Genomic DNA, 57671 nt, shown 5'->3' with positions numbered 1-57671 from the left:
GCTGGTTCCGAACAGGTCGGCCAGAGGTGCTTCGAGCAGGACGAGCCCTTGAGCCACCTCCCCATCAACGATGGCGTCACGCAGGACCTGGCGGATCATGGCGTAGCGGGATGCAGTGCGGTAATCCTCGGCGGTCATCGATCTCATACGCTTCTCGAAAGGCGGGGGGAAGATTCTCGCACAAGTCTGTTGTCACCGTGGACCACGTCATTTGTGCGCGTTCGTAGGGCCGTTGTTACTGTTCTGCACCAAAACGGATATTTGTTAATTAATACATTATTGGTGTTGCTGCCTGGCCCTGCCTGGAAGGCTCCGCAAAATAGGAACATCAACCCGCTCGGAAAGGTGTCTAGTCCGAGTGATAGACGCAGGCCGCTTGCTCAGGTTTGCCGCTCTGGCATGCCTTCAGTATTCAGTTTGGCACGCTATCTGCTCTGTAAAACGTACATTTTAATAATGAATACGTTTATTGGTGAATCAGATGTCCTACTCCAGTCCTCGATTAGCCCTTGAAGCCGATGCTTTGGCGATGGCGGATGCATTCGCCTCGGGCAGCAGCGACCCGGTCAAGGCGTTGGAAGAAATGCTGGCCAGGGTGGCGGAAGTCGATGACGTGTTCATCTCTCTTTGTTCGGCGCGTGCCTTCCGCGAAGCCCACTCGTCAGCCGCACGCTGGAAGGCCGGACAGCCGGCAAGCGCACTGGACGGCGTTCCCATAGCTTGGAAAGACATGTTCGACGTCGCCGGCAGCCCAACTACCGCAGGCGCATCCGTACGCCGCGACATTTCGCCAGCGCTGCTCGACGCCAATGTCGTAGGTCTACTGGCGCGAGCCGGGATGGTCAGTGTCGGGAAAACAAATCTTAGCGAATTTGCTTACTCAGGCCTCGGACTCAATCCCCATTTTGGCACGCCGCATAATCCCGTAGGCCTCGACCAGCCACGCATTCCGGGCGGCTCGTCCTCAGGCTCAGCGGTCGCCGTCGCGGCGGGAATCGTGCCGATCGCCATGGGCACGGACACCGCTGGCTCCATCCGAATTCCAGCGGCCTTCAACGGCTTGGTGGGATTTCGAAGCAGTTGCAGACGCTACAGCCGTGAAGGCGTCTTCCCGCTCGCGCATACCCTCGACAGCGTGGGGCCTCTGACGCGCAGTGTGCGCGACGCCTTATCCATCGACGACATTCTGCTTGGGCGCGCCAAACCGACATCGCTTGTCCCCCGAGATTTGGCTGGGCAGCGATTCTGGGTCGATCAGGCAGTCATTGATGATGAGCGCATAGAGCCTGCGGTACGCGACAACCTGCTGCAATGCTTGATCGTGTTGAAAAATCACGGTGCGCTGATTGACCTGCGACCTTCGCCAGCCTTTCAGGCGGCACTTCAGCTCATTGAGCAACAAGGTTGGCTCGGTGCTTCTGAGGCTTTTGCCCTGCATCAGTCTCTGCTGGACAGCGATGCCGCCGCACGACTCGACCCCCGTGTGCGGCGCCGTCTGGAAGCGGCACGTGCATTCCCCGCCAGCCAGTTGGTCAACCTCTACGGGGCACGTAAACGCCTGCAGCAACAAATCACCGATGAACTTGATGGCGCGTTTTTGATTACCCCAAGCGTGGCCCATGTGGCGCCGCCGTTGGCGGCACTGGAAGCCGATGACGAGCTGTTCGCGCAGACCAACCTCGCTACGTTGCGCCTGACGATGCCCGGCAGTTTGCTGGATCTGCCGGGTGTGTCATTGCCCAGCGGTTGCGATGCGCTCGGTTTGCCCACCGGCATGCTGATAAGCGCGCCGCCGGGCGAAGACTCTCGATTGTTGCGAGCTGCGCTGGCAGTGGAAGCCGCGTTGCGCCACCACCAAAACACCCACGATTGATCTGATAAATCCGCAGGAGAACAATGATGGCTAAAGAAATTCTGTGCGCCTTCGGCGTCGACGTAGACGCCGTGGCAGGCTGGCTGGGCTCTTATGGTGGTGAGGACTCACCCGACGATATTTCCCGTGGTCTGTTCGCTGGCGAAATTGGTGCTCCGCGTTTGCTCAAATTGTTCGAGCGTTACGGCTTGCGTACCACTTGGTTTATCCCCGGCCACTCGATGGAAACCTTTCCCGAGCAGATGAAGGCGGTGGCCGACGCCGGCCATGAAATCGGCGTGCATGGCTACAGCCACGAAAACCCGATTGCGATGACCGCCGAGCAGGAAGAAATCGTGCTGGATAAGTCCATCGAGTTGATCACCCAGGTCACCGGCAAACGACCCACCGGCTACGTCGCGCCGTGGTGGGAATTCAGTAAGGTCACCAACGAGCTGCTGCTGAAAAAAGGCATCAAGTATGACCACAGCCTGATGCACAACGACTTCCACCCCTACTACGTGCGCAAGGGCGACAGCTGGACCAAGATCGACTACAGCCAGCACCCCGACACCTGGATGAAACCCCTGGTGCGCGGCGAAGAAACCGATCTGGTGGAGATTCCGGCCAACTGGTACCTCGACGATTTGCCGCCGATGATGTTCATCAAAAAGGCACCCAACAGTCACGGTTTCGTCAACCCGCGCCACCTCGAGGAAATGTGGCGCGACCAATTCGACTGGGTCTACCGCGAACACGAACACGCGGTGTTCACCATGACCATCCACCCCGACGTGTCCGGCCGCCCACAAGTGCTGCTGATGCTTGAGCGTCTGATCGAACACATCCAGAGCCATGCCGGCGTGCGCTTCGTCACTTTCGACGAAATCGCCGACGACTTTATCCGCCGCCAACCGCGTACCTGACACCCACCCATCCTTCGAGGCGCGATTCATGTCTATCTACAACAAGCTTGACCTGACTGGCTGGAAACCCCGGCAATTGACGTCCCAGGAAGTACGCTTCGCCACCTGGATCGCCTTCTTCGCCTGGGTGTTTGCGGTGTATGACTTCATCCTGTTCGGCACCTTGCTGCCCGAGATCGGCCGGCACTTTGGTTGGGGTGAAGTGGAGCAAGCTGAGATCGCGACCTGGGTGGCGGTGGGTACCGCCGTCGTCGCCCTGGCCATCGGCCCGATTGTCGACAGGCTGGGGCGGCGCAAAGGGATTATCCTCACTGTGGCCGGTTCCGCGCTGTGCTCGGCGCTCACCGCGATTGGCGGGGCGTGGGGCAAGTCGCCGCTGATTCTGATCCGTTCGTTGGGTGGCCTGGGCTATGCCGAAGAAACCGTCAATGCCACTTATTTGACCGAGTTGTATGGCGCCTCTGAAGACCCACGGCTGACCAAACGTCGCGGCTTTATCTACAGCCTGGTGCAGGGCGGCTGGCCGGTCGGTGCGTTGATCGCCGCCGGCTTGACCGCGCTGTTGCTGCCGATCATCGGCTGGCAGGGTTGCTTCATCTTCGCCGCAATCCCGGCCATCGTGATTGCGATCATGGCGCGCAAGCTCAAGGAGAGCCCGCAGTTCCAGATCCACGAACGCATCAGTCAGTTGCGTAAAAGCGGCGCCGTGACCGAAGCGCAAAACGTCGCCGTGACCTACGGCGTGGACTATGACGAACACAGCAAGGCTGGCCTCAAAGCCGCGTTCCGTGGCCCGGCCCGTCGCGCCACATTGGTGATTGGCGCCGCCCTGCTGCTCAACTGGGCGGCCATCCAAGTGTTCAGCGTGCTCGGCACTTCAGTGATCGTCAGCGTGCACCACATCTCGTTCGAGAACTCGCTGATCATCCTCGTGTTGTCGAACCTGGTGGGTTACTGCGGCTACCTCAGCCACGGTTGGATGGGCGACAAGATCGGCCGTCGCAACGTGATTGGCTTGGGTTGGATGCTCGGCGGCCTGTCGTTTGCCGGGATGCTGTTCGGCCCGAGCAATATGCCGATGGTGGTCGGGCTGTACAGCCTGGGCTTGTTCTTTCTGATTGGGCCGTACTCGGCGGCGCTGTTCTTTATCAGTGAAAGTTTCCCTACCAGCATCCGCGCCACCGGTGGCGCGATCATCCATGCCATGGGCCCGATTGGCGCGGTGGTCGCAGGTTTTGGCGCCACCCAGGTGTTGTCCGCCGGCAGTGACTGGCAGACCGCCGCACTGTGGTTCGGTGCGCTGCCGTGTTTCCTGTCCGGTGCCCTGATGTTTGCCGCACGCCATGTGCGCCCGGAAACCGTCCAGTAAGGAGTTATCGATGAGCCGTAAAGTCGCCTTGATTACCGGTGCTGCCAGCGGCATCGGCCAAGCCCTCGCCGTGGCCTATGCGGGCAGCGGTGTGGCAGTCGTCGGCGGGTATTACCCGGCCGACCCCCATGACCCGCAAACAACAGTGGCCCTGGTGGAAGAAGCCGGTGGCGAGTGCCTGATGCTGGCACTGGACGTGGGCGATACCGCCTCGGTGGATGCGCTGGCCGAGCAAGCGGTGCAGCATTTCGGCCGCCTGGATTACGCCGTGGCGAACGCAGGTTTGCTGCGCCGTGCGCCGTTGCTGGAAATGACCGATGCGCTGTGGGACGAGATGCTCAACGTCGACCTGACGGGGGTGATGCGCACCTTTCGCGCGGCGACTCGGCATATGGGCGAGGGCGGTGCGTTGGTGGCGATTTCGTCGATTGCCGGCGGCGTATATGGCTGGCAAGAGCACAGCCACTACGCAGCGGCCAAGGCCGGCGTGCCGGGGTTGTGCCGTTCGCTGGCGGTGGAGTTGGCAGCAAAGGGCATTCGTTGCAATGCGGTGATCCCAGGGTTGATCGAGACGCCGCAGTCGCTGGATGCGAAGAACTCCCTGGGGCCGGAAGGCCTGGCGAAAGCTGCGAGGGCGATTCCGCTGGGGCGGGTAGGGCGGGCGGATGAGGTGGCGTCGTTGGTGCAGTTCTTGACCAGTGATGCATCGAGCTACCTGACCGGGCAGAGCATCATCATCGACGGTGGGCTGACCGTGCGTTGGCCCGACTGACTGTACTCAATCCAAACGTGGGAGCGGGCTTGCTCGCGAATGCGGTGTTTCAGATAAATCAGTTTCGACTGACAGACCGCATTCGCGAGCAAGCCCGCTCCCACAGGGAACCTGTGTTTGCTTCAGGAGATTCTACATGCCTCAACTTACCCACCGCCGTGCCGTCATCACCGGCGCTGGCAGCGGTATCGGTGCCGCCATCGCCCGTGCCTATGCGGCTGAAGGCGCGCGTCTGGTGCTGGCCGACCGCAATGCTGTCAGTCTTGCCGAAACCGCGATCATCTGCCGCAACTTCGGCGCCGAAGTGGTGGAGTGCCTCGCCGATGTAGGCACCGTCGAAGGCGCCCAGGCCAGTGTCGACCGTTGCGTCGAGCACTTCGGCGGCATCGACATTTTGGTCAATAACGCTGGCATGCTCACCCAGGCGCGCTGTGTCGACCTCACTCTCGAGATGTGGAACGACATGCTGCGCGTTGACCTCACCAGCGTATTCGTGGCCAGCCAGCGCGCCTTGCCGCATATGCTCGCCCAGCGTTGGGGGCGGATCATCAACGTGGCCTCGCAACTGGGCATCAAGGGCGGCGCCGAACTCACCCATTACGCTGCGGCCAAGGCCGGGGTCATCGGCTTCACCAAGTCCTTGGCGCTGGAAGTCGCCAAGGACAACGTACTGGTCAATGCCATCGCTCCGGGGCCGATTGAAACGCCATTGGTCGCTGGGATCAGCGATGACTGGAAACGCGCCAAGGCCGCCGAGTTGCCCCTTGGCCGGTTCGGCCTGGCGGACGAGGTGGCGCCCACCGCTGTGCTGCTGGCCAGCGAGCCGGGCGGCAACCTGTTCGTTGGCCAGACCCTCGGCCCGAATTCTGGCGATGTCATGCCATGAGTGAGGTGTAGCCATGTGTGGACTCTGCGGTTTGCTTGGCGAAGACCTGCACTGGAGCGATCCCCTGGGCGATGAGCTGCCCAGGCGCCGCGAACGCCTGCGCCGCATCGCCGCGATCAATCAGGTATTGGCGGTGTTCCGGCTCAAGGTCGAAGATTTTCAGGGCGCCTCTTATCTGCTGCTCGGCGCGACCGGCAAGCAAGAGCTGGCGAGTGGCCTGGATCAGCTCTGGCGAGCGGCTGAAACCATGCTCGGTCGCCCGTTGGATCCCCTGGACCCGCATCTGTTGGATCACTTGGAGTCAGCCGTATGAGCATCGCTCTCAACGTCATCACCGGTTTCCTCGGCAGCGGCAAAACCACTTTGCTCAAGCGCCTGCTGCAAGGCGAAAGCCTCGGCGATACGGCTTTGCTGATCAACGAATTCGGTGACGTCGGCATCGACCATCTGCTGGTGGAAGAAGTCGCCCCGGATACCGTGCTGTTGCCCAGTGGCTGCGTCTGTTGCTCGATTCGTGGCGAACTCAAAGACGCGTTGCTCGCCCTGTTGCGACGCCGTGAGCGCGGCGAAATCCCGGCGTTCAAACGGGTCATCCTGGAGACCACCGGCCTGGCCGACCCGGCGCCGATCCTCGCCACATTGAACAATGATGTGCAATTGCGCGGGCGCTTGCATATCGGCCTGGTGGTCACCTTGGTCGATGCCAGCCACGCCGCGCTGCAAGAGCACCTGCATCCGGAATGGCTTGCCCAGGTCGCCGCCGCGGACCGCTTGCTGTTGAGCAAGACCGACCTGATGGAGGACTGCGCCCCACTGCGCACGCACCTGCAAGCGCTCAATGCCGGTACGCCGATCCTCGATACATGCGACGTCCACAGCGGCGATCAGCTGTTGCTGGGTGAAGGTTTGCGCAGCGCCGAACCGACAGAGGAAGTCCGTCGCTGGCAACTGCATCGCAGTACCAGCGCCACCCACGGCGCAGCGCAAGTGTGCAGCCTGACCTTCGACCAGCCGTTGGATTGGGTCGGCTTCGGGGTTTGGTTGTCGATGCTGTTAAGATGCCACGGCGAACGAATTCTACGTGTCAAAGGACTGCTTAACGTGAACACCAGTAACGCCCCCATCGTCATCCATGGTGTGCAGCATTGCCTGCATGCCCCGGTGCACTTGCCTGCCTGGCCGGGCACTGATCGGCAGTCGCGCCTGGTGTTTATCCTGCGTGGTCTCGACCCCGCGCTGCTGCGGCGCTCCTTTGACGTGTTCTCTCAGCGGTTCGCCGCATGATCACACTCCGCGTCCTCGGCACCTCAGTGACCTTGCTCGAATGCCTGCGTGTACGTGCTGAACAGGAATTGGGCATTCATCTGGTGTACCAGGTGCACGATGTCGAGCAGGCCCAGCGCATCGCGGTGATGCAGCCGGACAGCTATGACCTGTACGACCAATGGTTCCACAACGTCGACTTCGTGTGGCCGGCCCGGGCGATCCAACCCATCGACACACGGCGCATTGCGTTGTGGCATGAGATCAACGACCTTCCCAAACGCGGCCGCCTCTCCGCCAACGATCGGTTGGGCAGTGGCAGCGTGCCGAGTGAGCGCTTATTCGTGCAGCACGATGGCAGCCTCGGCAGCACCGTCACCGAGCGCATCAGCATGCTGCCCTTGACCCATAACGCCGACAGTTTCGCCTACCGCCCCGAGCGCCTGCCTGAGGGTTTTCGCCACGACAATGAAAGTTGGGGTTGGTTGCTCGACCCTGCGTGGCGCGCGCGCACCGCACTGCAGAGCGATGCCGCGATCGGTGCCCTGGATGCCGCGCTGGCGGTGCAGGGCGCGGGACTGGCGCGCTTTAAGGACATCGGCAATATGAGCATCGAAGAGATCGATGTGCTGGCCGATATTCTGGTGCGCAAACAGAAGGAAGGTCACTTTGCGGCGTTCTGGTCCGATGACGAGGAGGCCGCGCAGTTGATGCTCAGCCCGAGCATCGATATCCAGAGCCTTTGGTCGCCGACCTTGATGCGCCTGCATCGCGCCGGGGTGAAATACCGTCTGGCGGTGCCTCGCGAGGGCTATCGCGCCTGGTTCGGCGGTTTGTCATTGTCGCGCCACGCCCAGGGCCCGGTGCTGGACGCGGCCTACGCCTACCTCAATTGGTGGTTGTCCGGCTGGCCCGGCGCGGTGATGGCGCGCCAGGGTTACTACATCGGCAACCCGGCGCGCAGTCGCGACCATCTGAGCAGTGCCGAGTGGGACTACTGGTACGCCGGTCAACCTGCGCGGGAGGAGTTGCTGGGCAGTGATGGTTTGCCGCTGATTGACATCGGTGATGTGCGCGATGGTGGTTCCTATGAGCAGCGCATGGGGCATATCGCTGTGTGGAACTCGGTGATGGATGAACACAATTATCTGGTGCGTCGCTGGGGCGATATTTTACGGGCGGGGGCGAAAAGCTCTCGCAGGCCATGAGTTTCTGAAATAGGCTCTGCGTTCGTCAGGGATATTCCACTATCCGGTATCCCATAGCGCTAATGCCTTCACTCATGGCCACAGGCTGCTTTCGGCTAGAAGCAGGCACGCGCTCCAGTCTGTGAAACCGCTGGCAATCCGAACCCCGAAATTATTCTAACCTTTCGTATTGACATATCGGTAAATCTCGATATCCTGAGCGCATGGAACTGATCGAAATATTCAAAGCCCTCTCGAACCCTACGCGTCTTCAAATCCTGAAAGGTTTGAAGGATCCCGTAAAGAACTTCCCTCCGCAGGATGAGGGTGACGTTCTCACGGTCGGCGTCTGCGTCAGTAGTATTCAAGAGGGTATCGGACTGTCGCAGTCAACGGTGTCTGGCTATCTTGCCACGTTGCAACGAGTGGGCCTGGTCGAAGTCAGGCGTATCGGTCAGTGGACCTACTACAAGCGCAATGAAGCAACTATCAGCGCGCTTGCCGAGGTCATAGGGAAAGATTTGTAATTTTTTTACCGCAATATATCGAGATATCTCGATATGCCATTTTATAGATATGAGGATTTACCATGAAAGCGATGATACTGAAGTCATTTGGCGGTCCTGAGTCGTTCGAACTCCGCGACGTGCCCAAGCCCGTGCCGGGCGCGGGACAGGTCCTGGTCCGGGTACACGCAACCTCGATCAACCCGTTGGATTATCAGGTTCGACGTGGCGACTATGCCGACCTGGTGCCACTGCCGGCCATTACCGGACACGACGTATCGGGCGTTGTCGAAGAAGTCGGGCCGGGTGTAACGAGCTTCGCTCCGGGAGACGAAGTCTGGTACACCCCGCAAATTTTCGACGGCCCAGGCAGTTATGCCGAGTACCACGTTGCGGCCGAAGGCATCATCGGGCGTAAGCCGCAATCACTGAGCCACCTTGAGGCAGCAAGTCTGACCCTGGTTGGCGGGACGGTGTGGGAAGCACTGACCGTGCGAGCGGCGCTCAGAGTGGGGGAGAGCATTCTGATACACGGCGGCGCGGGAGGCGTAGGGCATGTCGCGATCCAGGTGGCAAAAGCCATTGGAGCGCGGGTCTTCACGACCGTGCGCGAAGCAAACTTTGAGTTCGCACGCAGCCTGGGTGCCGATGTGCTCATCGATTACGAAAAGGAGGATTACGTCGACGCGATCATGCGCGAAACCGGTGGTCACGGCGTGGATGTGGTGTTCGACACCATCGGCGGCAACACACTGACGCGTAGCCCCGACGTGCTCGCCCAACTCGGCCGCCTAGTCTCGATTGTGGACATTGCCCAGCCGCAAAACCTTGTTCAGGCGTGGGGCAAGAACGCGAGTTATCACTTCGTTTTTACCCGACAAAACCGCGGCAAACTTGATGAACTGAGCGCATTGGTAGAGCGCGGTCAACTGCGCCCGCACGTTGGCGCGGTCTATTCGCTGGCCGACATTGGGCTTGCCCACGCTCGACTGGAGAGCCCCAACAACGGCCTTCAGGGAAAAATCGCGATTGCAGTCGAGCCATCGCTCATCTCGTGAGTGCGTACTTTTAATCAACTGAGCTTGTTGGAGGAATGCCATGATTTATGAAATCGCTCTGCTCCCCGTTCACAAAGAACGCATTGAAGCGTTCAGACACGCATTTGCCGAGGTCGCCCCTTTGCTCACCCGCGCAAAGGGTTACGGCGGCCACTTGCTAGCGCAAGGGATTGAAACCCCCCAGCAATTCAACCTGATCGTGCGCTGGGCCTCACTTGAGGATCACACGCCGGGCTTCGAAGCGAGTGAAGACCATCGGCTGTTCATGATGGGCTTGGAGGAATATTTTTCGGAAGAGCCGACGGTCTACCATATTGAAGGGGGGAGCTTTTAGGACTGACGAACATGATGCTTCCAACAATACCGTCGGCATGGATGCTGCCGGCACCTTGAGAGTCTTGAACCGGGACTAGGTGCCGGGTTTGAAGTCTTCTATGAAAGGCCCTAGATGTTTAGATTTAGACGTTTGAGCTGACCATCGTCCGCTTCTAGCCGAAAGCCGGCTCTCACCAATCGCACCGGCCAATCTCGGCTATAGCTCCCGATTGTTCCAGTCAGGCAAAACTCCCACAGCATTACGAGCATCCGGAAGGGGCAGGTGACGTTACCCGTTTACATCCGGTGATGTTCCAGCAAGAAGTCCACGAATAACCGCACCCGCGCCGGCATTGCCGAACCACCTACGAACACCGCATGAATCGGCTCCCGGTCTCCGGGGTTCCAGGCTTCCAGCAGCGGTACCAGATCCCCGCGCCGCAGGTCCTCGGCTACGGTGAAATCGCCGATACGCGCGATGCCAGCGCCTACCCGTGCGAGTTGTGCCAGCGCTTCACCACTGCTGCATTCGATGTTGCCGCTGACCTTCAGGGAAAACTCATTTCCCTCGCGGATGAACGGCCAGTTGGGTTCGGCACGCCGGAAGTTGAAGCGCAGGCAGTTGTGCCGTAGCAGGTCTTCCGGTTCCCGGGGGATGCCGTGGCGCTGCAGATACTCGGGCGATGCCACCACGACCTGGCCGGTGTCGCCGATCCTTCGTGCGGTCAGGGGGCTGTCGGGCAGATGGCCAAAGCGTACCGCCACGTCGGCCTGGCCGCCGAGAATGTCGACCACTTCGTCGCCGAGGGTGAGGTCGACGACGATGTTCGGGTAGCGGGCGCTGAATGCTGCCACCAAGGGAACGATGGTCTGGCGCCCATGGCCGAGGGCGGCACTGACCCGTAAACGGCCCCGGGGCACGCCCTGGTCGGCGATGGCTTCTTCGACCTCGGCCATGTCGGCCAGGATACGGCGGGCGCCGCGCAGGTAAGCCTCGCCCTCGGCGGTGAAGGTGATCGCTCGGGTGGTGCGCAACAACAGGCGAGTGCCAAGACGTTGTTCAGTACGCGCGATGATCCGACTGACCGCCGAGGGGGTCAGCCCCAATGCACGCGCGGCGGCTGACAGGCTGCCTTCCTGCGCCACGGTGGCGAACACGCTCATTTCACCTGATCTGCCGTTGAAGTCCATTTGTGCTCCGTACGCAAAGGTGATTGCCAGAAATGCTATCTACCGCCTGAAAAAGTTGGATCGTAGCATTGGCGGCATAGATAAGGAGCCTTCCATGCATATCAATCCACCGCTTGTCGCACTCGCCATTGGTGCCTTTGGCATCGGCGTTACCGAGTTCGCCCCCATGGGCATGTTGCCGGGCATCGCTGCGGATCTCGGCGTATCCATTCCCGCCGCAGGTTTGTTGGTCAGTGCCTACGCCTTGGGCGTATTGCTCGGCGCGCCGCTGATGACCCTGACCACCGGCAGGATTCCCCGGCGCTATCTGCTGATCGGACTCATGGCGATTTTTACCCTGGGTAATCTGATGTCAGCCCTGGCTACCGATTACTACAGCCTCATGGTCGCCAGAGTGGTGACCTCACTGAACCACGGTGCGTTCTTTGGCGTCGGCTCCATCGTCGCCGCTAGCGTGGTCGCCCCAGAGAAACGCGCCGGGGCGGTTGCGGCCATGTTCTTGGGCCTGACCCTGGCCACCATCGGCGGTGTGCCGCTGGCCGCCTGGTTTGGCGGACTGTTCGGCTGGCGCACCGCATTCTGGGGTATTACCGGACTCGGCGTGGTAACCATGGCCGCGTTGTGGTTCGCGCTACCAAATCTGCAAGCGCCACAAAGCGTCGGTGTACTGGCCGAAATTCGGGTGCTGGGCCGTGGACCGGTGCTGGGGGCGTTGGCCCTGACCGTAGTCGGCTCGGGTGCAATGTTTACCGTCTTCACCTACATTGCGCCGATTCTCAGCAGCGAGACCCATGCATCCACCGGCTACATCACCGCCATGCTGGTGCTGTTCGGTGTGGGGTTGACGCTGGGCAACATGTGGGGCGGCAAGGCCGCCGACCGTTCGATAGATCGCACCCTGATCGTTTCGCTGAGCGTGCTGATTCTGGTCTTGTTGGCATTCACCGTATTGATGCGTTGGCCGCTGCCGGCCGCCGTTGCCATCCTGATATGGGGGATCGCCAGCTTCGCCCTGGTGCCGCCGCTACAGATGCGCGTCATGGAAGCCGCCAAGGACGCACCCAATCTGGCCTCGGCGGTGAACATCGGCGCCTTCAACTTGGGTAACGCGATGGGTGCGGCGCTGGGCGGAGCGGTGATCAATACCGGGCTGGGTTATCCGGCGATTTCCCTGGCTGGAGCGGCAATGGCGGGTCTGGGGCTGCTGATGGTGTTGGCTTTTGCCTGGCGTTCCAGAACGATTGCAACTGCGGTGGTGTGACGATGATGTGAGGGGGGCTCCCTTTAGCTGCGGGCCCTTTTAGCTGAAAGCAACTGGCGCTTGACTTAGAGCGCACTCTAACCAATAGCCTCCTTGTTGCACCGCCAATACGGCCAGGTCCGTTGCGCGGCTTAAACAAGGAGACAGGTCATGACATTTAAAAAACTGAGCGCTGTAACCGGGCTCGTGCTTTCAGCAATCGCAATTCCGGCGTCGGCAACTGAACCGGATAGTCGACGAGTGAAAGGGGTCGAGACCCTGGAAAGAATCACCGGGACCACCGGCAACAACGTGGTCAAGTCGCTTAGCGATATCTCGCCCGAGCTGGGTGAATGGATAGTCGATTTCGCCTATGGTGATGTGTTTTCCAGGCCTGGTGTCGCTCTGTGCACACGCGAGTTGGCAACCATCTCGGCCCTCACCGCATTGGGGAACGCGCAACCTCAACTCAAGGTGCATATAGAGGGGGCGCTGAATGTGGGTTGCAAACCTGAGGAGATCGTTGAAATCATCATCCAGATGGCGGTGTATGCTGGTTTTCCCAGCGCGTTGAATGGCATCAGCGCAGCGCGGGAAGTGTTTGCCAAACGAGGCATCAAAGTTGTTGCCGCACCTCCCGAGTGAGCGGGACGGGTGCATTACCGAACACCGATGGCCAAGGATTGTGCTTATGAACGCCTACCAGACGATTGACCAGGTCGCCAAGCGCACCGGCCTTACGGCCTATACCCTGCGCTACTACGAACGCACCGGCCTTACGGCCTATACCCTGCGCTACTACGAACGCATCGGCCTGTTGGCACCGGTCGCCCGTGCGGCCGGCGGGCAACGGCTTTATGCGCCGACTGATATGGCGTGGCTGGAGTTTTTGCTGCGTTTACGCACCACTCACATGACCATCGGCAAAATGCAAACATTCGCCAAGCTGCGCAGCGCTGGGGACTCAACGATTGCCGAACGCCGCCAGATGCTGGAGAGCCATTTACAGGATGTACAGGCCGAAGTTGCTGCCATGCAAAAGGCCGTTGCTGCACTGCAAGTCAAGATTGACCACTACCGTGCGCTTGAGGCCAAGGAGGAAGGTTAGGATCTGCTCTGTTGGTCGACTCCCGCCCATCACGACAAGCAGAGTCTCGCTGAAATCCTTCATGGCCGCGAGCGAAGTGGGCACCTTGAGACTATGCTCAGTGTCACTGCAGGCAATGTACTGATTTCGGTTTTCAGCCGCCAAGGAAAGGAGTCTGTATGTCTCTGGTTCTTCGTGCCCGGTTCTATGATTGGAATGACCGAATGAGCAATCCGGTAACCGGTGCCCAGGGGCGCAGCTTGCTCAATGGGCAATATCTCCTCAGTTCGTGAGCGTTTGGGCGCTTCATTCACAGGGTCGACGATCTCCAATCTGAAGGCCGACTTCTCCAACCAGGTCGAGCAGTCGATCCAGACTGTCGGCAAATGCAGGTGGATTACTTTTGGTAAATCCCAAGGAAATGGAGAGCCGCATGAACACTAAACCACTCCACACAATCTTATGGCGCCTCGCCGGCTGCGTGACCGGGCTGGCGATGGTTGTCGCCAATCCAGCCCAAGCTGCCGATGGCGGCATCGCCGGCGGCCCTACCTCAAGCTATAGCATTGCCTTCAGCAACTCCTACGCGGGCAGTGATTTCCGCAAAGTGATGGTGCGCAACTGGCAGGAGGTGGCGGCCCAAGCACAAAAGGATGGCTTGGTCCGCGAGGCTCCGGTGGTCAGCGCCAATAACTCCGCAGCGGAACAGGCGGCCCATATCCAGGACATGATCGTCAAAGGCGTGAACGCCATCGTCATCCTGGCCGCGTCCGACACGGCCCTCAACGGGGTGATTCGCGATGCATGCAACGCTGGCATCGTGGTGGTCGTCATGGCCAGTCTGGTCACCGAAAGCTGCGTCTATACCGTGGACTACAACTGGTCCGCCATGGGCCGCGTGGAAATGGATTATATCGCCGAGCGTCTCAAGGGGAACGGAACACTGCTGGAGATCCGCGGCATTGCCGGCGATGCCACCGATAAAAACATCAGTGACGGCATTCGCAAAGCCGCCAGCGACTACCCGGGCCTGAAGTTCGCCAAGACCGTGTACGGGAACTGGACGGCGTCCGTCGCACGCAAGGAGGTGGCGCTGGCACTGCCGTCGCTTCCCAGCATTGATGCCGTCGCGACTCAGGGGGGCGACGGCTACGGCGCGGCCATGGCGTTCAAGGCGGCGGGGCGCCCTTTGCCGATTATTGTGATGGGGAACCGTCAGGACGAACTTGCCCTGTGGAAGCAGGAGCGCGATGCCAATGGCTACGAGACCGTCTCGGTCTCCGCCTCCCCAAGCGTCTCCCAGGTGGGGTTCTGGGTGGCCCAGCAGATTCTGGCGGGCAAGCAAGTGCCGAAGTTCGTCGAGGTGCCGCTGGTACGCATCGATGCGAAGGACCTGGACGCCTGGCTCGCCACTATGCCGGTGGGCGGCGCCGCCAATCCTTTCTACAGCCAGGCTTCCGTTGCGGCGATGATCGACGCGGCCGTCAACCATACGGCGCCGCCGACGCCTTTGCCGGAGGTGACGAAGCAGTAGTGGTGGGCGGGGAGCGAGGAGGCGAGGCGCGGTGCTGACATTCAGGCCCACCACAGACAGGCCCATTGCCGTCAGGATCGGGCTGGCAGTCGCCGCACTGGTGTTTCTGATGCTGGCGGTGTCGCTAGTCAACCTCTATGGCCTGCGAGGCATGGTTCGTTCGGTGGATTCGGCCAGCCATTCCGCAGAAATTCTGGCCTCGGTCAACGGGGCCACCGAGCGGGTGGAAAACTTCATCGCCACCCGCGACCAGGAAAGCCTCTCCCAAGCCGAAGGCATGGTGGCGACCGCTATTGCCGGCCTTACCGCCATTGCGGTGGCAGAGGCGCAATCGCTCAAGGGCGGTCTGGACAGGCTCGCCGCGGCGATCGCCGCTTTGCGGGCGGCGACCCTGACCATGGATGGCGAAACGGAGAACATGACAGCCCACTACGGCCGGATGCGAGAGGCGACGATCCTGGTCGAACAGGGCATCGCCGATGGGCTGAAGGGGCTTGACGCCCGCACCGCTGAGCACCAGGCGCAGGTGAGCAACATTGAAAGCGCCCATCGCATCCTGGATATCCTGCGCAACGGCGAACGGATCATCATCGCCAATGTGGCCAAGATGCTGGTGACCGGTGATGGGGCGGCCGCGGCGCACAGCGCTTGCGCGGCACTCCCGCCGGTGGTCGAGCAATTGCGCGAGGTGATGGGGGAGCCGCAGGAGAGAGAGCCCCTGGACCAGTTGGCAACAGCGGTCGTTGCTACCTGCGTGACGGTAGAGCACCTTGGCGAGGCGCCCAAGTTGCGGGGAGGCGAGGCGTTGCGGCAGCTCGCCGTCGTCGGGAATGTGGTCGAGCACCTCGAGGCAATGTTGAGTGAGGTGGATGGGCGCGTTGCTCATGATGCAAGCGACATTCAGGCAGCCACCGGCTTGCTGCACAATGCCGCCGCGTTGTCCAAGCGTTTCGCCGAGCGTGTTGCCACCCTGGAGGCGCAGACCCTGTCGTTTCGCCTGTCACCGTCAGCCGAGGTCGCCAGCTCTGTCGGCCACATCCTTGATGAACTTTCCCGTCTCGCGCGCGTTCTGCCTTCGTCCGTGGGGCCGCAAGCCAAGGCTACGCCTCTGACGGTCAGCGATCAGATTGCCGGCTACCGGGCGGCATTCGCCAGGTTCCATCAGGCAAGCAACGCTTTGAGCGATGCACGCGATCAGGTTCGCGACGAGGCTCGCAGCGCCGGCCAGTTGGTTGCGCGCTTCGCTGGAGAGGCGCGCTCCGACGCCTTGGTCCACAATGATCGCGGCATGCTTGCGACGATAATTGCAGGTACCGTCGCCATCCTGCTAGCCGGCGCCATCGCCTGGAGCACGTCGCGATTTATCGCACAGCCCATCGTGGCCCTGGCCTCGGTCATGCGCAGGCTTGCGGCCGGCGACCTGAACGCCGAGATCGCCAGTGCCGGACGCGGTGACGAGATTGGAATCATGACCCGCGCCGTACGGGTGTTCCAGGAGAATGCCCTGCGCATCCGGGTGCTGGAGGCTGAGGCTGAAGCCGAACGACAGCAAGTGCAGGCCTCCTTGGAGAGAATGGTCGCCGAACGGACCGACACGCTGCATCAACAGACCGAGGTGCTGGAGGCGCAGGCCGTCGAGCTCATTCAGGCGCGCAACCAGGCCGAGACGGCCAACCAGGCAAAGAGCGATTTCGTCGCCACGGTCAGCCACGAACTGCGCACCCCCCTGACCCTCATTCTCGCCCCCCTGGAGCAGCTCTCGGCGGCGACCATCCCGCCGGCGGACTGGCATGTGCAAATCGACCGCGCCCAACGCAACGCACTGCGCTTGATGAACCGGGTGAATGACATTCTCGATTTCTCCAAAGCCGAAGCGGGCAAGTTTGAGGTGTGTCCGGCGCCAATTGACTTGAACAAGATGGTGGGTGTGCTGGCCGAGGATGCCGCCATGGTGGCCGAGGGCAAAGGCTGCACCCTGACCTGCAGCATCGATCCTGCGCTCGGCACGGTGTTCCTGGACCCCCGACACTTCGAGAAGATTCTTCTCAACCTGGTGAGCAATGCCATCAAGTTCACGTCCGCTGGCGGCACCGTGCACCTGGCAGTGACGCTGATTGATGGCGAGCGTTTTGAACTCGCGGTGCAAGACTCGGGGATCGGCATTGCGCCTGACAAACTGCCGTTGCTGTTCCAGCGTTTTTCCCAGATCGACAATTCCGCCACGCGCCACTACAGCGGCACAGGCATCGGTCTGGCCCTGGTCAAGGATCTGGCCGAACTGATGGGGGGCGAAGTGGGCGTGAACAGCGAGCCTGGACGGGGTTCGTGCTTCTTTGTTCGACTTCCGCTGGGGGCCGAGCAAAACACCGTGCCGAGCGAAGCCAGCAATATGCAGGAGCGATCGTCATCGAGCACAACAAGCACTATTGAGCAGCGCCACTTGCGTTTCGACGACGGCCACCAAGGCAGTCGCAACGACCAAGTCGTGACGCAAGGCGCAGGCGACGAGCAGCACCCGGAACACGCCTTGCGATCCAGAGTGCTGGTGGTCGACGACAGCCCGGAAATGCTCAGCTATCTCAGAGAACTTTTGCAAAACGATTACATCGTCGCCACCGCAGTTGATGGCGAGCAGGCCTGGGCACTCCTGCAGCGTCGACCCATCGATGTGGTCGTTTCGGATGTGATGATGCCGAAACTCGATGGCTTTGGCCTGACAGCCAGAATCAAAGCCAGCGCCGGTTTTGCCCATTTACCGGTGATCCTGGTGACCGCCCGTGGCGGTAGCGAGGCCTGCGTCTCCGGGCTGGAGAGTGGCGCCGATGACTATATCGCCAAACCCTTCTCGCCGCTGGAGCTCATGGCTCGCGTGCGCGCGGCGCTCCGCATGAGTCACGTGCAAACCGAACTGCATGCAAAATCCCGTCAGGCGGGCATGGCCGAAATCGCTACGACTGTGCTGCACAACGTCGGCAACGTCCTCAACAGCGTGAACGTATCGGCAGAACTGGTCAGCAGCCTGATGCGCACCTCCAAAGCCCAGGGGCTGGGCAAGGTGGCTCAGATGATGAACGAACACGTCCATGACTTGAGCGATTTTCTCACCACAGACCACAAAGGAAAGATGTTGCCCGGCTACCTGCTCAAGCTGGCGGAGGTGGTGGCGATAGAGCAACAGGGCATCATCGAAGAGCTCGGACAACTCACCAAGGGCATTGACCACATCAAAACCATTGTCGCTGCCCAGCAGTCCTATGCCGTTGCCGTCAGTATCGTCGAGACAGTACCGGTCCCGGAGTTGATCGATGATGCCTTGCGCATGAGTGCTGGATCACTGGCGCGCCAGGAGGTGACGGTGGTCAAGGACATTGCCGACTTGCCCTTGCTGCCGCTGGACCGGCACCGGATGCTGCTGATTCTGGTGAACCTGATCCGCAATGCCAAACAAGCAATGAACGGCGTGATCGATCGCAGCCCGTGCATCACGTTCAGCGCCTTGCTGGCTGACGGGCCAGCATTGCGTATCACCGTGACCGACAACGGCAATGGGATTGCACCAGAGCATCTGGCGCGGCTCTTTTCCCATGGCTTCACTACTCGCAAAGACGGTCACGGTTTCGGCCTGCACAGCTGCGCGCTGGCCGCGCAGGAAATGGGGGGCAGCTTGACCGTGCACAGCGACGGGGCTGGACAGGGCGCAACCTTCATCCTTGATGTTCCGCTCGATGGTCCGCAGACGCAGTGATGAGCACCAGATGTCAGGAAATCATTTGGAAGCGAGTCCCAGATAGACCCAGTACAGCAGGGCAGTTGCGCCGATGGCAGCTCCTGACATGCAAACGGCTATCCAGCTAAATCGCCAGATATGTGACTTAATTACAATGTGGTCACAAGTTGTCAACCGCCTTTGAGGTGAGTAAGCTGACCGCATGAACCAGCCAATATCCCCCAGCGTCCGTGGCCCAGTCGACCATGACATCCGAGACCAGATTGTCGCGGCGGCCAATGAGCATTTCAGTCAATACGGTTACGGCAAGACCACGGTGTCCGACCTGGCCAAGGCCATCGGGTTTTCCAAGGCTTACATCTACAAGTTCTTTGATTCCAAGCAGGCAATCGGCGAAGCCATTTGCAAAAATTGTCTGGCGCAAATCGTTGCCGCCGTGGAGCAGGCCATCAACGTGGAAGGCCTCTCACCTACGGAGCGCTTTAGACGCATGGTCAAAACACTGATGGTCACGGGCGCGGACCTGTTCTTCAACGACCGCAAGCTTTACGACATCGCCGCGTTCTCGGCCTCGGAGCGTTGGCCAAGCTCGCAGGTTTATAATGCCCGGATCAAAGACTTTGTTCTGCAGATCGTACGAGAGGGGCGAGAGCTCGGTGAGTTCGAGCGCAGGACGCCACTGGACGAGACGGTAGACGCGATACATCTGGCGCTCCAGCCTTTCGTCAATCCTTTGCTATTGCAGTACAACCTCGATCGCATCGAGGATGCCCCGACGCTCACCTCCAATCTCATCCTGCGTAGCCTCATGCCCTGAGCTTCGGCTGAGGGTTGCATTGCCGTTGCAACCTATTCCCGCGTGGTCCCTGCGATTTTACCTTCTGAGTGAAGGTATCTATTTGTCTGAATTGTGACTGTTGACACAAATGGTCACATGAATAAGTATGGCGCATCTGTTCTCAAGAGATCGCCATGATCCAGCGCCGCCTTCAGCTTAGGTCTTCACCGATTCCATCCACCCGTTTCGATTGGGTGGGGGCGACGCCTGCGTGCTGCTTGGTGGGGATCACGACCGGTCAGTTCAGGGGAGCGTTGATATGACCAGCTTTGCCCAGATGCTGCAGCAATTCGATCCGGATTCGCCTTTTATTGCACCACCCAACTGGTTGCAGGGGCGCACGGTCTTTGGCGGTCTGTCTGCGGCGCTGTCGCTGCAAGCGGTTTTGCGTGAGTGTCCGACAGATTTTCCGCCGTTCAGGTCAGCCCAGGTGTCGTTCATTGGCCCTGTCACACAGGCCCAGACATTCGAAACCAGCGTGTTGCGTCAAGGGCGGTCAGTCACCTCGGTAGCGGTCGACTGTATGTCGGGCGATGACCTGGCACTGCGCACCACGCTGTTATTCGCTCAGCCGCGCGCGAGCAAAATCACCCACAACTCCTGGGGAAGACCGCTTGTAGAGGGGCCATCCAAATACCCCACGCTGGTTCTGGATAGCAACGTCGCACCGGCTTGCGCCCATAACTTCGAGATGCGCGTGGCGGGCGGTTCATTGCCAGTATCTGGCGCAGAAAATCCCGAACTGTTGATGTGGGTGCGCCACCTGGATGCACAGGGCGTGGACCCCGCCGTCGCCTTGGTTGCGCTCGCTGACAGTTTGCCGCCGGCCGCCATGACCTGCTTCACCGAGCCCGCCGCCATCAGCTCTGCGTCCTGGATGATTGATCTACCGCAGCCGGCCGGTGCTGGTGAATGGTTTCTCATCAGTTCTTTCAGCCAGCAGGCTCTGGAAGGTTACTCATTGCAAGATATGGAAATCTGGGACGAAAGCGGTCGACGAGTGCTTTGGGCGCGTCAGACCGTGGCAATTTTCACATAACACAACCACCCGCTTCATTCACCTCAGCTACTGCTGTAAGAGTTCTAATAATGAAAAAAATATGGCTCAAGACCCCGCTAGGTCTCGCTGTTGCGCTCGCCACTTCTCATGTGCTGGCGAGCGGTTTCGCGCTCAATGAGCAAAGCATCAGTGGGATGGGATCCGGGTTTGCCGGTCGCTCGTCTTCTGCTGAAGATGCGAGCACCGTTTTTGGCAATCCGGCGGGCATGTCTCGCTTGAAGAGGGAGCAGGTCAGTCTGGGGGCGGCGACGCTTTTCGCCAAGTCCGACATCAGCCAGACTCGCAGCACCTTCGGTGGCCAGCAGGACGGCGATATGGTGCCAGCGACCACGGTGCCGATGGGTTACTACGTCAAACCCATTGATGAGCACTGGGCGTTCGGTATTGGTTTTTATGTTCCTTTCGGCCTGATTACCGACTATGGCAGCGGTTTCGCCGGGCGTTATTACGCCAACAAAAGCGAGGTCACGACCCTCACGTTCCAGCCCACTATCAGCTATGCCTTTAACGACAAAGTGTCGATCGGGTTCGGTCCTACCATCAACCGTATCAGCGGTGAGTTGTCCGGGATGGTGCCCAATCCACTCAGCCCTGGGCGCAATGATGGAAAACTCAAAAGCACCGGCGACGACACGGCCCTGGGTTTCAACGCGGGGATCCTGGTGCAAGCTACTGACCGAACCCGCTTAGGTCTGACGTACCACTCCAAAGTCAGTTACCACTTGGACGCCAAGACTAAGGTTACTGGTGGAGTCTTCAGCTTGCTGGGCGTCAGCGGCCAGAGCTATGACGCTTCGCTGGATGTGGATACACCGGAGTCGGTGGACTTCTCGGTGACTCATCAGCTCAACGATGACTGGACGCTTTATGCAGGGACCACCTGGACACGCTGGAGTCGCTTCAAGGAACTGGTCATCCAGAACTCGGGTTTGCCTCCTTTGCTCAGTGGCTCGCTGGGCACCGTTGCCGAAGAGCAGAACTGGCATGACACGTGGGCCCACGCCATCGGTACGGCGTACCGGTTGAACAACCAGTGGGTGCTTCGCGCAGGCTTGTCGGTCGACCAGTCGCCCGCCAACAACACCGACCGCGGGCCACGTATTCCTACGGGCGACCGGACGGTGATCAGCTTCGGTGCAGGCTGGACGCCGGTGGACGATGTCACGATCGACGTTGCCTATTCTTATCTGTGGGAAGAGAGCGTGCAGGTCAATCACACCTCAGCGACCCGGGGCGCCTACAGCTCCACGTATAAGAACAGTGCCAGCGGCCTCGGTGCCTCTGTCAGCTATCGCTTCTGATTGATTGCCGCTTTACGATAACGAAAAGGCCGGGAGCACAGGTTGCTTCCGGCCTTTTTGTAGGCATTCCTTTCCCTTCGGGAAGGCCTTCACATCGCCCACTCAGACGCCCATGACGTGCGCCATGATGCCTTGGTGAAACCGGCGAGGCGTGGCCCAGGTCAAGACCGTAATCGCTTTGTTGCCAAAGCCTGGCACGACACTCATGCGTCCGGCTTGCAGCGCACGGATTCCCGCAGCGACAACGGGCTGGGGCTGCATCATCACCATTTTCAGGGCCGGTGTGAGCTTTTGCCTGGCGCTTTGTGCAAATCCGGTGTCCGACATCCCGGGGCAAAGTGCGGTCACGACGACGCCGTCGGTTTTGAGTTCACGATGAAGCGCGTCAGAGAAACGAAGCACATAGGCCTTTGCGGCAGAGTAAACGGCGAAATTCTTCACGCCCTGGAAGGCCAGCAGGCTGGCAACCATCAGGATATGTCCGCGTTTTCGGGCCCGCATGTCAGTCGCGAAGAGGCGCGTCAGGGCTGTCAGGCTGGCGATGTCCAAATCGATCATGGCCAGGGATTGTTCTACGGATTGATCCAGAAAGGGCCCTTGCAAGCCATGACCGGCATTGTTGATGAGCACATCGATCACGACACCGCGCTCGCTCAGTCGCTGATACAGTTCGATGATCGCCGGAATCGAGGACAGGTCGACTTGCTCGACGAGCACCTCAACGCCGAAGCGTTCGCGCAACTGCGCCGACAGCGCCTGAAGTTTATCCAAGCGGCGTGCTACCAGGACCAGCGATTTCCCTTGTGCTGCGTACTGCCGGGCAAACTCCTCGCCAAATCCGCTCGACGCGCCCGTGATGAGCACCCAAGAGTTATCGTTCGTTTTCATATTGCTGTTCTCTGCTGGTTTTAGCTGAAGGAGGAGGGCGCGCAGGTGGTGCCACTTCACCTGGTTACGTCATCGACTTGCCACAGGCTCGGCGTGAGAAGGCTGCCAGCCACCACCCAGTGCCCTGAACGCGGCGACCGCCGCTCGTGCCGATTCGGTTCGCGCTTGCGCTCGGGCATCGGAAGTTCGCAGCAGTGTTTCGTCGGCTTGCAGGACGTCGATGAGACTGGCGGTGCCTTTCTCATAGGCAATGAACGAGGATTGACGAGCCTGAGTCAGAGCTGTCTCTGCTGCGGTGAGGGTGGTTGCCTGGGCTTCGCGATTGACCAACGAGGAGAACGCGTTCTCGACATCCTCGCTGGCGCGCAGCGCGGACTGGCGATAAGCGGCCAGGGCCTCGGCTTCCTGCCCCTTGGCTTGATCGATCTGTGCGTTGATACGGCCAAAGTCGAAGAGCCTCCAGCGCAGTCCCAATACACCCGCCGACTGGCTGGCGCCGCCGGTAAAAAGGTTGCCGGCGGATACGGCGGTGGCGCTACCGAGCAGCGCGCTGAGGGAGAATTTTGGATAGTACTCAGCAACGGCCTCTGCGATGCGTGCATTGGAGGCCGCTAGACGGCGCTCGGCCACGATGAGATCGGGCCGGCGGCGCAGCAGATCGGCAGGCGTTCCCATGGCGGTTATCTGGGGTGCCAGAGGAATGCTCCGCGCATTGGCCAGTTGTGTGCGATGCGTGCCGGGCGGCGTGCCAAGCATGATGTCCAGTGCGTTCATCGCAGCATCCAGGCCAATTTGCAGGACCGGCACTGTCGCTTGGACCTGTGCCAAGGCGCCCTCGGTCTGGCGAACCTGATAGCTGGCGGCGAGGCCCTTGCTGTAGAGCAGTTGGACCTTCTCCAGCAGTTCCTGTTGTGTTTTGACCTGTTGGTTCGCAATGCCCAAACGGGTCTGCAATCCGCGGACAGTGATGTAGATGTCGGCGGTCTGCGCAGCGACGGCCAGGCGGGTGGCCGTGGCGCCCGCTGCGGACGCCTGGTATTCGGCCAGGGCGGCCTCGCGTGACCGGCGCAGGCTGCCAAACAAATCGACCTCCCAGCTGGCCCCGAGGTTGAGTTCGTAAGCGCTTCCATACCGATCATAGCCAGGCGTTGAATTCAGCACCTGGCCGAGTGGGGTTTCGACTGACTGATAGGCTCGCGCGGCCTGGCCGCTGATATTGCCCGAGGGCAGCAAAGCAGCATTGGCCGCACCCAGGCCGGCCCGCGCCTGCGCGACGCGCGCCGAGGCCTGCGCCAGGTCCAGGTTCTGCTCAAGTGCCTTGGCGACGAATTCGGTCAGCGCTGGGTCATCAAAGCCTTCCCACCAAGCTACGAGACTGGCCGGCATCGTCGCGGGCCGCTGTTCGACAGAGGGCTGACCGAGGAAACGGTCCGATAGCGCAGTGTCCGGACGGTGATAGTCCGGACCAACGGCGCAGCCTGCCATCAAGCTGGCACCCAGTATCAGAGCAGCGGGGTGGAGTGGCGACATGGAGATTCCTGAAGTGGAGATTGATGTGTGACCATATTATATATTGGTCACTTTCTGTCAATGAACTCCTCATGGGTGGGTGCTCTCGCTGGTGGCTATAGTCGCAATAAGTGTTGAGAGAATTGTAATTTAGTCTCTGGCCGCAATAGTTGTGACCATTGACAGTAATGGTCACGCGCCAGAGAATGTGACACCTGTTTCTATTCTTCAAGTAGGGAATCTATGCGCCGGCTTCGACCTGTCACCCTTGCCGCTTGCTTGTTGCCTCTCGTCCTGACGGCGTGTGGCGACTCTTCCACCGTCCAAGATCCGCGCACGCTCGCTCCTTTGGTGAGGGTCTCTGAAGTTCAGGATTCGTCCGGCCTCTGGCGTTCATTCACCGGAGTCGTGGCGGCTCGCGTCCAGAGTGACTTGGGTTTCCGAGTGTCGGGCAAAGTGCTTGAGCGTCTGGTCGATACCGGGCAGACCGTCAAGCGTGGTCAGCCGCTCATGCGTCTGGATCCCATCGACTTAGGCTTGCAAGCACGAGCGCAGCAAGAAGCTGTCGCTGCCGCCAAAGCCCGAGCCAAACAGACCGCAGATGACGAGGCTCGTTATCGTGAGCTGGTGGCCGCGGGCGCCATTTCCGCATCGGGCTACGATCAGATCAAAGCCGCAGCCGATACCGCGAAAGCACAACTCAGCGCCGCGCAAGCTCAGGCTGACGTGGCCCGGAATGCGTCGGGCTATGCCGTACTGCTGGCAGACGCCGATGGCGTTGTCATGGAGACGCTCGCCGAACCCGGGCAGGTGGTCAGCCCTGGGCAGCCGGTGGTTCGACTGGCACGGGCCGGTCAGCGCGAAGCCATCGTGCAATTGCCAGAAACCTTGCGTCCGGCCGCAGGGTCCACCGCGCAGGCGACGCTTTACGGCAACACCTCGGCTGCTGTCACTGCCAAGCTGAGGCTGCTGTCGGATTCGGCTGACCCTGTGACACGCACCTTTGAGGCGCGGTATGTATTGGCGGGCGGGCTCGCCAATGCGCCGCTGGGTTCGACCGTCACCCTTCGGATCGCCGAAGACGCCGCGCAAGGGCCGGTCCTGCAAGTTCCGATCGCTGCCCTCTATGACCCGGGCAAGGGAACCGGTGTGTGGGTCATTGCCGGCGAACCGGCGAAAGTCAGCTGGCGGCCTGTTCAGGTCCTGGGCTTGAGTGACGACGCTGCCCGAGTTGCAGGTGAGCTCAAGGTTGGCGAGCGCATTGTCGCGCTGGGCGCGCATCTACTGCGCGATGGCGAGGAAGTGCGACTGAGCCCACAGGGTGACGTGAAGGTTGCCGGGGGCCGTCAATGAGTCTCAATTTATCGGCACTCGCCGTTCGCGAGCGCTCCATTACCGTGTTCCTGATCTTTCTGATTGCCGTCGCGGGTACCTTGGCGTTCTTCCAGTTGGGGCGTGCCGAGGACCCGCCGTTTACGGTCAAGCAGTTGACCGTCATCACTGCATGGCCGGGTGCGACTGCCCAGGAGATGCAGGACCAAGTCGCCGAGCCGCTGGAAAAGCGCCTGCAAGAACTGAAATGGTACGACCGCACGGAAACCTACACCCGTCCAGGTCTGGCTTTCACCATGGTCTCGCTGGTCGATCGCACGCCACCCTCGCAAGTGCAGGAGGAGTTCTATCAGGCGCGCAAGAAACTCGACGATGAGGCCACTCGGCTGCCGGCGGGCGTCATTGGGCCGATGGTCAATGACGAGTATTCGGACGTTACCTTCGCGCTGTTCGCCCTGAAGGCCAAAGGCGAACCGCAGCGCCTGCTGGTGCGAGATGCCGAAGCGTTGCGCCAGCGCCTGTTGCATGTGGCGGGCGTGAAGAAGGTCAACATCATCGGTGAGCAGCCCGAGCGAATCTTTGTGTCGTTCTCCCATGATCGACTGGCGACCTTAGGCGTCTCGCCCCAGGATATCTTCGCCGCGCTGAACAGCCAGAATCTGCTCACGCCTGCTGGCTCGATCGAAACCAAAGGGCCGCAAGTCGTCCTGCGGGTGGACGGTGCCTTCGATAAATTGGCGAAAATTCGCGATACACCGCTTGCGATCCAGGGGCGCACGCTGAAGCTCTCGGACGTCGCGACAGTCGAGCGCGGATATGAAGATCCGGCCACTTTCCTGGTTCGCAATAACGGCGAAGAGGCGCTGCTGCTGGGGATCATAATGCGCGAGGGCTGGAACGGCCTGGACCTGGGCAAGGCACTGGACGCCGAGACAACCAAGATCAATGAAGGCATGCCACTGGGCATGACGTTGACCAAGGTCACCGATCAAGCCGTGAACATCGACTCGGCCGTCGGTGAGTTCATGGTCAAGTTTTTTGTCGCGCTACTGGTTGTCATGCTCGTTTGCTTTCTCAGCATGGGCTGGCGTGTAGGCGTTGTGGTCGCAGCCGCCGTACCGTTGACGCTGGCGATAGTGTTTGTGGTGATGGCGGCCACCGGAAAGAACTTCGACCGGATTACCCTGGGTTCGCTGATCCTGGCGCTTGGGCTGTTGGTGGACGACGCGATCATCGCGATCGAAATGATGGTGGTAAAGATGGAGGAGGGCTACGACCGGATCAAAGCGTCCGCGTATGCCTGGAGCCACACCGCCGCGCCGATGCTGTCCGGTACCCTGGTGACGGCGATTGGCTTCATGCCCAACGGCTTTGCGCAATCGACCGCCGGCGAATACACCAGCAACATGTTCTGGATCGTCGGCATCGCCCTGATCGCCTCCTGGGTCGTCGCGGTGGCTTTTACCCCTTATCTTGGGGTGAAGCTATTGCCGGATATCAAGCCGGTCGAGGGCGGTCACGCGGCTATCTACAACACGCGTCATTACAATCGCTTTCGCCAGCTCCTGACCCGCGTCATCGCGCGCAAATGGTGGGTGGCCGGCACCGTGGTCGCGACATTTGTCGTGGCGATTCTCGGCATGGGCCTGGTCAAGAAGCAATTCTTCCCGACCTCAGACCGTCCCGAGGTGATGGTCGAGGTGCAGATGCCCTATGGAACCTCCATCGAGCAGACCAGCGCCGCCACGGCCAAGGTCGAGGCCTGGTTGCAAAAGCAGGATGAGGCGAAAATCGTCACCGCCTATATCGGTCAAGGTGCGCCACGCTTCTACCTGGCGATGGCGCCGGAACTCCCTGACCCGTCCTTCGCCAAGATTGTGGTGCTGACGAGCAGCCAGGAGGCCCGTGAAACCCTCAAGTTCCGTCTTCGCGAAGCGGTCGCCGAAGGGCTTGCCCCGCAGGCGCGGGTGCGAGTGACTCAACTGGTGTTTGGTCCGTATTCGCCATTCCCCGTGGCTTACCGGGTGATGGGCCCCGATCCGTCAACGTTGCGCGAGATCGCCGGTCGGGTACAGGACGTCATGCAAGCGAGCCCGATGATGCGGACCGTCAATACCGACTGGGGGCCACTGACGCCGACGCTGCATTTCAGCCTGGATCAAGATCGTTTGCAGGCGGTGGGCCTGACCTCGAATGCCGTCGCCCAGCAGTTGCAGTTCCTGCTCACGGGGGTGCCGATTACGGCGGTTCGCGAGGACATCCGTTCGGTGCAAGTAGTTGGTCGCGCTGCCGGCGATATTCGACTCGATCCCGCCAAGATCGAAGGTTTTACCCTGGTGGGCGCTGCGGGACAGCGTATTCCGCTGTCCCAGGTCGGCGAGGTGGATGTGCGCATGGAGGACCCAATCCTGCGGCGGCGTGATCGCACGCCGACCATTACCGTGCGCGGCGACATTGCCGAAGGCTTGCAGCCACCGGACGTCTCGAGCGCAATCCTCAAACAACTGCAGCCGATCATGGACACCCTTCCTGACGGGTACCGGATCGAGCAGGCGGGGGCCATCGAGGAGTCGGGCAAGGCCGGCCAGGCGATCGTGCCGCTGCTGCCGATCATGGTTGCCCTGACGCTGCTGATCATCATCCTCCAGGTACGCTCGATCTCGGCGATGGTCATGGTGTTCTTCACCGCGCCGCTGGGATTGATTGGCGTGGTGCCGACCTTGCTGATCTTCCAGCAGCCGTTTGGAATCAACGCCCTGGTCGGGCTGATCGCGCTCTCGGGCATTTTGATGCGCAATACGCTGATTTTGATTGGGCAAATCCACCACAACGCGCAAGAAGGGCTGGACCCGTTCCACGCGGTGATCGAGGCCACCGTGCAACGGGCCCGGCCGGTGCTGCTGACGGCGCTGGCGGCCATCCTGGCATTCATCCCCCTGACGCATTCTGTCTTCTGGGGGACGCTGGCCTACACGCTGATCGGAGGGACCTTCGTCGGCACCATCATGACGCTGGTGTTTCTGCCGGCGATGTATTCCATCTGGTTCAAGATCCATCCTGACAAACAGGTCCAAACTGAAACAGCGAGGCTGGCGTAAGTCAGCAGACGCATGCTGTTGTCAGTGGATGTCGACTGAGAAATGAAGAGGTTTTTATGATGACTGCCGAAGGTCAAAAGCGAATCGTCGTCACAGGCATGGGCATTGTCAGCCCCCTGGGTTGTGCAGTGGAAGCAGTCTGGCAGAGGTTGCTGGCGGGACGTTCCGGTATCCGTAACCTGTCTGGCGATATCACCGAGGGTACCGGCGTTGCGGTGGGCGGCCAGGTGCCGTCTCTGCAAGAGGATGCCGTTGCGGGGTATGACCCCGAGCGCTTCATCTCGGTCAAGGATCGCAAGAAGATGGACCGTTTCATCGAGTTCGCCCTGGTCGCTGCCGATGAAGCCCTGGCGCAGGCAGGCTGGCATCCGACGCAAGCCTCAGACCAGGAACGCACCGCGACGATCATTTCATCGGGCGTCGGTGGCTTTGGCGCAATTGCCGACGCTGTACGCACCACCGATGCGCGTGGGCCGCGCCGCTTGTCGCCATTCACCGCGCCGGCCTTTCTCGCCAACATGGCGGCCGGGCACGTTTCCATCCGGCATGCGCTCAAGGGGCCTCTCGGTGCGCCTGTAACGGCTTGTGCCGCCGGGGTGCAAGCCATTGGAGATGCGGCCAGGCTCATCAGAAGCGGTGAGGCGGATATCGCTATATGTGGCGGTACCGAAGCGGCGATAGACCGTGTGACCCTGGGCTGTTTTGCCGCCGCCCGCGCACTGTCCACGGGCTTTGCCGAGCACCCTCAGGAGGCCTCGCGTCCCTTTGATCGCGATCGTGACGGTTTCGTCATGGCCGAAGGGGCCGGGCTGCTGGTGATCGAGTCGCTGGAGCATGCCTTGGCTCGAGGTGCCAAGCCCCTGGCCGAACTGGTCGGCTATGGCACCAGCGCCGATGCCTATCACCTGACCGCAGGCCCGGAAGACGGCAGCGGCGCACGGCGCGCCATGCAGCAGGCTCTGCGCCAGGCGGGGGTCAGCCCTGCGGACGTGCAGCATATCAATGCCCACGCGACCTCCACACAGGTGGGCGATAACGGGGAGTTGGCAGCGATTCGCTCGGTGTTCGGGGCTGACTCTGGCGTGGCTATCACCTCGACCAAGTCCGCCACCGGGCACCTTCTGGGGGCGGCGGGGGGCATTGAAGCGATCTTCACCGTGCTCGCGCTGCGTGATCAGGTCGTACCGCCGACGCTGAACCTGCTTCATCCCGATGAAGCTGCAGAAGGGCTCGATCTGGTCGCCCTGAATGCCCGGAAGATGTCGATCACCCATGCGCTCTCAAATGGATTCGGGTTCGGCGGCGTTAACGCCAGCGTCCTGTTTCGTCGTTGGGGTGCTAAATAGAGACGACGAACTCACACCGGTTGCTTCACCTTCCGATGCACCCACCGTGCTTCGCTTTGCAGCTCCAGGACTTGCCAATGGAAGCGCTCAAGCGAAGCATTGTGGCCGACGCTGATCAGGATCGTTTCTGGCAGCGTCTCTTTGAGCAGTTGATAGCAGCGCGCCTCGTTGGTTGAATCCAGTGCCGAACTGCTCTCGTCGAGGAACAGCACCGTCGGGCGGGCCAGCAAGGCCCTGACGAACGCACAGCGTTGCTGTTCGCCGACGCTGAGGGTCTGCGCCCAGTCCCGCTCTTGCTCCAACAGATCGCTCAGGTGCTGCAGGCCAACTTGCTCCATGGCCTGGCGCAGCGCGGCATCTTCTTCGCGACGGGGTGGGTTGGGGTACCACAGCGCTTCACGCAGACTGCCCAACGGCAGGTAGGGTTTCTGCGCAAGCGTCAGGGCACGCTCCCGGTCATAACAGCTTGAGCCGCGAGCGTGATGCCAAAGCCCGGTAATCGTGCGGATCAGCGTTGATTTGCCGTAGCCGGACGGCGCGCGGATCATCAGGCTGTCACCGGGCTTGAGCGACAGATTGAAGTCTTTGAACAACGGCCGGCCGTTCGGCAGCCAGATGTCCAGGTCCTTGATATCGAGACCGTGGGCCTGTTGTTCGAGCCTGACCTGGGACTTGACCTCAACGTTATCCAGGCGCTCCTGGAAGCCGATCAAGCGGTCAATCACCGACTTCCATTCCGACAGCTCCGGGAACACGCTCACCAGGTAGGCGATGGCGGCGTGCACTTCGCCGAAGGCCGCGCTTATCTGTGTCAGGCGGCCGAGGGGAAAGGCGCCGGCAAAGAACTGTGGCGCCATGATGAACATCGGGATGACCGTCGCGCTGCGCAAGTAGAAGGTCGAGTAGCCCATGATCAGCTTCTGTTTTTTCACCAGCGCCCAGAAGTTTTCCAGCGCCGCCTCCAGGCGGTGGTTGAAGCGTTCGTTCTCTACGACTTCGCCGCGGTATTGCGCTACCGAGTCAGCGTTCTCCCGCAGGCGGATGAGCGAGAAACGAAAATCCGCTTCACGTCGCTGCTGCATGAAATTCAGGCTGGGCAGCGCGCGTCCCAGCCAGAAGGCCAGGCCGGTGCCCAGGAGCGCATACACCAGGGCGATCCACACCAGCAGTCCCGGAATGATGATGGACTGGTCGTTGAACGGCACGCTGACCAGGCTTGAGGCCTGCCAGAGGATATGCAGGAAGGAAAACAGCGACACCACCGAAGTCAACAGGCCCAGGCTCAATTTGAGCGACTTGACGATGAACAGGTCGATGTCTTCGGCGATCCGCTGATCGGGGTTGTCGACCTCGGTTTCTGTCAGCTTCAGCTTCTGGTAGCGCTGGCTGTCCAGCCATTGATCAAGCATGTTGCGGGTCGCCCAGCGCCGCCAGCGGATGGTCAGCTTCTGCTGGAAGTGGAACGCGCCCACGGTGAAGGCGGCCGTGCCGATCTGCAGCAGGATGAACTGCAGGCTGCCGATCAGGAAACCGTGGTAGTCCAGGGCCTGCAAGGCATTATAGAAATGCAGGTTCCAGAAGTTGGTGAGGATGTTGACCCCGACCAGGCACAGGGTCATCAGCACGGTGGCCAACAGCAGCAACAGGGCCGGGTACTTTTCCTCGGATGCCCAGAAAGGCCGCGCGAGACGCCAGAAATTGCGGAGTGTGTGCATGTGGTCTTGGTGAGCCTGGTCGCTAACGACGTTGAGTTTGCAGGGGAGGGAGGATAGGATCAGCCAATGCTAATCGTTTGCATTAATTAGGGAAAGCCACGGGAGCCCCGTTATCGAATTTCCAGAATGGCTTAACCAGGCCTGGCCGCCGATACAGCGGGTCATTCGGCAGGAACCTGGTGATCAGCCTGCCATCGCGTTGAGCCAGCTTGCCGACCCTGGCGTACTGCAACCCTTGCTGGCCCGGTTTGCCTTGCGTTACCCAGGGGTGAACCGCGCCGCCGTGGTTTCGCAGTGGTCGATGAACTACATGAGTATCGTCCTGCCGGCCACCCTGGCCTGTGTGCTGACGCGTCGCTGCGCGATCGAGTTCTGGGGCGAGGACGCATTGCTGTTGCACGACGACGGCCAACCTGCGGCGCTGGGCCTGGCCGCCGGACTGTCAGCCTTGGACGCGGACGGCCGTGCGGTGTACTGGTCGCGGTTGATCCACGAGCACCTGGCGCCGCTGTTCAGCACATTGGCCACCGCCGGTGGCCTGGCCCCGAAAATATTGTGGGGCAACTTCGTTGCTATCTGGGACGGTGCCTTTGCCAGGATGGACCCTGACCTGTCCAAAGACGGTTTTGCCGAGGCGCACCAGTGGCTGGAACAGGTCACGGTGAACAACGGACGCTTGAAGCTGCGAGGCCTGCAACGCATGGTCGAATCACCGGCGCCGCAGATTTGCCCGTGCTTGCCATTGCGCCGGCATTGTTGCCTGCATTACCAACTGCACGAGCCGGTCGAAGGCCAACCGCCGGTGCTCTGCGAATCCTGCCCCAAGCTGCACCGCCTGCCGCTGGCGGAGCAGGTGAGCTATTTGCATTACATCTATGAGTAGGGTTGGGCGCAGGTTTTGAACAGCATCAAGATCAAGATCAAAAGCGAGGCGGCCTGATAGCCGACCTGTTTCTGGCCGCTGTACTTCGATCTGACTGTGGGAGCCTGCTTGCGAAGGCGATGTCACAGTCGTTGAAGATGCTGAATGGTCCGACCTTTTCGCGAGCAAGCCCGCTCCCACAGGAGAAACGCGGACTCACTAAGAACCAGGTCGGCTATCAGGCCGCCTCGCGGTGGACGTTGATCTCGGCGCCCCGTTAACCACGCTGGCCGAACGCAGGTATTGTGGAGTGGGCATCCCGGCATGGATGCCGGGATAGCCGCGCTGGGCCATGGATGGCCCTTCGCGGCGGCCCACGGAGCAATGCCGGAGTGAGGGCACACCGAGCCTAAGCGAGGTGCCAAGAGGTGGGGCAAAAGCGCTTTGGTTACTTTCGCGCTTTTCGAAAGTGACCCGCCGTCAGGGCGGAACCCTAAGCAGCTGCTACCGCAGCAACGGATATGCACACTACCCGTCTGGAAAAAGGCGAGTAGATTTTTCAAAAAAACAAAAAAACGGCGCTTTTCATTTCTGAAACAAGCGCCGTTTTTCCTAAGTGAACAGCATTACCCACAGTGTTCAGGGTTCCTCAAGACAGCATTTGCGCCACGGACGGCGCGTCGGCCTCGACGGTGACTTCACTGAGCTTGCCATGTTCGATGCGGATTAGCCGGTCGGCCAGGCCGAAGTAGGCGTCGTCGTGGGAGATGACGATCAGTAGTTTGCCGCGTTCGCGCAGGTCCGGCAGGATCCGGGTGTAGAAGAAGTGCTTGAACACCGGGTCCTGGTCGGCCGCCCATTCGTCGAACAGGTAGCAGGGGCGATCATCCAGGTACGCACTGAGCAGCGCCAGGCGCTTGCGTTGCCCGGTGGACAACGCCAGCGTCGTCAGTTTGCCGTCCTCGATTTGCACCTTGTGGTCCAGCTGCAGGTGCACCAGGTAGTCCTGTGCCTGTTTCACCAGGTGCGGATCGTCGCCATCGAACAGGTTTTCGAACAGGCAGAAGTCGGTGAAGATCGCTGAGAAGTGCTGTCGGTAATGGTGATTGTCATTGCTCGAGGACACTTGTTCGTCGAGCATGACGTCGCCGCTTTCCGGCCGGTACAGCCCTGTCAGCAACAGCGCCAGGGTGGTCTTGCCGCTGCCGTTGCCGCCGGTGATGAACACCACTTCGCCGGCATTGAGGGTGAGGTCGATGGGCCCCAGGGTGAAATGACCGTCCTCGCGCTCGCGGTAGTAAGTGTGGGTGACCTGGCGGCACACCAGGCTGCGAACCTGGGTCGGCGAGATCGTCTCGACGGTTTCGTCGGCGGTTTGCATCTCGCCTTCCAGGGCGCGGATCTTGTTCAGGGCCACGCTGGCCCGACCGAGGGTCGGCAAGGCGTGCATCAGCTCCGACAACGGCGTGATCATGTAGAGGATCGCCAGGATATAGCCGGTGACCAGGCTCGCGCTCAGGTCGATGAAATGCGGCGCGGCGAACAGCACCACACCGATCAGCATGTAGAACACCGCATTGCCCCAGTTCAGGACCAGGGCGTAGATGCTCATGCCCCGTACAAAATCGCGGCGGTATTGCTGGCTCACCGGTATCAGCAGGCGGGTGAAGAAGTGCTGCCGGCGCGGATGGTTGAGTTGCAGTTCCTTGCTGCCATCGGTGAGCAGGCGGTACTGATTGAACAACTGGTCCTTGAGCTCGCGAGCACGGGAGATCGAGGTCAGCGCCCGACGTTGCGGCCAGTGAAAGCTCAGGCTGCCCAGGACGATCAGCAGCAGCGTCAGGCCGAGCAATGGCATGCTGAGCCAACCCAGGTAGCCGAGGCACGCGGCGATGATCCCGACGTTGACCAGCAGGATCGGCACCAACTCCACCGCCTGGCTGATGGTCTGCGTATCGTCGGTGAGCATCGCCAGCAGGCGATGCTTGCCCAGGCGCTGCAATTGCGCGTAGGGCGTGTCGATCAGCTTGGCGCTCAGGTGCAGGCGCATGTCGTTGACCGCAGCCTGGCCCAGTCGCAACAGGCTGATGTCGGAGATGATCCGCGACACCGCGACCAACACCACCAGGCCGGCGAAGAGCAGGCCATCCACCGGGCGCAGCTTGTCGAACACCTCCAGGCTGTGGTTGATGTTGGCGATCAGGCCGGCAGCCGCGAGGCCGCAGATCAACCCCGTCAGGGTCGCCACCAGCAGTGCGCGCCAGGAGCGTTTAGCCATGAGTAACAACAGATCCATTTCAAACCGCTCCGTGTGTAGCAATGGCCGTGAGACGCGCCGCCAATTGTTCGTGCAAGGCGCGTTGCTCAAGGATGGTCAGGTGTTGCGCCGTGATGACCTCGCGGGTCAACGGCCCGCTGCTCAGGTCTTCCCAATGCGGGTCGGCGAAGTCAGCCTGGGCCAGGGTGTCGCTGGCCCACCAGACATGCACCGGGCAGCTTAGCCGGGCAGGCTTGAAGGTCGCCAGCAGATGCTGCGTGTGCTGCTGGTAGCGCAGCCGCGTTTGCAAATGCTCCCAACTGTCGCCATCGAGTTGCAGGCCTTGCTGGCGTGCCCACTGCACCAGCTCTGGCAGGCGTGCCGCTGGGGGCAGGGCGTCCAGTTGCTCCAGCAATGCGGCCATGATCGGTGGTGGCAACCGGCGCATCACGCTCTGGCTGTCCGGTGTCAGCGCTTGGGAGGCTGACTCCAGCAGCGCCTCGACACTGTCTTCTGGCGCTTGATGCTGGTACTGCGAGTCGATGATACCGAGAAACGCCACTGCTTGGCCCTGGCTTTCCAGGCGCGCGGCCGCGGCAATCGCCAGCAGACCACCGAGGGAGAAGCCCAGCAGGTGGTACGGCCCCTGGGGTTGCTGTTGGCGCAGGTGCTCGACATAGAGCGCGGCGAGGCTCTCGATATCGCCGCCCAGCGTTGTGCTGTCGTCGCTCAGGTACGCCGCCTGCAAGCCCCACAGATGCCAGGCCGACAGCGGCGCCAGCAGCGTGCGGTAATCCCACGTGGCCGGTGGAGGGGTGGAAGCAGAACAGGTTGGCGGCTTCGACAGCGTTTGGCGCCGACAACCGCACCAGTGGCGAGAGTTTGAGCTCGGCCTGCACCAATGCTGCAAATGCCGAGACGCTCGGGGGCGTTGAACACCGCATTGACCGTCACCGGTGCCGACAGCGCGGTCTGCAGGCGACTGGCAAGCGTCACTGCCGCCAGGGAATGGCCGCCCAGCTCGAAGAAATCATCGTCGATGCCCACTCGCTCCAGGCCCAGCACCTGTGCCCAGACCTCGGCGAGCAGGGCTTCCAGCGGCGTGCGTGGCAAGGCACTGCCGACCGTGTCGAGGACTTTGTCAGCCCATTGCTGCAAGGTCTTGCGGTCGAGCTTGCCGTTGCCCATCAGGGGCAAGGCTTCGACGATCCGCAGGGTGGGCAGCATGTAGTCCGGCAAGCAATCCTGGGCCTGGCCATGCAGCCTGGCGACTGTGGTCGAATGCCCGGGCGCCAGGGTCATGAAGGCGAACAGTTGCTGGCCGAGCTCGCCGCGAGGGATGCATTCCACCGCGGCCTGGGCCACACCGGGAAGGCTGGTCAGCTGCGCCTGGATCTCGTCGAGTTCCACGCGGAACCCACGAATTTTCACCTGACGGTCGGCCCGCCCGGTGATCTCCATGCTGCCGTCATGGCGATAGCGGGCCATGTCGCCGGTGCGATAGAGGCGTTCGCCCGGCCGATGTGCCAGCTCGATAAAACGTTCGGCGCTTTGTTGCGTGTCCAGATACCCGCGGGCCAGTTGCGGGCCGGCGATATACAGCTCGGCGCTTTGCCCTGGGGCGGCCAACGCTTGCTGCTCGTCGAGCAGGTACAGGCGCATGCCGTCGAGGCGGTCGCTGAGGGGCAGGCGACGATAATCCACGCTCGGATCGGCTTTGTGCATCACCACCCCAACGGTGGTTTCGGTCGGGCCGTAATGGTTGAAGACCGTTAGCGCCGGAGCAAGGCTGCGAATGCTTTGCAGCAGGCGCCGCGAGCAGCTTTCGCCACCGAGGATCAATTGCTTGCGCGGCAACACGGCAGCGCTTTGGGCGTGAATCAACCAGGCGTCGAGCAACGACGGCACGATCTTCAGGTGATCAATCGGGTACTGCGCCTGCCAGGCTGCCCAGGCCTGGGCGTCCATGGCCGTTTCCTTGTCCAGCAGGTGCAATTCGCCGCCGCTGAGCAGGGCCGGGAACAGCAACGTGTAGCCCAGGTCGGCCGCCAGTGAGGTGACCACTGCACTGCGTTCGCCTGCGGCCAGTTGCAAGCGCCGGGATACGCTGGCGACATAACTGGCCAGCTGTTGGTGCTCGACGATGACGCCTTTGGGTGTACCGGTGCTGCCGGAAGTGAACAGCACGTAGGCCGCGTCCTGTCCTTGGATCTCGACGTTGGTTGCAGTCGTTGGCGCTTGCTGCCAGGCCGCTTCCTCGCGCAGGTCGAGGCTGCCGATGCCCGGCAACGCAGGGGCGCTGCCGGCCGAGCCGCTGAGTATGAAGGTCGGCTGGGCTTGTTGCAGGATCGCCAGCGAGCGTTGTGCCGGCTGATGCACATCCAGGGGAACGAACGCCGCGCCGCTCTTGAGCACGGCGAGCATGGCCAGGACCATCTGTGCCGAGCGATCCAGGTACAGCGCCACGCGATCTTCGCGACCCACGCCCTGGGCGCGCAGGAAATGCGCCAGTTGGTTACTGCGGGCCTGCAGTTGGGCATAGCTCAACTGCCCATTGGGGTCGCGCAGGGCCAAATATTCGGGAAACTGCGCGGCACATTCATCGAAACTCGCCGGCACGCTGGTAAACGGCAGTGCCGCAGCGTCGGATGGCGCCTGCAGGGCGGTCAGCGTTGCGGTAAAACTCGGCGCCTGCACTGACAGTTCGGCCAGGGGCTTGCCTGGGTTGGCCAGGGCATCGAGCAGCAGCGATTGGAGTTGCTCCAGCAGGACCAGGGCGGCCTGTTCGCTATAGCGGCCCGGCAGGTGGCAGAGGTTCAGGCGATAGCCGCCAGCGGTCGTTTCGGCCACCAACAGCAGCTCCATGCCCGCGGGGATGGCCTGTGCGTCCAGCACCGTGAGCGTCGACGCCATGCTGCCCAAGGTGTCGAGTCGATCGGGCAACTGCCCACCCCACTGGAAGCCGTACTGCAAAGTGTCGGCCGGCAGTGCAGCGCTGACGCCGCAGTATTCCTGCCATTCGGTGGCTTGCTCGTAGAGCACCTGCAGGTTCGCCAGCGCCTGGGCAAACTGGCTGTCCGCCGCCGCTTGCCAGCGCAGGGGCAGGGGCTTGGCGAACAATCCCCAGCAATCGGCGAGTTCTTCATAGTCGTCACGGCAATCGTGGACCCAGTTCAACGTCAGTGCCGGGCTGTCGCCGCTACTCAGGCGCTGCAACAGCACGCCCCAGGCCGTCATCAGCACTTGTTCGGGCGATGCGTCGTGACGCTGGCAAAAGCTGTCCAGGGCCATGCTCAACTGTGGGTTGGCGCTCAAGCGAGTGGTCACCGGGGCGTCGGAGCGGTCGCTGCGAACCTCACGGTAGAGCAACTCGCTGGCGGCCGCTTCGTCCAGGGCCTGGCTGGCCCAGAAACGCCGGCCAGGCTCGGCGTCTTCATCGGCCTGCAACTCGTAGAGCCAGGCGCTGTACTGGGTATAGGTCATCGCCTCGTCATCCACCGATGGCGCCTCTATCGAGCCCAATGCCTGCGCCAGGCGCAGCAAGGTCCCGCGATCCGCGCTCAGCGCCGGCAGTTGCAGCGTGACCCGCTGCCGATCGCCGTCGAGCGCTTGCACCTCGACGCTGATGGCGTCCGTGGCCATGACCGTGGATTCAACCACTTGCAAGGGCATCAGCAAGCCTTGCTCTGGCCGTACCCTCAGGCGCAGGGCCTCGTGACACACGCTCAGGGCGGCGAGTCGTTGGTGCAGACGCTCCAGGGCCAACGGGCCTTTTATTTCCAGTTCCAGGCGCGCCGCTGGCAACCCCGCCAACCACTGGCTGCGTTGTTGGGGCGAGAGGGCGAAGGCTTCTTCGCGAGTTTCAAAGGCGCTCATGCCTGCACCTCCGCAGCCAGCGGCGGCTGTGCTTCGGGCAGGCAACCGGTCAATTGTTCGCGACGCATCATCTGGCCCATGGCGACACAGATCTTGCGCTCACCCTCGAAGGGATCCCGGGCGTGGGCCACCAACATATTGTCCAGCATCACCATGTCACCCTTTTGCCAACTGAAACGTACCGCGCAGTCTTCATAAGCCTCGCCGATCACTTGCATCACCGCGTCTTCGATCACGCTGCCATCGCCGTAGTACACGTTGCGTGGCAAATGTCCGGGGCCGAACAGGCTGATCAGGTTGCTGCGCACTTCCGGCTCCAGGCAGGCGGTGTGGTGCAGTTGCACCTGGTTGAAGAACGACAGTTCCAAGGTCTCGGGATGCTCGACGATGGCCGGGCAGTGCTGGGCGATCCGCAGGTTGTCGGCTCCCAGCCATTCCCAGCGCATGCCCGACGCCAGGCATTGGCGCTCGACTTCCTCGCGCTGTTCGGTCTTGAAGAAGTCCTGCCAGCGCACATCCAGCTTGTCGGTGAAGTGCCGCACGTACAGCAGCCCCAGGGCCTTGAAGCGAGCGACGATGTCCTCGGGCAAGCGCGCCAGCACCTGCCGGCAATCGACGATGGGCGTGCAACCGCCCCGCGGCGCCGGCGTTTCGCAATAGAACCACTGCTTGCGTGGCCACTGCGGCAGATGGGAGCTCTCGTTGTGGAAGAGAATCATGTGCTGTTCCGGGTACGGCGTGGAGTGGTAGATGTTCTTGCCGGACTTGTTTTTCGGCAGGTCACCGTAGGTCCCGTAGAGGTCGGGTTCGATGGCCTGGGCGAACTGTTCGAAAGCGCTGGCATCCGGCAGGTTGAAACCCCGGAACAGCAGGCCGCCGTGGGTCAGCAGCTGTGCATTGATCCATTCCCGCGCTTGCAGCGCCCAGTGCACCGGGTCCAGGTCGCCGAGCAACGGCTCAATCACCAACGGCAAGGCTTGCCCGGCGCTGAGGGTGCGGGTACGGACCTGCTCATGGGCCACCTGGCTCACAGCGGTTGCACGGGTCTGCTTGAGCTTGCTCAATTTGGACTGCTTGCGCGCGCTGCGGGCCGTGGCTTCGTCGAGCGACGAATCCGCCAGGGACGCTGCGCTGGCGTTGCCACCCTCAAGGCGCCACGACCAATTGTCCAGCGCTTGTCCCGGAGGCGAGACGATCTGCTCCAACAGGCTCTCGAAGCCTTGTTCGAGGCGCTGGATGGTCGGCTCGTGCAACACGCTGGTGCGATACACCCAGCGCACGTTCAGGCCTTGATCTTCGTCCTCTTCGACAAACACGGCGAGGTCGAACTTGCTGTTTTCCTGGCGTGATACCAGGTGTTCCACCTCAAGGTCCGGCAGGCTGGCATTGCCGCTGGGGGTGTTCTGCATGACGAACAGCACCTGGACCAGGGGATTGATCCCTGGTGTACGCGGCGGTTGCAGCTCCTCGACCAGTTTGTCGAACGGCACCTGTTGGTGCTGGAACGCCGACAGGCAATCCTCGCGCAAGCGTTGCAGACGGGCGTCAAAGCTTTCGCCCTCGCTCAGGCGGGCACGAATCGGCAGCACGTTGACGAAGAACCCGATGAGATGTTCCAGGGCCGGATGTTCGCGGTTGGCCAGGTCGGTGCCGACGATAAAGTCGTTGGTTCCGGTGGCCCGTTGCAACAGGCTGTTGAAGGCATTGAGCAGGACCATGAACAGCGTCGCCCGCTGCTGTTGAGCATAGGCCTTGAGCACCTGGGCCTGGGCCGGTGTGAAGCGTTGCTCCAGGGCCGCCCCCTGATAGTCGGGACGCGCCGGGCGTGGCTGGTCAAGCGGCAGCGGGATCAGCGTTGGCGCGCCGTCGAGCTGGCGGCGCCAGTAGTCGATGGCCCGTGCCAGCAGGCGCTGTTGGGTTTCGCTGCGTTGCCAGTAGGCATAGTCGGCGAACTGGATCGGCAACACCGGCAGCACCGGTGTCGAACCGCTGGTACGAGCCTGGTACCCGACGATCAGCTCCTGCATGAGGATGCCCATGGACCACGCATCGGTGGCGATATGATGCAGCACCAGTTGCAGCACATGATCGTCGGTGCCCAGGCGCAGCAGGCTGGCGCGCAACATCGGCGCCTGTTGCAGATCGAACGGGCGTGCCGCCTGTTCATTGATCAGGCGTTGCAGGGTTTGCGCCTGTTCCTCGTGGTCGAGGTGACTCAGCTCGGTCGGCGTCAGGTCAACCCGCGGTGCCGGGCTGATGACCTGGCAAGGCTGGTCGCCGTGGAGATGGAACGCCGTGCGCAAGGACTCATGGCGTTCGAACACTGCCTGCAACGCCGCTTGCAGCGCTGCGACGTCCAGCGCACCACGCAGCCTGATGGCGGTGGTCATGTTGTAGGCGGCGCTGGGGCCTTCGAAGCGATCCAGGAACCACAACCGTTGCTGGCTGTAGGACAGCGGCAATGGCTGGTTGCGTGGCGCCAGGGCAATCTCGCTGTTGCCGTCGGCCTCGGTCTGGGCGTCGCGTTGCTGATCGACCGCTTCGGCCAATTGTTCCAGGGTGCCACGCTCGAACAGCGTGCGCAGCGGCAGGTTCACGTTCAACCGTCGGCGAATCCTCGACAACACCTGGGTGGCCAGCAGCGAGTGACCGCCGATGGCGAAGAAGTCGTCGTGCACACCGACGGTGTCCAGGCCGAGAATTTCCTGCCACAGCTCGGCCAGGACCTGCTCGGTCGGCGTGCGCGGTGCCAAACATTGCGCCTGCGCCGTTTCGTCCTGGGGCACACCCAGGGCGGCGAGGGCGCGACGGTCGACCTTGCCATTGGCGTTCAGCGGCAATTGCGCAAGGGCCAGCCAACGGGCTGGAACCATGTAGCTTGCCAGTTGCTGGCCCAGGTAAGCGCTCAAGACCTGTTGCGCGGACTCGCCGCCCAGGTTGGCCGTGTCGTCGAGCACATACCAGGCCACCAGTTGCAACGCCCCGCGCGCGTCGGGCAGTGCCAGCACCGCCGCGCTGTCCACCGCTGGGTGTTGCATCAGGCGGTTTTCGATCTCGCCCAGTTCGATGCGGTGGCCACGAATCTTCACTTGCTGGTCGCGCCGCCCGAGGTATTCGATCACGCCATCGGCGCGCATACGGCCGATATCACCGCTGCGATACAGCCGCGCATCGGCCTGGAACGGGTGCGGAACAAAGGCTTCGCGGGTGCGTTGCGGGTCGCGCAGGTAGCCGCGACCGACGCCGACACCACCAATGCACAATTCGCCGGGTACACCGACAGGGACCAGGCGCAGCGCCGAGTCGAGAACGAACACCTGGTTATTGGCGGTCGGCTTGCCGATGGGCATGTGCAGGCAGTCGTCGGCGGGCGCTTCGGTGATGGGGTAGAAGGCAACGTCGTCCGAGCATTCGGCGGGACCGTAGGCGTTCATCAACGGGATCGCCGGGAAGCGGGCGAACCAGTCCCGCGCCAGGGCCGGCGGCAATGCCTCACCGGTGGGCAGGAGCCAGCGCAGGCTCGCCAAGGTGTGGTGCGCCTGGCTTTCCTGGAGCATGCCGCGAATCAGCGCCGGCACGGTTTCCAGCAGTGTCAGTTGCTGCTCTTGAACCGCATCGAGCAGAGCCACAGGGTCGTGGGCCTGGGCATCGGGAAGGATGTGCACGGTGGCGCCGAACAGCGGCGCGGCGAGGAACTGCCACACGCTGATATCGAACGCCGCCGAAGCCGTCTGGGCAATCCGGTCGTGCTCACCCAGGCCCAGGCTCGGGACCTTGCCGAACATGTTGTTGAGCATCCCGCGTTGTTCAACCATCACGCCTTTTGGCGTGCCGGTGGAACCCGAGGTGAAGATCACGTAGGCCAGTTGATCCGGGTTGTGCGCATAGGTGACCGGCGGCTGTTCGCGGCCTTGCCAGAGCGCTTGGGCGATCAGGCAGGTGGGTTGCTGGCGCATCTGCGGCAGGACGTAGTCCAGCGTCGAGCTTGCGTGCTCGCAGACCAGCAACAGCGGTGCTTCGCCCAGGTCCAGCAGCTCCGCCAGACGAGCATGGGGCTGTTGGATGTCCAGGGCCTGGAACGCCGCGCCGACCTTGAGCGTGGCGATCATCATCGTCAGCAAGGCCAGGCCTCGCTCAGCGAACAGCGCCACCAGGGTTTCCGGGCCGGCACCGGCCGCTTGCAGCGCATGGGCGATGCTGTTGGCGCGGTGGTCCAGTTCGGCGTAGGTCAGCGATTGCCCCTGGCATACGGCAGCGAGGTGTTGCGCACGGTTGCGAACTTGTTCGGCGAACAGCGCCGCATAGCCGCGCTCCAGCGGGAAGTCGACGTCGCTGCGGTTGCAGTCGATCTGCAACTGCCGGCGTTCCGCCTCGGGCAGCATGTGCAGGCTGCCCAGTGGCGCTTGCGGCGTCTCCAGCATGCCCGAAAGCAGCTGCACCAGATGGCCGAGCATGCGCTGCACGGTGTCAGTGCTGAAACGCATGCTGTCGTAGGACAGGCGAATGCCCAGGCGGTCGCCGGGGTACAGCACCACCGTCATCGGGAAGTTGGTGTGCACCCGGTCTTCATAGATGTCGATGCTGAAGGCATCCAGTTTCACGCTGCTGATATCCAGCGGCGCGTTCTCGAACACCACCAGGCTGTCGAACAACTGCTGGCCGCGCGGCACTTGGCTGCAACGCTGGATGTCCACCAGCGAAGCGCTTTCGTGTTCGCGCAATTGCGCGTTGTGGGACAGCAGCGCCTGCAACCAGTCGGCCACTGGCACCTCGGGATCGACATCGATGCGCAGAGGCAAGCTGTTGATGAACAGCCCGACCATTTCTTCTACGCCGGCAAGGTCAGTCGGGCGGCCGGCGACGGTCACGCCGAACAGCACATCGCGGTTGCCGCTGTAGCGCGACAGCAACAGCGCCCAGGCGCCCTGGATCCAGGTGTTGGGGGTCAGTTGGTATTGCTGGCACAGCTGCTGCAGCCGCTGGGTCTGGGCGATGCTCAGGGTCTGGTCGAAATCGCCAACCTGTTCCGGTGCCTGCTCCGGACGCGCCACGGGGCTGTCCACATGCAGCGGTGTCGGTTCGCTGAAACCGGCCATTTCGGCCTGCCAGAACGCATGGGCGGCGGCCATGTCATGGCGTTCCAGCCAGCTCATGTAGCCGCGGAAGGAGCGCAGGCGTGGACGGGCCACCGGCTCCTGGCGCACGATGGCCTGATAGATCGCCAGCAGGTCTTCCATCAGCAGGCCGAAGCACCAGGCGTCGGTCAGGATGTGGTGGAAACTGCGCACCACGGCGAAGCGTCGCTCATCGAGTTGGAACACCCGCAGGTGGGTCAGCGGCGCACAGGCCATGTCGAAACCTTGCAGGCGCTGTGCTTCGAGGGCCTGGTCCATCGCCAGGCGCTGCTGTTCTTCATCGAGGTGGCGCAGGTCCTGCCAGTCGAACGCCCGATGAGTTTGGCGGTATACGCATTGCAGCGGCTCATGATCGTCCTGCCACCAGAAGGCAGTGCGCATCATGGGGTGGCGCTCAAGGAACAACTGCCAGGCCGCTTCCATCGCCGGGCGCTGCAGTACCCCGTCCCAGCTGTAGCGTTGCTGCATCAGGTAGATGCCGCTGTGGGGTTGCAGCAGGGTGTGCAACAGCATGCCCTGTTGCATGGACGACAGCGGGTAGACGTCTTCGATGTTCGCCCAGTCCAGCGGTTCGGATGCCAGGGTTTTCGCTTGCTTGTGGCACAGCGCAAATGCCTGGCTGGCGGGGCGCAGGTCGGCTGCGCTGGCCAATCCGGCGAGTTCGTTCAAGCGTTGTGCAAGGCGCGGTGCCCAGTCGGCGGCGAGGGCGCCGTGGCTGCGCAGGTGCAGGCAATCGTCCTGCCACCAGGCGTCCAGGGTCAGCGGGCAAGGCGAAGCTGTCGCGGGGCTTGCGGCTTCGACCTGGGCCAGGATGCCACGCTCTTCGCGATGGCTGTCGAGGTTGCCCAGCCAGCGAATGGCCACCGATGCCGCCGGCAGATCACGCAGCGGTTCTTGCAGGTAGGTGTTGTCCGACAGGAAACGCAGGGCGCCATAGTCGACGCCGTGCTGCGGGTAGGCGCGCATTTGCGCGGTCAGGGCCTGCAAGCGTTGCAGCAGGCTGTCGCCTTCGGGCTGGAGGAAGTACGGCACCGCCAGGGCCAATGGTCCCATGATGCGTGCCGGGTCGAGGTCGGCCACGGCAATCGGCGCATTTACCGGCAGACGCTCGGCGCTTGGACGGGCATCGTGCACGCTCAGCGCAACCAGGCCATTGCCGCACAGTTCACGGCACTGTTCGACCACGGCAGCGGCCAACAGGCTGTTCCAGTCCAGTTGCAGCACTTCGCCCAAACGCTTGAGCTCACCTGAGGTGGCGGCCGGCAGGGTCTGCTCGACCACGCTGGCCGGCTGCTGGCTGTCCGGCAGTTGCAGCGTTTCCGTGCCGGCGTATTGCAGCCAGTGTTCCCAGGCGTCGTCCAGGGCATCGCCCTGTGCATGGGCCTGCTGGTGCCGCGTCCACTGGGTGAAATCGCCACCGGTGTAGGACAGGCGCACCGGCCGCTGATAGCGCAGTTGCGCCAAGGCCAGGTTGAGGTCGGTCAGCAGCAGCGCCCAGGATGCCTCGTCCAGACACAGCGGATGAGCGGCCAGCAGCAGGGCGTGTTTGCCGTCCACCTCCAGCAGGCGGGCATGCAGGGTTTGGCCGGCGTCCAGTGCCAGCGCGTCGACACCGGCCTGGGCCAGGGCTTGCAGTTGCGCCGGGGCGCAGGTCTCCAGTTTCTCGGTGGCGATGACCGGGGCCTTGGCCGCGACCAGTACCCGTTGCTGCCACTGGCCCTCCGGCAGGGCCTTGAGCGCCAGGCGCAAGGCCTGGTGGTGTTGCTGCAAGGCGATGATGGCCTGGGTCAGCAGCTCGCTATCGAGCGCCTGGCTCAGCACCACGCAACGCCAGGTGGCGTGCAACGGCCCTTGTTGCAGGCGCGCCAGTTGCCCGGCGGCCAGCGGCAGGTCATAGCCATCGGCAATCTCGTGTGCCACGCCATGGCTGGCATCGGCGCCCAGCACCCGGGCGATATCGGCGATGGTGCGATTCTCGAAGAGCTGGCGGGGCGTGAGTTTCAGCCCTTGCTGGTTGGCGCGGGCGATGATCTGCAAGTTGATGATCGAATCGCCGCCCAGGGCGAAGAAGTTGTCGTGCACGCCGACACGTTCCAGCTTCAGGACTTCCTGCCAGATGGCGGCCAACTGCGCTTCGACTTCATTGCGCGGCGCGACATGGGTGGCGCTGTCGTCCGTGGGTTTTTGCGGGAGCGGCAAGCGCTGGACATCGACCTTGCCGTTGCGGGTCAGGGGCAGTTCGTCGAGGGTGATGAAGTGCGCCGGCACCATGTAGTCCGGCACCCGCGCACCCAGGTCGTTACGCAGTTTCGTGGCGGACAGCGACTGGCTGGCGACCAGGTAGGCCACCAGGCGCAAACTGCCGTCCAGTTCCACGGCACGGACCAGCGCCTGTTCGATCAGCGGCGACAGGCGCTTGAGCTGCGCTTCGACTTCGCCCAGCTCCAGGCGGTTGCCGCGGATCTTGACCTGACTGTCGACCCGACCGAGGAACGCCAGTTGGCCGTCCACTTGCCAGCGCACGCGGTCGCCAGTGCGATACCAGCGTTGCTGATCGGCGTCGAGATGGAAGCGTTCGGCGGTCAGGTCCGGGCGGTGCAGGTAACCCCGGGCCAGGGCGCCGTTGATCAGCAGTTCGCCGGATACCCCGGTGGGCACCAGGCGGCCGTTGGCATCGACCACTTGCAGTTGACGGTTCGGCAGTGGCCGGCCGAGGGCGATGCTGCGCAGGCCCGCCGGCAACTCGGTGGCAATCGCCCCGACTGTCGCTTCGCTCGGCCCATAGTGGTTGAACACCCTGAGCCCTGGCGCCAGGCGGTTGACCTGTTCCAGCAGCGCCGGGCTGAGGGCGTCGCCGCCGAAGACCAGCAGGGCGCGGGGCAGCAGGCGGGCATCGGGCAACGCCTGCAACAGGCCGGCCAGATGACTGGGGGTGATCTTCAGCACATCCACCGGGTGTTGATCGAAGAGTTCGGCCAGTGCCAGGGGGCTGAAACCGCTGTCTTCATCCACCAGCAACAAGCTGGCGCCGCTGCACAGGGCGCCGAACAGTTGGGTGTGGCCCAGGTCGGCGGCGATGCTGGACAGCAAGCCGTAGCGAGCCGCCGGTGGCGGGTTGAGCACTGCGTGCACCGCCGTCAGGTAATCGACGATGGACTGGTGCTCGACCACCACGCCCTTGGGGGTGCCGGTGGAGCCCGAGGTGTAGATCACGTAGGCAGCATCGGTCGGGCTGTGGACCACGACCGGTGGCGTGTCTGGCTGGGAGGCGATGGCGTCGGTCTGTTCCGCCAACCACAGCGTGGGCGTGTGCTCGGCCAGGTCTTTGAGCAGGGGTGAAGCGGCGGCACCGATCAGCAGTGCGGCGCGGCTGTCCACCAGCACGTCGGCCAGGCGCCCGGCAGGCTGCTTGAGGTCCAGCGGCAGATAGGCGGCGCCGGCCTTGAGGGTGGCCAGCAGGGCGATCACGAACTCGGCGCTGCGTTCCAGGGCCAGTGCCACCACGCTGTCGTGGCCGATGCCCTGGGCACGCAAGTACTGGCTGAGGCGGTTGGCCTGCTGATCCAGTTCACGGTAAGTCAGTGCGCTCTGGCGGTCGCGCACCGCCAGCTGTTGCGGGTGGGCGGCCACCTGTTGTTCGAAGCGCTGGTGCAGGCACGTAGCGGCTACCGGCAGTTGCACGCCGCGACCCTGCACGAGCAATTGTTGGCGTTCTTCAGGGCTCAGCCATTCAAGCTCGCTGACCCGGCACTGCGCGTGCGCCGTCATCGCCAACAGGATCGCGCGCAATTGGGCCGACAACACCGCGACCTCGGCATCGCTGAAGCGACTGCGGTCGTAGCTGATCAGGTAGTGCAGTTGTTTGTCCGGCACCACGATCAGCGACAACGGGAAGTGGTTGCGGCCTTGGGTGAGGGTAATGCCATCGGCCTGCTGGTCGCTGCTCGGGGCACTGAAACTCAAGCCACCGGTGTCCTGGTTGAGTGCGTCGGTGACCGGGAAGTTCTCGAACACCAGGATCGAGTCGAACAGCGCCTGTTCAGCGGCGATGCGCGTCATCGACTTGAGTTTGCCCAGGGGCAGGTAGGCGTGGTGGCGCAGATCGCTGTTGGCTTGCTGCAAGTGTTGCAGCCAGTCCACCAGGGTCGGCTCGTCGGCCCATTGCACGCGCAGCGGCAAGGTATTGATGAACAGCCCGACGGTGCTGTCCACCGCCGCCAGGTTCTCCGGACGCCCGGCGACGGTGACGCCGTAGACCACGTCGTCACGCCCGGCGTGTTGGCCCAGCAGCAGTGCCCAGGCGCCCTGGATCAGCGTGTTGATGGTCAGGTCATGCTGACGGGCGAAGTGCGCCAGTTGCTCGGTTTCGCTGGCGGCCAGCAGGCTTTCCCGTTCGGCGAACGGTGCCCCCGCAGGCGCTGGCTGGCGTACGGCGAAGCTGGGCAGTGGGGTCGGCTCGCTCACGTCCTGCAACTGTTCGCGCCAGAAGCTTTCGGTGGCGGCCATGTCCTGTTCCGCCAGCCAGGCGATGTAGTCTCGATAAGGGCGGGTCGGCGCCAAGTGGGCGGGGCGGCCATGGGCTTGTTCGTAGTACAGCGCCAGCCATTCCTGCACGGCGATGCCGACGCTCCAGCCGTCCATAAGGATGTGATGGAAGGTCCAGATCAGGTGCCAGCGCTCGGGGGCCAGGCGCACCAGGCACACGCGCATCAGCGGTGAGTCATTCAGCTCCAGGGGTTGCGCCCGCTGTTCCAGTGCCAACTGTTCCAGCGCGGCCTGCGGCTCGGCGCGGTCCTGCCAGTCCAGTTCAGTCAAGGGCAACTCAACGTCCTGTTGCACCACCTGATAGGCATCGTCCAGTTCTTCCCAGAGAAACGCACTGCGCAGCACCGCGTGACGCTGCATCAGCGCCTGCCAGGCACCACGAAAAGCGCTCAATTGCAGCGGGCCGTTCATGTCCAGGCTCAACTGCTGGTAATACACCCGCGAATCCGGTTCGTAGACGCTGTGGAACAACAGGCCGTGCTGGGTCGGCGAAAGGGAGTAGATGTCTTCGATGTTGTTCATGCTTGTTTGGTCCATTTCAAAGTCTTGAAAACTCAAGTGAGTCGATCAGGGCGCCGCGCCGGTCCGAGACCTGCGCGGGCGCGGCGTCGCTCGCTAGCTTTGGGAATTGGGTTTGGTCTTGAGTTTGCCCAGCAGCTTGTCCAGGGACTTCTGGTTCAGCGCCTTGGCCAGCGGGAAATCCGCTGGCATCAGCGAACCGGCCTGCGGGTCGAGGCAGTGCTCGACCAGCGCCTGCAAGTGTTCCAGCAGACGAGCGGGCAAACGGCTGTCGGCGTTCGGCGTGACGCTGTGCCATTCGACACGCAACACGCCGTCCTCCAGCCAGGCCACTACTTCACGGGCATGGGTCACTCGGTTCACCGGGGCCATCTCCGGCGGCGGGGTCAGGCTGCTGGCGCGCAACCAGCCCTCTGGCGTTTGCTCATGCCCCAGGTAGTTGAACAGCACATCACCGTGGCTGGCCGGCAACTCGCCGCGCTGACGCAGCAAGCCGTAGCCAAGGCCTTGGCCGGGTACGTCACGCAAAGCTTGCTTGGCGTTGCGCACCTGCTCGCCCGCGGCACCGCGGGCGTTCACCCGCAGTGGGTACAGCGTGGTGAACCAGCCGACGGTGCGGCCGACGTCCAGCCCGGCAAACGGTGCGTCACGTCCGTGGCGCTCAAGGTCCACCACGATATCGCTGCGCTGTTCGACCTCGGCCAGAGTCGCGGCGAGGGCGGCGATCAGCAGTTCTTCCGGTTGCGTGCGGTACGCCGCGTGGGACTCGGTCAGCCATTGCTGCGTGCGGCTGGCATCCCAGCGGGCCGCCAGTGTCTGGCGCTCGGCGACCGTGGCCATGGGCGGCCGGTTCGTGCCGACCTGGGCACTCCAGTAGCGATGCTCGGTAGCAGCCTTCGCGGCATGGGCTTGCAGGTGCTCGGCCCATTGACGATACGAGGTGGTTTTTGCCGGCAACGTCGGCTGCTCTCCACGTTCCAGGGCGGGGTACAGCTGTTGGAAGTCTTCCAGCAGCGGCGTCCAGGACACCGCATCGACCACCAGGTGATGGGCCACCAGGTACAGGCGCTGCGGCGTGCCCTCCAACAGGGCTGCGGCAAACAACGGGCCGTGTTGCAGGTCCAGGCTCTGCGCGACGTGCAGCAGTTGTTCCGGGTGTTCGCAGCGGGTCAGTTGGGCCGGGGCCACCGGCGCGATGTGCGCCTGCCATTGCCCGTCGATGTTGCTGAAACGCAAGCGCAGGGCGTCGTGGTGGGCCACCAGCCGGTCCAGCGTGGCTTGCACGATGGCCGGTTCCAGGCGACGGTCGCTGTCGGCCAGCACCGCTTGGTTCCAGTGGGCGGCCTGGACCTGCTGCTGGTCGAAGAACCATTGGTGCAACGGCATCAGCGGCATCGGCCCGCTCACGTCGCCTTGCTCGGCCTGGGTCAACAGTGTCGTGGTCACGTGGGCCAGCGCCGCCGGGGTCGGCGAACGGAACAGGTCCCGTGGCGTGAGCGAATAGCCCTGTTCACGCAGGCGCGAGATCAGTTTCAGGCCGAGGATCGAGTCACCACCCAGGGCAAAGAAACTGTCCGAGGTGCCGACTTCACGGCCGCCGGTCAAGGTGTCGCCGAGCAGTTCGCCGAACAACTGGCAGAGCAGGCGTTCCAGCTCGTTGCGCGGTGCCGCGTAGTCTTTCTGGGTGCTTGGCAGGGGCAGGGCAGCCAGGGCCTTGCGGTCGATCTTGCCGTTGGTGCTCAGGGGCAGGGCCGGGATTTGCACCCACACCGCCGGCACCATGTACGCCGGCAGTTCGGCCGCAAGCTGGGTGTCGAGGTCCGACTGCGCGGTGCTACTGCTGTAGAACGCCACCAGGCGGTTGTCGATGACCAGGGTGCAGGCGCCGGTGATGGCCGGCAGGTTAAGCAGCGCTGAGTCGATTTCCCCCAGCTCGATGCGCTGGCCGCGCAATTTCACCTGATGGTCGAGACGCCCCAGGTACTCGATGTTGCCATCGGCCAGGAAGCGGCAACGGTCACCGGTGCGGTACAGGCGATCACCGGCCACGAATGGACTGGTGAGGAAGCGTTCCTCGGTCAGGTCCGGGCGTTTCAAGTAACCACGGGCCACGCCGACGCCACCGATGTACAGCTCGCCGATGCTGCCAATCGGCAACGGCTGCATAGCCTCGTCGAGGATGTACAAGCGCAGGTTGGCGATGGGCTTGCCGATCGGCACGATTGCATCGCCCTCCGAGCAACGCCAGACCGAGACGTCGATGGCTGCTTCGGTCGGGCCGTACAGGTTGATCAGGGCGGCCGGGTGCTGGCCCATGAAGCGCCGCACCAGATCCACCGGCAGTGCTTCGCCGCTGGCAAACACCTGGCGCAGGCTGTGGCAGTTGACCAGGCTCGGTTCTTCGACAAACGCCCGCAGCATCGACGGTACGAAGTGCAGGGTGGTGACCTGTTCCTGCTGGATCAACTGGCTGAGGTAGGCCGGGTCGCGATGCCCGTCCGGACGCGCCACCACCAGGGTCGCGCCGGTGATCAGCGGCCAGAAGAACTCCCACACCGAGACGTCGAAGCTGTACGGGGTCTTTTGCAGAACACGGTCGTTCGGGCCAATCGGGAAGGCGTCCTGCATCCAGTGCAGGCGGTTCATCAAGGCGCCGTGTTCGTTCATCACGCCTTTGGGTTGGCCGGTGGAACCGGAGGTGTAGAGCACGTAGGCCAGGTCGTGAGCTTCAACGCTGATCGGCTCGAACGCTGGAGCCTGGGGCAGAGCGTCGAGGGTCCAGGCTTGATGTCCGGTTGGCAGGCGCGACAGCCACTGCGCCTGGGTCAAGGTGACCTTGGCATCGGCATCCTCAATCAGGAACGCCAGGCGTGCAGCCGGCAATTCCGGGTCCAGCGGCAACCACGCGGCACCGGCATGGACGATACCGAGCAAGGCCACGACCATCTCCACCGAACGCTCCATGCACAGCGGCACGATGCTGTCAGTGCCCACGCCGGCGGCGCGCAGGGCCCGGGCAACGGTTTGCGCCCGTTGATCCAGTTCGGCATAGCTCAGGCGCTGACCTTCGAACACCAATGCCGGGGCGTTGGGGCTCAGGGCGGCTTGTTGGCTGAGCGCGGTGTGCAGGTTGGTCGGGCCGCTGTAGTGACGTTCGGTGGCGTTCCAGCGATCCAGTTGCTGCTGATCCTGCTGTTGCGGGAACAGTTCGACCAGCGTGCGCCCAGGGGTTGCCACCAAGGCATCAAGCAGCGCACACCACTGCGCGCTCCAGCGTTGCATCGTCGTTTCGTCGAACAAGGCCGATTGGTATTCCAGCGCCAGCGTCATGTCGCTGCCATCGTCCTGGACTTCCCAGCTCTGTTCGAACTTGGCGTCGATCACCGGCAGCATCTGCTCTTCGACGTTCAGCCCCGGCCATTGGCTGCTGTCCACCCGGCCATAGTTGAGGGAGAACAGCACCTGGAACAGCGGTGTACGGCTCAGCTCGCGGTTTTGCGAGACAGCACCGACCAGGGTGGCGAAGGGTAGGTCGGCATGGGCCTGGGCTGCGCGCAGGTCGGCCTCAAGGCTGGTGAGCAATTGCTCGGCCGGAGCCCGTTGGTCGACGTCGCTGCGGATCACCAGGGTGTTGACCAGACAGGCCAGCAGTGTCTGGGCTTGCGGTTGATCACGCTGGTCCGCCGGGGTGCCGAAGCGAATCTCCCGTTGACCGCTGTAACGCGCCAGCAGCGCGCTCAAGGCCGTGGCGAGCACCACATAGGTGGTGGTGCCGCGCTGACGGGCGAACTGACGGATGGCTTCGGCGCGCTGGGTGCCGAGACGGAGGGTCAGTTGCCGGGCGCGACGATTTGCTTCGGCGCCACGCGGATGGTCGATGGGCAGGTCGAGTTGGTAGTCTTCCTGGCCCAGGTGGTTTTTCCAATAGTCCAGGCTGTCACTGCGTCGGGCCTGGGTGTCCGGGTGTTGTTGCCACAGGGCGAAATCGACGTAGTCGATCTCCAGCGGCGTCCAGGCCGGCGACTGCCCGTTGAGGCCGGCGGCGTAGGCCTGGGTCAGTTCGTCGATGAGCAACTGCATGGCCCAACCGTCGGTGGCACTGTGGTGCAGGCACACCAGCAGCAGGTTTTCGTCGCTGCCCTGACGTTGCAGCAGATGCGCGCGCCAAGGTGCGGCGGCGGCCAGGTCGAACGCTGTCATCAGTTCGTCCTGGGCGTTGGCGCAGGCCGAGGCCCAGTCCTGGGTCGCGACGTCAGTGACCGCGAGCGCCGGTCCGTGGTCGTCGATCAGCAATTGCGGCTCGCCGTCGACTTCGACAATCCGGCTGCGCAGCACCAGATGGCGCTGGCTGAGCTGCTCAAAGGCCTCGCGCAAGACCTGGACCTGCAGCTCACCGCGCAAGGTCAGGGCAAACGGCATGTGGTACTCGCGGGATTCCGGCACCAGGCGACTGAGCATCCAGAATCGGCGCTGGGCCAGACCCAGGGGCAATTGCGCCGGGCGCGGTTGCGCGCTGATCCATTCACCGGGGATGGCCGCGCGCAGATGCTCGGCCAGGGCCGCCACCGTTGGTTGGGCGAACACCAGCGGCAAGGGCAGGGAAACCCCAAGGCGCTCACGGACCCGACTGACCAGGCGGGTGGCCAGCAAGGAGTGGCCGCCGAGTTGGAAGAAGTGATCTTCGATGCCGACTGGCGAACAACCCAGCACTTCGCCGAACAGTTCGCAGAGTACGCTTTCAGTGGCGTTGCGCGGTGCTGTGTGCGGCTGGTCGCTTTGGCTCTGTGGCAGCGGCGTGGCGGCCAATGCCTTGCGGTCGAGCTTGCCGTTGCTGTTGAGCGGCAGGCTGTCGAGCTGCACGAACAGGCTGGGCTGCATGTGCGCGGGCAGGCTGTCGCTCAACTCGGCACGCAGGGTCGCCTCATCGGTGTCTCCGCACCAGAAACTCACCAGGCGCTGGTCGAGCAACAAGGTGGCGGCATCGCGAACACCGGCCTGCGCGAGCAGTGCGGCGTCGATTTCCCCCAGTTCAATGCGCTGGCCGCGCAACTTCACCTGATGGTCGAGACGCCCCAGGTACTCGATGTTGCCATCGGCGAGGAAGCGGCAACGGTCGCCGGTGCGGTACAGGCGGTCACCTTCGATGAATGGGCTGGCGAGGAAGCGTTCCTCGGTCAGGTCCGGGCGTTTCAGATAACCCCGGGCCACGCCGACACCGCCGATGTACAGCTCGCCGATGCTGCCAATCGGCAACGGCTGCATGGCCTCGTCGAGGATGTACAAACGCAGGTTGGCGATGGGCTTACCGATTGGCACGATCACGTCGTTGGCCGAGCAACGCCAGACCGAGACGTCGATGGCTGCTTCGGTCGGGCCGTACAGGTTGACGAGGGCCGCCGGGTGCTGGCCCATGAAACGCCGCACCAGATCCACCGGCAGTGCTTCACCACTGGCGAACACCTGGCGCAAGCTGTGGCAGTTGACCAGGTTCGGTTCTTCGACAAACGCCCGAAGCATCGACGGGACGAAGTGCAGGGTGGTGACCCGTTCCTGCTGGATCAACTGGCTGAGATAGGCCGGGTCGCGATGCCCGTCCGGACGGGCGACCACCAGGGTCGCGCCGGTGATCAGCGGCCAGAAGAACTCCCACACCGACACGTCGAAGCTGTACGGGGTCTTTTGCAGAACACGGTCGTTCGGGCCAATCGGGAAGGCGTCCTGCATCCAGTGCAGGCGGTTCATCAAGGCGCCGTGTTCGTTCATCACGCCTTTGGGTTGGCCGGTGGAGCCGGAGGTGTAGAGCACGTAGGCCAGGTCGTGAGCTTCGACGCTGATCGGCTCGAACGCCGGGGCCTGGGGCAGGGCGTCGAGGGTCCAGGCTTGATACCCGGCGGGCAGGCGCGACAGCCACTGCGCCTGGGTCAAGGTGACCTTGGCATCGGCATCCTCAATCAGGAACGCCAGGCGTGCAGCCGGCAATTCCGGGTCCAGCGGCAACCACGCGGCGCCAGCATGGACGATGCCGAGCAAGGCCACGACCATCTCCACCGAACGCTCCATGCACAGCGGCACGATGCTGTCGGTGCCTACACCGGCGGCGCGCAGGGCCCGGGCAACGGTTTGCGCCCGTTGATCCAGTTCGGCATAGCTCAGGCGCTGGCCTTCGAACACCAGCGCTGGGGCGTTGGGGCTCAGGGCGGCTTGTTGGCTGAGCGCGGTGTGCAGGTCGGTCGGGCCGCTGTAGTTGCGCTCGGTGGCGTTCCATTCGACCAGTTGACGCTGACGTTCTGCCGCCGGCAACGGTGACCAGTCGCCGAGACGGGCCTGCGGTGCTTCGAGCATGGCTTCCAGCAGCTGTTGCCACTGTTCCAGCCAATGCCGGGCCGTGGTTTCGCTGAACAGCGCGGCGCGGTACTCCAGCAACACCGACAGCACCTCGCCGTCGTGCACTTCCCAGTTCAGGTCGTACTTGGTGGCCTGGGCGGTCACCGCCCGTTCGCTGACCTGCAACTGCGGCCATGGCTGGCTCGACGAATCGGCGTTCTGCATGGCGAACAGCACTTGGAACAGCGGCGTCTGGCCGAGGCTGCGCGAAGGTTTCAGGTGCTCCACGACCTGGTCGAACGGCACGTCCTGATGCTGCTGGGCATCCAGCACACGGTTGCGCACCTGGCCCAGCAAACCTTCGAAATCCAGCGTCGGATCCAGATCGGTGCGCATGACCACGGTGTTGACGAAGCAGCCGATCAGCGGTTGCAGCTCGGCGAATGGACGCTGGGCCACCGGGCTGCCGACCCGTACGTCGCGTTGGTTGGCGTAGCGCCCCAAGAGCAACTGCGCCGCACCGAGCATGAGCATGTACAGCGTGGCGCCGCGTTGCTGGGCGAACTGCCGCAGGCGTGCCACCAGGGCAGACGGCAATTGCAGTTGCACTGCGCCGGCCGCTGGGGCGAGCTGGTTCGGACGGCCCTGTTCGGTCGGCAGGTCCAGCAGGTAGTCGCCGTCCTCCAGTTGGTTGCGCCAGTATTCCAGTTGGCTGCTGAACATGGTCTGTTGACTGGGCTCGCGCTGCCAGAGGGCATAATCGGGGTATTGCAGCGCCAGCGCCGGCAGTGCCGCCGGAGTGCCCTGGCACTGGGCGGTGTAGAACTGTCGCAGCTCATCCAGCAGGTTCTGGCTGGAGGCGTCATCGGTGGCGCAGTGGTGCAGGCTGAGCAACAGCAGCGACTGGGCGCCGCCGCTGCGTTGCAGCAGTGTGGCACGCAAGGGCACTTCGGCGGCGAGGTCGAAACGGCGGCCAGTTTGCGCGTGGATCGCCGCGTCGGTCAGTTGTTGCCACTGCTCGTCGCTGGCGGCCTGCAGTGGCGTGACTTGCAAGGTGATAGCGACTTGCGGTTCGACGATCAACGCCAACTCGCCGTCGGTATCGCGCACGATGCGGCTGCGCAGAATCTCGTGGCGCTGGACCACGCTGTCCAGGGCCGTTTGCAGGGCCTGGACATTGAGTTCGCCGTCCAGTTGCACGGCGCTGACCACGTTGTATTCACCACCGCCGGCGCTCAGTTGTTCGAGGAACCACAGGCGTTGCTGTTCGAACGACAGCGGCAGGCGTGCCGGACGTGCCGGTGCAGCGAAGGTCGCCGCCGGGGCTTGCAGGGGATCGCCCAGCAGCGCGGCCAAGGCTTCAAGGGTTGGGTGTTCAAATACCGAGCGCAACGGTGGCACGCTGGTGAACTGTTGACGCAGGCGGGCAAACAGCGCCGCCGCCAGCAGCGAGTGGCCGCCGAGGTAGAAGAAGTGGCTGTCACGGCCGATCTGCGACGACGGCACGTTCAGCAACTCGGCCCACAGGGCAGCCAGTTGCTGTTCGGCGACGCTGCGCGGTGGCTGCAGAGCGTCTGGTGCGGCTTGGATGTCCGGGGCCGGCAAGGCCTTGCGGTTGAGTTTGCCGTTGTCGGTCAGTGGCAACTCATCGAGCAGCACGAATGCCGAAGGCACCATGTAGTCGGGCAGGGCGGCGCCAATGGCGTTGCGCCAGGCGTGGATGTCGGCCTGCTGGTCGCAGGTCACGTAGGCCACCAGACGCTTGTCGCCGGGCACGTCTTCACGGGCTAACACCACGGCCTGGCGCACGCCCGGTTGGGCGCCGATCAGGGTTTCAATTTCCCCCAGTTCGACGCGGAAGCCACGAATCTTCACTTGATGATCGATGCGTCCCAGGTATTCGAGCTGGCCGTCGGGCAGCCAGCGCACCAGATCGCCGGACTTGTACATCCGCGCACCGGGCAGCGACGAGAACGGGTCTTCGATGAACACCTTCGCGGTCTGTTCGGCACGGTTGAGGTAGCCCAGGGTCACGCCGGCACCGCCGATGTGCAGTTCCCCCGGGACGCCCACCGGCATCGGGTTGAGGAACGCATCGAGCACGTAAGTGCGCACGTTGGCGATCGGCCGGCCAATGATCGGCCGCAGCGGGA

General features: G+C 62.6%; 33 protein-coding genes and 2 pseudogenes (2 of these 35 running past the window's edge). 25 read left to right on the top strand and 10 right to left on the bottom strand.

Going from position 1 to position 57671, the window contains the following annotated elements; all coding sequences use genetic code 11:
- On the bottom strand, positions 1–138 hold the beginning of the coding sequence (locus tag PSH91_RS16165; protein ID WP_370695201.1) for a GntR family transcriptional regulator. Its footprint begins 855 nt before the window's first position; the window shows 138 of its 993 coding nt (coding positions 1–138); its start codon is at positions 136–138; its stop codon lies off the left edge, out of view.
- A 343-nt stretch (positions 139–481) separates the two neighbouring features.
- Between PSH91_RS16165 and PSH91_RS16160 the strand changes: the two genes are divergently transcribed.
- From PSH91_RS16160 to PSH91_RS16110, 11 genes are all read left to right on the top strand, one after another.
- Positions 482–1873: an amidase gene (locus tag PSH91_RS16160; RefSeq protein WP_305466184.1), complete on the top strand. Its 1392-nt coding sequence runs from the start codon at positions 482–484 to the stop codon at positions 1871–1873.
- Positions 1874–1899: 26 nt separating this feature from the next.
- On the top strand, positions 1900–2778 hold the full coding sequence (locus PSH91_RS16155) for a polysaccharide deacetylase (RefSeq protein ID WP_047229670.1): 879 nt from the start codon (positions 1900–1902) through the stop codon (positions 2776–2778).
- A gap of 28 nt (positions 2779–2806) precedes the next feature.
- Entirely contained in the window at positions 2807–4147 is a 1341-nt protein-coding gene (locus PSH91_RS16150; protein WP_281460079.1) for an MFS transporter, read from the top strand.
- Between the two features lie 10 nt (positions 4148–4157).
- Complete coding sequence (locus PSH91_RS16145) at positions 4158–4919, top strand: SDR family NAD(P)-dependent oxidoreductase (RefSeq protein WP_160894270.1); 762 nt, start codon at positions 4158–4160, stop codon at positions 4917–4919.
- Between the two features lie 136 nt (positions 4920–5055).
- The gene (locus PSH91_RS16140; RefSeq protein WP_047229667.1) at positions 5056–5805 is read left to right on the top strand and encodes an SDR family NAD(P)-dependent oxidoreductase; all 750 of its coding nucleotides are present in this window, start codon (positions 5056–5058) and stop codon (positions 5803–5805) included.
- Between the two features lie 13 nt (positions 5806–5818).
- On the top strand, positions 5819–6118 hold the full coding sequence (locus PSH91_RS16135; RefSeq protein WP_047229666.1) for a hypothetical protein: 300 nt from the start codon (positions 5819–5821) through the stop codon (positions 6116–6118).
- Positions 6115–7089 carry a GTP-binding protein gene (locus PSH91_RS16130; protein WP_305466181.1) on the top strand — a complete coding sequence of 325 codons (975 nt, stop codon included), beginning with the start codon at positions 6115–6117 and terminating at the stop codon, positions 7087–7089. The genes PSH91_RS16135 and PSH91_RS16130 overlap by 4 nt, the downstream gene beginning before the upstream one ends.
- Complete coding sequence (locus PSH91_RS16125) at positions 7086–8276, top strand: PotD/PotF family extracellular solute-binding protein (RefSeq protein ID WP_281460081.1); 1191 nt, start codon at positions 7086–7088, stop codon at positions 8274–8276. Before PSH91_RS16130 ends, PSH91_RS16125 begins: the two co-directional genes overlap by 4 nt.
- Positions 8277–8479: 203 nt before the next feature.
- On the top strand, positions 8480–8782 hold the full coding sequence (locus PSH91_RS16120) for a helix-turn-helix transcriptional regulator (protein ID WP_047230144.1): 303 nt from the start codon (positions 8480–8482) through the stop codon (positions 8780–8782).
- Positions 8783–8844: 62 nt separating this feature from the next.
- The gene (locus PSH91_RS16115; RefSeq protein ID WP_047230143.1) at positions 8845–9819 is read left to right on the top strand and encodes a zinc-dependent alcohol dehydrogenase family protein; all 975 of its coding nucleotides are present in this window, start codon (positions 8845–8847) and stop codon (positions 9817–9819) included.
- A 40-nt stretch (positions 9820–9859) separates the two neighbouring features.
- A complete protein-coding gene (locus PSH91_RS16110) occupies positions 9860–10153 on the top strand; it encodes an antibiotic biosynthesis monooxygenase (RefSeq protein ID WP_047230142.1) in 294 nt (97 codons plus the stop codon).
- A gap of 278 nt (positions 10154–10431) precedes the next feature.
- Here the strand turns inward: PSH91_RS16110 and PSH91_RS16105 are convergent, their stop codons facing one another.
- Positions 10432–11325: a LysR family transcriptional regulator gene (locus PSH91_RS16105; protein WP_076384106.1), complete on the bottom strand. Its 894-nt coding sequence runs from the start codon at positions 11323–11325 to the stop codon at positions 10432–10434.
- Positions 11326–11419: 94 nt separating this feature from the next.
- Here PSH91_RS16105 and PSH91_RS16100 point away from each other — a divergent pair, with 94 nt between their 5' ends.
- From PSH91_RS16100 to PSH91_RS16065, 10 genes and pseudogenes are all read left to right on the top strand, one after another.
- Positions 11420–12586: an MFS transporter gene (locus tag PSH91_RS16100; RefSeq protein WP_305466177.1), complete on the top strand. Its 1167-nt coding sequence runs from the start codon at positions 11420–11422 to the stop codon at positions 12584–12586.
- Positions 12587–12736: 150 nt separating this feature from the next.
- Positions 12737–13210 carry a carboxymuconolactone decarboxylase family protein gene (locus PSH91_RS16095; RefSeq protein WP_047230140.1) on the top strand — a complete coding sequence of 158 codons (474 nt, stop codon included), beginning with the start codon at positions 12737–12739 and terminating at the stop codon, positions 13208–13210.
- A 46-nt stretch (positions 13211–13256) separates the two neighbouring features.
- A complete protein-coding gene (locus PSH91_RS16090; protein WP_305466175.1) occupies positions 13257–13673 on the top strand; it encodes a MerR family transcriptional regulator in 417 nt (138 codons plus the stop codon).
- Between the two features lie 412 nt (positions 13674–14085).
- Positions 14086–15186, top strand: coding sequence for an ABC transporter substrate-binding protein (locus PSH91_RS16085; protein ID WP_305466174.1), 1101 nt, complete (start codon positions 14086–14088; stop codon positions 15184–15186).
- Between the two features lie 109 nt (positions 15187–15295).
- Positions 15296–17476, top strand: a pseudogene (locus tag PSH91_RS26795) (sensor histidine kinase); the annotation flags it as partial.
- Positions 17468–18073: pseudogene (locus PSH91_RS26790) on the top strand (response regulator); the annotation flags it as partial. The pseudogenes PSH91_RS26795 and PSH91_RS26790, both read left to right, overlap by 9 nt.
- Positions 18047–18931, top strand: coding sequence for a sensor histidine kinase (locus PSH91_RS26785; RefSeq protein ID WP_370695200.1), 885 nt, complete (start codon positions 18047–18049; stop codon positions 18929–18931). The pseudogene PSH91_RS26790 and the gene PSH91_RS26785, both read left to right, overlap by 27 nt.
- Before the next feature lie 184 nt (positions 18932–19115).
- Entirely contained in the window at positions 19116–19730 is a 615-nt protein-coding gene (locus PSH91_RS16075; protein ID WP_047230136.1) for a TetR/AcrR family transcriptional regulator, read from the top strand.
- Between the two features lie 280 nt (positions 19731–20010).
- Complete coding sequence (locus tag PSH91_RS16070; RefSeq protein ID WP_305466171.1) at positions 20011–20790, top strand: thioesterase family protein; 780 nt, start codon at positions 20011–20013, stop codon at positions 20788–20790.
- Positions 20791–20840: 50 nt separating this feature from the next.
- Positions 20841–22112 (top strand): OmpP1/FadL family transporter, encoded by a 1272-nt coding sequence (locus tag PSH91_RS16065; RefSeq protein WP_305466169.1) that lies wholly within the window; start codon positions 20841–20843, stop codon positions 22110–22112.
- A 102-nt stretch (positions 22113–22214) separates the two neighbouring features.
- On the opposite strand, the gene PSH91_RS16060 is transcribed toward PSH91_RS16065, so the two are convergent.
- Both PSH91_RS16060 and PSH91_RS16055 read right to left on the bottom strand, forming a co-directional pair.
- A complete protein-coding gene (locus PSH91_RS16060) occupies positions 22215–23000 on the bottom strand; it encodes an SDR family oxidoreductase (protein ID WP_047230133.1) in 786 nt (261 codons plus the stop codon).
- A gap of 69 nt (positions 23001–23069) precedes the next feature.
- Positions 23070–24530: an efflux transporter outer membrane subunit gene (locus PSH91_RS16055; RefSeq protein WP_305466167.1), complete on the bottom strand. Its 1461-nt coding sequence runs from the start codon at positions 24528–24530 to the stop codon at positions 23070–23072.
- Between the two features lie 222 nt (positions 24531–24752).
- On the opposite strand from PSH91_RS16055, the gene PSH91_RS16050 reads away from it, so the two are divergent.
- From PSH91_RS16050 to fabF, 3 genes are read left to right on the top strand one after another with little or no spacing between them, the layout of a single operon-like run.
- Entirely contained in the window at positions 24753–25862 is a 1110-nt protein-coding gene (locus PSH91_RS16050) for an efflux RND transporter periplasmic adaptor subunit (RefSeq protein ID WP_305466166.1), read from the top strand.
- A complete protein-coding gene (locus PSH91_RS16045) occupies positions 25859–28939 on the top strand; it encodes an efflux RND transporter permease subunit (protein WP_305466165.1) in 3081 nt (1026 codons plus the stop codon). Before PSH91_RS16050 ends, PSH91_RS16045 begins: the two co-directional genes overlap by 4 nt.
- A 56-nt stretch (positions 28940–28995) precedes the next feature.
- Positions 28996–30285: a beta-ketoacyl-ACP synthase II gene (gene fabF, locus PSH91_RS16040; protein ID WP_305466163.1), complete on the top strand. Its 1290-nt coding sequence runs from the start codon at positions 28996–28998 to the stop codon at positions 30283–30285.
- 11 nt (positions 30286–30296) lie between these two features.
- Here fabF and PSH91_RS16035 read toward each other — a convergent pair whose 3' ends face one another.
- Positions 30297–32000: an ABC transporter ATP-binding protein/permease gene (locus PSH91_RS16035; protein WP_107322730.1), complete on the bottom strand. Its 1704-nt coding sequence runs from the start codon at positions 31998–32000 to the stop codon at positions 30297–30299.
- A 199-nt stretch (positions 32001–32199) separates the two neighbouring features.
- Here PSH91_RS16035 and fhuF point away from each other — a divergent pair, with 199 nt between their 5' ends.
- A complete protein-coding gene (gene fhuF, locus PSH91_RS16030; protein ID WP_080962943.1) occupies positions 32200–32883 on the top strand; it encodes a siderophore-iron reductase FhuF in 684 nt (227 codons plus the stop codon).
- A gap of 628 nt (positions 32884–33511) precedes the next feature.
- Here fhuF and PSH91_RS16025 read toward each other — a convergent pair.
- The 5 genes from PSH91_RS16025 to PSH91_RS16005 all read right to left on the bottom strand — a co-directional run.
- The gene (locus PSH91_RS16025) at positions 33512–35158 is read right to left on the bottom strand and encodes a cyclic peptide export ABC transporter (protein ID WP_305466162.1); all 1647 of its coding nucleotides are present in this window, start codon (positions 35156–35158) and stop codon (positions 33512–33514) included.
- Position 35159: 1 nt separating this feature from the next.
- Entirely contained in the window at positions 35160–35867 is a 708-nt protein-coding gene (locus PSH91_RS16020) for an alpha/beta fold hydrolase (protein WP_305466161.1), read from the bottom strand.
- A complete protein-coding gene (locus PSH91_RS16015; protein ID WP_305466160.1) occupies positions 35849–38995 on the bottom strand; it encodes an amino acid adenylation domain-containing protein in 3147 nt (1048 codons plus the stop codon). Before PSH91_RS16015 ends, PSH91_RS16020 begins: the two co-directional genes overlap by 19 nt.
- Complete coding sequence (locus PSH91_RS16010; RefSeq protein ID WP_305466159.1) at positions 38992–49197, bottom strand: non-ribosomal peptide synthetase; 10206 nt, start codon at positions 49195–49197, stop codon at positions 38992–38994. The genes PSH91_RS16015 and PSH91_RS16010 overlap by 4 nt, the downstream gene beginning before the upstream one ends.
- Before the next feature lie 93 nt (positions 49198–49290).
- On the bottom strand, positions 49291–57671 hold the 3' portion of the coding sequence (locus PSH91_RS16005; RefSeq protein ID WP_305466158.1) for a non-ribosomal peptide synthase/polyketide synthase. The gene runs 5566 nt beyond the window's last position; the window shows 8381 of its 13947 coding nt (coding positions 5567–13947); its start codon lies off the right edge, out of view; it ends in the stop codon at positions 49291–49293.

It is taken from the genome of Pseudomonas sp. FP1154 (assembly GCF_030687245.1).
GTDB classification, from domain to species: Bacteria; Pseudomonadota; Gammaproteobacteria; order Pseudomonadales; family Pseudomonadaceae; genus Aquipseudomonas; species Aquipseudomonas rhizophila.
The sequence above is the reverse complement of the archived record's forward strand: the minus strand, read 5'-3'. Positions and strand labels throughout refer to the sequence as shown.

Bases quoted from the DNA above. Each gene is read 5' to 3' on its own strand.
- PSH91_RS16160 (WP_305466184.1), top strand. From the start codon at position 482: ATGTCCTACTCCAGTCCTCGATTAGCCCTTGAAGCCGATGCTTTGGCG.
- PSH91_RS16090 (WP_305466175.1), top strand. From the start codon at position 13,257: ATGAACGCCTACCAGACGATTGACCAGGTCGCCAAGCGCACCGGCCTT.
- PSH91_RS16150 (WP_281460079.1), top strand. From the start codon at position 2,807: ATGTCTATCTACAACAAGCTTGACCTGACTGGCTGGAAACCCCGGCAA.
- PSH91_RS16065 (WP_305466169.1), top strand. From the start codon at position 20,841: ATGAAAAAAATATGGCTCAAGACCCCGCTAGGTCTCGCTGTTGCGCTC.
- fabF (WP_305466163.1), top strand. From the start codon at position 28,996: ATGATGACTGCCGAAGGTCAAAAGCGAATCGTCGTCACAGGCATGGGC.
- PSH91_RS16130 (WP_305466181.1), top strand. From the start codon at position 6,115: ATGAGCATCGCTCTCAACGTCATCACCGGTTTCCTCGGCAGCGGCAAA.
- PSH91_RS16010 (WP_305466159.1), bottom strand. From the start codon at position 49,197: ATGAACAACATCGAAGACATCTACTCCCTTTCGCCGACCCAGCACGGC.
- PSH91_RS16095 (WP_047230140.1), top strand. From the start codon at position 12,737: ATGACATTTAAAAAACTGAGCGCTGTAACCGGGCTCGTGCTTTCAGCA.
- PSH91_RS16120 (WP_047230144.1), top strand. From the start codon at position 8,480: ATGGAACTGATCGAAATATTCAAAGCCCTCTCGAACCCTACGCGTCTT.
- PSH91_RS16155 (WP_047229670.1), top strand. From the start codon at position 1,900: ATGGCTAAAGAAATTCTGTGCGCCTTCGGCGTCGACGTAGACGCCGTG.
- PSH91_RS26785 (WP_370695200.1), top strand. From the start codon at position 18,047: ATGGCTCGCGTGCGCGCGGCGCTCCGCATGAGTCACGTGCAAACCGAA.
- PSH91_RS16050 (WP_305466166.1), top strand. From the start codon at position 24,753: ATGCGCCGGCTTCGACCTGTCACCCTTGCCGCTTGCTTGTTGCCTCTC.
- PSH91_RS16055 (WP_305466167.1), bottom strand. From the start codon at position 24,530: ATGTCGCCACTCCACCCCGCTGCTCTGATACTGGGTGCCAGCTTGATG.
- PSH91_RS16135 (WP_047229666.1), top strand. From the start codon at position 5,819: ATGTGTGGACTCTGCGGTTTGCTTGGCGAAGACCTGCACTGGAGCGAT.
- PSH91_RS16060 (WP_047230133.1), bottom strand. From the start codon at position 23,000: ATGAAAACGAACGATAACTCTTGGGTGCTCATCACGGGCGCGTCGAGC.
- PSH91_RS16110 (WP_047230142.1), top strand. From the start codon at position 9,860: ATGATTTATGAAATCGCTCTGCTCCCCGTTCACAAAGAACGCATTGAA.
- PSH91_RS16070 (WP_305466171.1), top strand. From the start codon at position 20,011: ATGACCAGCTTTGCCCAGATGCTGCAGCAATTCGATCCGGATTCGCCT.
- PSH91_RS16085 (WP_305466174.1), top strand. From the start codon at position 14,086: ATGAACACTAAACCACTCCACACAATCTTATGGCGCCTCGCCGGCTGC.
- PSH91_RS16015 (WP_305466160.1), bottom strand. From the start codon at position 38,995: ATGAGCGCCTTTGAAACTCGCGAAGAAGCCTTCGCCCTCTCGCCCCAA.
- PSH91_RS16045 (WP_305466165.1), top strand. From the start codon at position 25,859: ATGAGTCTCAATTTATCGGCACTCGCCGTTCGCGAGCGCTCCATTACC.
- PSH91_RS16025 (WP_305466162.1), bottom strand. From the start codon at position 35,158: ATGGATCTGTTGTTACTCATGGCTAAACGCTCCTGGCGCGCACTGCTG.
- PSH91_RS16145 (WP_160894270.1), top strand. From the start codon at position 4,158: ATGAGCCGTAAAGTCGCCTTGATTACCGGTGCTGCCAGCGGCATCGGC.
- PSH91_RS16105 (WP_076384106.1), bottom strand. From the start codon at position 11,325: ATGGACTTCAACGGCAGATCAGGTGAAATGAGCGTGTTCGCCACCGTG.
- PSH91_RS16115 (WP_047230143.1), top strand. From the start codon at position 8,845: ATGAAAGCGATGATACTGAAGTCATTTGGCGGTCCTGAGTCGTTCGAA.
- PSH91_RS16035 (WP_107322730.1), bottom strand. From the start codon at position 32,000: ATGCACACACTCCGCAATTTCTGGCGTCTCGCGCGGCCTTTCTGGGCA.
- PSH91_RS16100 (WP_305466177.1), top strand. From the start codon at position 11,420: ATGCATATCAATCCACCGCTTGTCGCACTCGCCATTGGTGCCTTTGGC.
- PSH91_RS16140 (WP_047229667.1), top strand. From the start codon at position 5,056: ATGCCTCAACTTACCCACCGCCGTGCCGTCATCACCGGCGCTGGCAGC.
- PSH91_RS16075 (WP_047230136.1), top strand. From the start codon at position 19,116: ATGAACCAGCCAATATCCCCCAGCGTCCGTGGCCCAGTCGACCATGAC.
- PSH91_RS16125 (WP_281460081.1), top strand. From the start codon at position 7,086: ATGATCACACTCCGCGTCCTCGGCACCTCAGTGACCTTGCTCGAATGC.